Origin of the sequence: Nonomuraea harbinensis, assembly GCF_019396385.1 — a bacterium.
Lineage (GTDB): Bacteria > Actinomycetota > Actinomycetes > Streptosporangiales > Streptosporangiaceae > Nonomuraea > Nonomuraea ferruginea.
This window is the reverse complement of sequence record NZ_JAHKRN010000029.1, coordinates 1-55,483: the sequence shown is the minus strand read 5'-3', so window position 1 is coordinate 55,483 and position 55,483 is coordinate 1. Positions and strand designations below refer to the sequence as shown.

Genomic DNA, 55,483 nt, shown 5'->3' with positions numbered 1-55,483 from the left:
CCTGCTGCCCGACCGCCTCCCCGCCGTGCTGCACGTGCTCTACCTGCTGTTCAACGAAGGGTACGGAGATCCGGCGAAGGCCCGGCTCTGCCAGGAGGCCATCCGCCTCGCCCGGGTGGTGACGGCGCTGATGCCCGACGAGCCCGAGGCGCAGGGCGTGCTCGCGCTGATGCTGCTGCACGACGCCCGGCGACCGGCGCGCGTGGACGCGGCCGGAGACCTGGTCACCCTCGACGAGCAGGACCGCACGCTGTGGGACCAGGCGCGGATCGCGGAGGGCGCCGCGATCTGCGAGCGGGCGCTGCGCCGGGGCCGCGCCGGGCCGTTCCAGCTCCAGGCGGCCATCGCGGCGTGCCACGCGACCGCGCCGCTCGCCTCCCGGACGGACTGGCCGCAGATCGCCGGACTGTACGCGGAGCTCGCGCGCATCGCGCCGAGCCCGATCGTGGAGCTGAACCGTGCCGTGGCGATCGGCATGGTCAGCGGGCCCGAGGCGGCGCTCCGCCTGGTCGACGGGATCACCGGGCTCGACGGCTACTACCTGTTGCACGCCACCCGTGCTGACCTGCTGCGACGCGCGGGCCGCGGGCAGGAGGCGGCCGGACACTACCGGACGGCGCTCGACCTCGCGCCCACCGACGCGGAGCGTCGTTTCCTGCGCGGCCGGCTACAGCAGCCGTAGCCGCCGCATCGCGTCCTCCTCGATGCGCGAGAGATCACGGAGGATGGCCCCGGCCTGCTCCAGGTGCGCCGCGTCGCCGCTCTCCCCCGCCTTCGCGATCAGTGTGGACACGTCCGTCCACAGGACGGCGGCCTCCGCGTACAGCCGGTGACCCGCGCGGAGGTTGCCGTCGTCGATCAGCCCGGCGCACTCTCCGAGGAAGTCGCGGTAGAGGACGCGGAACAGGGCGCCGCCGGTGCCGGCCTGCTCCATGAGGAGGGCGGCCCGCGGCAGGTCCCGCGCCGGGTCGTCGGCGCGGAGCAGCCATCGGGGCACCTGTTCGGCGGCTTTCGCGATACCGCGGTGACCCAGGTTCGCGATGGGCGCGGCGAGGAAGGCGTCGGCGCAGTCCCTGATGGCGCCGGCGAGCTGCTCCTGCCAGGGCGGCGCCGGGTGAGGCGGCAGGGCGATGGTGAAGGACCGGTGCCGGGCGGTCATCGGACCGCGTTCGGCCCGCGCCCTGGCGAGGCCGGCCCGGCTCGTGCGCACCGCTCCGCCCTGCTGGCCGGTGTCCACGAGGTGGACGTCCTGCTCGTCGTAGCCGTACATGGCGACGACATGGCCGCCGAAGTGCACCTTTGTCGAGAAATAGTCCAGATGGTACGAGTCGAGCTGGAGCCCGACCGGCCGGCCGGCGTCGATGGGGGCGGCCACGTTCTCCCACGCCTTGCGCGGTGAGGCGGTCTCCTTCACCGTCAACGTCAGCCCCAGCCTGGCCGCCAGGTTCCTGGTCAGCTCGAAAGGCTTGACGCGGCCGCCGAGGAACGGGAACGGCATGCTCTTGCCGTCCCAGTAGACGAAGGACAGTCCCGACCCCAGCCCGAACAGCAGAGGTTCGGACAGATCGAGCCCTTCGTGCCGCAGCAGCACCCCGAGCGCCGTCGTCTCGCAGTGGTGCAGGCCGCGGGCCTCGATGTCCTTGACGATCGTCATGCGTCGCTCTCCTCGTGTCCGGCGACCAGCATGGGGCCTCCCCCCGTGGGAGAGTCCAGTCGGCCTACGATCACGCAATGATCAGGAGACCGACAGACACCTGGCGCGCACATGTCGCCGACTTCGCCGCGCCCTATCCGGAGCCGTTCGTGGCGGCGGCCGAACGGGTCCTGACGTCTTTCGAGGCCGAGGTACGGCGCTTCGGCTCGCCCTCCGACGACGAGGTCCTCGCGGCGATCCGGCGGGTGGTCGAAGGGCTCAACGCCGTGGACGGTACGCACGACCACGACTTCGACACCGTCGAGCGGGAGGAGTTGTGCGAGTTCATCGACGACGTGCTCACCGAGGCGGGGATAGACCTCGACGGGCTCGCGGCCCGTCGCGGCATCAAGCGGTTCGAGCTCACGGACGAATGGCGCGACTGGTGACCCACCCCTTCTTACCGAACCCCGCACGCGACCGGGACAGCCGCGTCTGGGACCTGCTGTGCGTCGGGATCGCCGTCGGGGTCGTCTCATGGGGCGCCGTCGGCGCCTGGACGGCGGTCACGGTCGGGAACTACCCGTGGAACCGGTGGATCCCGTTCGCCTACGGTGCCACCAAGGGCGTGCTCCTCGGCCTGCTCGCCGCCGCCGGCGCCCTCGCCGTGCTCCGTACCGGGCGGCGCTTGCCGGTGTTCGTCCTGGCCTTCGTCGGCGGCGGCGTCCTCGGCACGGTGAGAGATCTTCTCGGCCCCCCGGACCCCATGCTGTACTTCTTGGACCCTCTTCCGGCCGAGCAGTGGTACTGGACGACGACGATGCTGCTGCACTGGGCGGGCAAGGTGGCGCTGCCCGCCGTCGTCTGCGCCGCGGCCCTGACCTTGCTGGCGGCCCGCCCGTACCGGCCGCGCCAGTCGACCGCGGCCGGTGCGGCGCTTCTGCTCGCGGGCTTCGCGCTGCTCCTGCTGCCGACGATCGCCTCTTCTCTCTCACCAGAGATCCAGGGCAACGGTGAGCATACGAACCAGGAAGTCTGGGCGTTCCTGCGCTGCTGGGCCCTCGGGATGCCGGTGCTGGCGGCAGGGGCGGTCCGTTTCTCCTCGCATCTCGCCGGACGCGGATAACCGTCGCGTGGGCGATCAGGTCCGTACGACGGCGGGTTCGGGGCGGTGTACGCCGCGCGGCCGGTAGCCGAGAGCGTCCGCGACGCCCGCGAGGTCGGACAGCAGCCAGATGATCGCCAGCCACATCTCGGTCCCCTGCAGCCCCGGCACGGTCGCGGCGGCGCCGGCCGTGGTGGGGTGCGGGGCCTGGAACCCGAAGCCCTGGCCGTCGGTCCAGTGCCCGAGCGCGTCGGTGAGCAGGGTCCTGGCCAGGGTCGTCACCTCTTCGGCGCGGTAGCCGGTGTGCCGGGTCAGCCACAGCGGGTGCGCGATGTCGAGGATGTCGCAGGCGTTCTGCCGCTCCGGGCGGACGTACCGCGGGTCGCGGGCGTGCCGCAGCACGGTGTCGACGACCCGCTCCGGGTACGGCAGCGGCACCCCGAACTGGGCGAAGGTGCCGCGCGACGCGCGGTAGAAGCCGTTGACGATCCGCAGCAGACCGTCGATCGGCCGCGCCGAACCCCACATCCCGGTGTCCGGATCGGCGTGCGTGACCAGCCATCCGAACAGGGCCTCCGTGGCCCCGGGACGGCCCCGTCCGCCGTTCCACAGCATGGCGGTGCCCAGGATGTCGACCCAGTGCCCCGCCCCCCAGGCGTCCCGCGTCCAGGGCAGGCTTTCCACGAAGGCGATCAGGTCGCCGGCCTCCATGTCGGCGACGGGCCGGACCGGCCCGGGGAACCGGCTGCCCAGCAGGTCGAGCGCGTAGCCGACGCACAGGACGTGGTAGCCGACATCCGGATCGGACAGCCCCGGCTCGGGCCGTGGGCCGCCATCCGGCGTCTCCGCCAAGCCTGGATCCGGCCTCCTCTGGCTGCCGTCCGCGAGCAGCGTCCCCACCAGGCCCGTCGCCGGGTCCTGCCAGGAGCGCAGCCGGTCGGCCTGCTCGTCCGCCGGCATCGGGCCGGGGGCCCGGCCGAGCAGCAGGTCGGCGATCTCGATCGCGTCGCACTGGGCGCGGACGGTGACGGCCGCGCCCGGCCGGTCGACGAACGCCCCGCCGAGGAGCCGGGGGTCGAAGCAGCGCGCCAGGACGTCCTCCGCCTGCTCACGCGCGGTCTCCGCGAACCCCGCCACCGCAGTGGCCAGGTCGCCGGCCGGCGGCTTCAACCCGGGAACCCGCCAGCGCAGCACCTTCGCCGGGTTGCCGCCGACGATCGCGCCGGCCGGGACGTCCTTGGTGACGACCGCGCCGGCCCCGATCACCGCGCGGTCGCCGACGGTCACACCGTCCAGGACGACCACGTGGGAGCCGATCCAGACATCGTTCCCGATCTCGATGCCCCGGCTGGTGAGCGGCTGCCGGAAGACCTCGACGTCGGGGTCGGACATCGTGTGGTTGAACCCCAGCAGCGAGGTGTGGGCGCCGATCCGGACCGCGTCGCCGAGCCGCACGTCGCCCCGGACGACGGTGTAGGGGTTCATGGAGCAGTCGCGTCCCGTCCGTACCGAGCCGCTCAGGTAGGCGCCGGCGGCGACGTAGGTGCGCGGGCCGAGCCGCAGCTCCTCGTTCTGCACCGAGGCGAGCTCGGAGACGAAGCACCTCTCGCCGAACTCGTAGCCGGCGTGCCGTCCGGTGAGAGCGCGCTGGAGTTCGAGCTGCCTGTCCTGTTCTTCCTGACCGGCTTCGTCCCAGAAGGACCAGGGTGAGTAGTCGTGATGGTGACGGGCGAACGGCGCGTCGCCGTCGAGAGCGGTGGTGCCCATGCCAACCCCCGGGAAAGCGTTTGCCTACACGCTAACCCATGGCTCGCCGCCCACGATCATGGCCCGGCTTCGATGGGATACGCTCGTCCTCTTCCCGAGCGTCCGAGGAGGGTGACCGCGTGAGGCGCTACAGGAACGGCCGGCTCGCCGCGGTTCTCGCCGGTCTCTACGCCGGGCTGGTGATGCTCCTCGGCATCCCCTCGGCGGTGATCCTGCTGACCGTCCAGGACCCGATCCTGCTGTCCGGCTTCGCCCTCATGGTCGTCACCTTCCCGCTCGGGCCGCTCATCTGGTGGGGATGGCACTGGGTCCCGCCGCAGCTGGACGACCCCGTACTGCTCATCGTGCTGCTCACCGGAGCGGGCCTGCTGCAGGCGTATCTGCTCTGGCGCGTCGCGCGTGGCCCCGTGATCTCGGACTGATGCCACGCGGGCGCCCCGTCATGGGACGGGGCGCCCGTGTCGCGTCAGAAGTCGTCGGCGGTGCGGATCCGGTCGCGGACCCAGACACCGGCCTCCTTGAGCCTGCTCGTCCCGGCGAACGAGCCGCTCGGGCAGGTTCCGGTGGTGAAGACGGCGCCCGTACGGAAGTCGTCCGAGAAGTTCCAGTTCACCCAGCTGATCTTCTTCTGGGCCATGAGGTCGAGATACTGCTGCGACCTGGCGAAGTCGTTGGCCCCGTCGCCGGACGCGGTCTGCGTGCCGAACTCGGTCACGAAGATCGGCAGCCGGTCGGCGGCCCGGGACAGCGTGTTCAGGTACAGGCTGTCGTGCGAGGCCGCGTAGAAGTGGAACGTGTACATGATGTTGGCCGCGTTGACCGGGTTGTTGATGATCTCGGTCTCGTTGCCGCCGGCGGAGACGCCGAGTGACGACCAGCCCCGGGTGCCGACCAGGATCGGGGCGTCGGCGTCGTGCTGCCGGATCACCGGGATGAGCTGGTGCGCGTAGTCGCGGATGACGGGCCAGGTGACGGCGTCGCCGTTCGGCTCGTTGGCGATCTCGTACAGGACGTTCTTCTTGCCGTCGTGCCGCTGGGCGATCTCGGTGAAGAAGGTCTTGGCCCGGCTGAGGTTGTACATCGGGTCACCCGGGGTGAGCATGTGCCAGTCGACGATCGCGTACATCCCGCGGGCGGTGGCCATCTCGATCAGGGAGTGCACCCGGTCGGTGAACAGCCGGGGGTTGGTCTCGTACCCGCCCTCCTGGATGTACATCGAGATGCGCAGGACGTCGGCCTTCCAGTCGTTCGCCAGCGCGTCGAGCGACGCGCTGTTGAGGCACTGGTCGTACCACTGGATGCCGTGGCTGCTCATGCCGCGCAGCTGGATCTGCTTGCCGTTCTCGTTGCAGAGCTTGATGCCGCACACCCGCAGCTGCCCGTTGGCCTGGACCGGGGTGTCGCCGCCGCTGCCGCCCGTGGGAGTCCCGAAGACCTCCAGCTCCCACAGGGAGTAGCCCCACTGGGTGCCGCGCTGCGTGCCGTAGACCCGCACGTACCGGCCGCTGCCGCTGACCGTGAGGTCGTCGGTCCCCCCGTCACCGGCGGCGGTGGAGTAGACGTCGCTCCAGGTGGAGCCGTCGGGCGAGGTCTGCACCCGGTACGCCCTGGCGTGGGCGACCTCCCAGGTCAGCCGTACCCGGGTGATGGTGTGCGCGGCGCCGAGGTCCACCCGGATCCACTGCGGGTCCACCCCCTCGGCGCTGGCCCACCGCGTGGACGCGTTGCCGTCGACCGCCTTGTCCGGCTCCAGACCGGCGGCCTCGACCGAGGAGGCCGTGACGGGCCTGCCCTGCGACACCAGCGGGTCGGCCACGGCCGCGCTCGCGCCGGAGGGCACCATCAACGGCGCCACCAGCGCGGCCACGACCGCGAAGATCCTCGCACCTGCACTTCGCCTCACGAACGACTCCGATTCTCCGGGCGTATTCGGTTAGGAAAGTTTCTTAACGTGCGGCGCAGCATAGGTTGACACGGAACCCTCACACAAGGCCCAAGTTCCAGAAAAGTGTCAGGGTCGAGGGGTGACGCCCGCTCGATGGCGGCTCGGTGACACCCCGCGGACACGTTTGAAAGCCACGCTCAGCGCGAACGCGTTGGCGTATCCGACGCGGCGGGCGACCGAGTCGATCGTGGCCTCGGAGGAACGCAGGAGATCGGCGGCGAGCGCCAGCCGCCAGCCGGTGAGATACGTCATGGGCGGTTCGCCCACGAGTGTGGCGAAACGGCGCGCGAAGGCCGCGCGCGAGGCGCCCACCCTCCCGGCCAGGGACGCCACCGTCCAGGGATGCGCCGGGTCGCCGTGGATGAGTCGCAGGGCCGGGCCGATCAACGGATCGCTCTGCGCCTCGTACCACCCGGGAGCCTCGGCGCCGGGGCGGGCGAACCAGGCGCGCAGCGTCACGATCAGCGCCGCGTCCAGGAGCCGGTCGAGCACGACCTGCCGGCCTGGCCCTTCGCCATGAACCTCCTGGGCCAGGAGTTCCACGATCGGGGCGGTCGTGGACGACCGGGGCACGAGCACGATCTCCGGCAGGGCGTTGAGGAGCCGTTCGCTCACCTCTCCGCCGACCTGGTAGGTCCCGCTGGCCACGATCGCCGACCCGTCGGGGGCCGGTCCGCCGGTGCGCGGCCTGAGCCGCAGGTCGTCGGTGACGTCGACGTTGTCCGGAGTGGTCAGGCGGCTGCCCTCGTGGACGATGATCTGCGGCGGGGTGGCCGGGTCGTCGCTGATCGTGTACGGTCCCGGCCCCTTGACGATGGCCACGTCCCCGGTGCGCATCCGCACCGGCTCCCCCTCGTCGGGCACGATCCAGGCGTGCCCGCACAACGTGGTCGCCAGGGCGAGCCTGGCCCTGTCGGCGATGCGCAGCGACCACGGGGGTTCGAGGATCACCCGGCAGAACGCCGCAGTGCGCGCCCGGACGCCGTCGAGGAGGTCGGCGAGCGCGTCCACGACTCCAGCGTAGACGGACAGAGAGGGAAACGAGCGTACGGAATATGGATCGTCTCGCCGCAGGCGCGTTCACTGGGCATGACGCACGACACCGAAGATCGAGGAGGCGGCGTGCCGACGATGGTCATGACCGGCGGCACTTCAGGGTTCGGAGCGATCGCGGCCGAGCGGCTGGCCCTGACGAGGAACACCCGGCTACTCCTCGGCGCGCGCCGACCGGCGCCTGTCGGCGAGCCGATCCCGCTCGACCTCACGGAGCTGGAGTCGGTACGCGCCTTCGCGGCGTCGGTCCGCGAACGGCTGGGCGGCGCCCCCGTGGACGCGCTGGTGCTCAATGCCGGCGTGGTCCTCCCCGAGGCCGGCGGTCGGACCACTGACGGCTTCGAGACGACCTTCGCCGTCAACCACCTCGCCCACTACCTGCTGGCACGCCTGCTGCTGCCCGTCCTGGCGGACGGCGCGATCATCGTGCTGACCACGAGCGGCGCCCACGACCCCGCTACCCGCGCCGGGCTGCAACCTCCGCGTCACGCCGACGCGGAGCTGCTGGCGCACCCCGATCGCGACCCCCACCGGGACCCCCGGCCACGCAAGGCGGGCGAGCACGCGTACACGGCGTCCAAGCTGTGCACCGTGCTCACGGCACGCTCGCTGGCCGAGCGCGTCCGGCGGCTCACGGTGATCGCGTACGATCCGGGGCAGGTCTTCGGGACGCGCCTGGCCAAGGACCTGCCGATCCCCCTGCGCACGGCCTGGTCCCTGCTGGGCACACCGCTGCTGGGCCGGCCGCTGAGCAGATTCAACCCCCACGTCAACAGCCGCGCCGCCGCCGGAACCACCCTGGCCGACCTGGCGCTCGGCCTCACGGCTCCCCCGGCCGGACGCACGTACGCCTCCCTGCGGCGAGCGCGGCTCACCTGGCCGCACCCGTCCGAACTGGCACGCAGCGACGCGCAGGCACGAGCGCTCTGGAGCGCCAGCGCCGCCCTCGTCGGCCTGCCGGACTGATCGGGAACCCCTGGGGGCCTTTTCGCCCTCACAGGCATCTCTGCGGCACTGGTGAAACAGAGTGTGATGTACGACACTCCTCCCTAGAACACTGTTTTAGAACCGCGTTCTGGCGCTTCGGCGCCCGGAGCCGCGGAGGAGAAGTCATGGTCAAGGCCGTCGCCCGCGAACGCCGCAGACTCGGATCCCCGCCGCCCGGCGGCATCAGCCCGACCGATCCCAACCCTTTCGGGTGGGGGCCGTTCGTCGTCCTGTTCGTCGTCGGCATGGTCGATCGCATCGAAGCCAACCTGCTGTCCGGCGTACTGCCTCTGGTCCAGGCCGAATGGGGCTTCAGCGACACCGCGGCGGGATCCATCCCCACCGCCGCGGCGCTGGCCGCCACCCTCGTCGCCCTGCCCGCCGGCTACCTCGCCGACCGCTACAACCGCACCAGGATCCTGGGGATCGTGGTGCTCTGCTGGGCTCTGGCCACCCTCGGCACCGGCCTGGCCGCCGGGTTCGCCGTCTTCTACCTCATGCGGGTCCTGCTCGCCGCCGCCGAGAACATCGACAACCCCGCCGTCAGCAGCCTGCTCGCCGACTTCTACCCCGGCGCGCTGACCGCCCTCCTCGTCTGGCGCCTGCGCGAGCCGGAACGCGGCCAGATCGACAAGATCATGGCCGCCGCGTCCGTACCCCGGCAGGACCCGGCGCCACCGCGGGAAGCCGAGGCGAAACTGCTCTTCTGGCCCCAGCTCCGCCAGGTCCTGGCCACCCGCACCCTCGTCCTCGTCTCCGTCGGCGTGAGCATCCTCACCCTCGGCCTCGGCGGCGTCTACTACTGGCTGCCTTCCCTGATGGTCCGCGTCCTCGGCATGCAGACCGGCGTCGCCAGCAGCATCAGCGGCGGCGTCACCATCGTGGGCGTGCTGGCCGGCACCCTGATCGGCACCCACTTCGGGAACGGGTGCACGGCCGCGTCAAGGGCGGCCGGCTGCTCATCGGCGGCTCCGGCATCACCGTGGGCTCGGCTCTCCTCGGCGTCGCCCTGCTGATGAACTCGCCGGTGGCGATGGTGACCCTCATCCTGCTGGCCGTCATGATCTCCGCCACCGCCATCCCCACCTGCACGGCCTGCATCGCCGACGTGGTGGCGGCCAGGTCGCGCGGCGTCGGCTTCGCCGTCCTGCAGCTCCTCCTGACGATCGGCGTCGCCTTCGGTCCGCTGATCATCGGCATGACCTCCGACGCCGCCGGCTCCCTCCTGATGGCCATGTACGCGCTGATCGTGCCCATGATCCTGGGCGGCCTGGTGGTGCTGGCCGCCCGCGCACCGTACGAACGAGAGGCCGCCCGCGTCCTCGACGACGCCCGCGACTCCTGACCACCCCGTGTCCCCGGTCACTTTCCGTCGCGAGCCGCCTCCCAGACGAAGCCGTCCGGGTCGGTGAAGGGCCCGGCGTCGCCGCCGATGGCGAGCCGGTGCGATCCGGTGCCCTCGGGAGCGACGCCGGCGACCTTCGCCAGGGCGCGCCTCTTGTAGAGCGACAGTTTGACGGGACTCGACGGGGTGGCGAGCTCGACGTACTTGCGGCCGTAGCTCTTCGCCACGGAGAAACCGCGGTCGACGTAGAACTTCTTGCTCGCGGCCACGTCTTCCACTCCCAGTTGGAGCACGATCTCGTCGATCTGCGGGGAGGCCGGGCCGGTGTCCTTCTTCGACGAGGAGGCGACCGTCCAGATCGCCCCGCCCGGGTCCTGGACGACACCGCCATACCCCCACAGCGACTTCTCGGCCGGCTTCAACGCCGTCGCACCGGCGTCGAGCGCGGCATCGATGAGACCGTTGACGGTGGCCGGCTGGGACACGACGAGCGACAGCGTGAACCCGCGGAAGCCGGTCGTCGGCGCCTCCGAGGCCCGCAGCCGCAGCCAAGCGTCCGAACCGGGAACAGTGGTGGTGAACCGGGTGGCCGCCGTGGGGTCGGCAACCTCTAGGGTGACGAATTCGATGGAAGCCATAGCAGCCACGCTAGACGCGGCCCGGTGATCCCCACTTCTCCAATCCTGATCGGTCCACGGTTCTGGCCCCGGCGCCGCAGCGCTCGCAGGTCAGCGTGGACGGCCGAGAGCGGCCTCGGCCAGATCGGTCCACTTATCGGCCGAGGAGTGAGGCACGACCACCCAGTCCTTCACCACCCTGCCCTGCCCCGTCGGATCGAACAGGGACGCCCCGGCCAACTGGAGCGCGGCCGCGTACTCGGGGGTGTCCCTGACCAGCCGGAACACCATCGCGCCGTCACGCTGCAGGCTCGCGAACACCTTCCCCGCCTGGTCCTTGAGCGCGGGACGCCCCATCATCCTGGAGATCCCCACACCCAAATCAGCCAGCTCCGCGCCGACCTGCTGGAAATCCTCTTCCGCGCTCATCGTCAGTAGGCCCCGGAACTCCCTCGTGACGCGATCGTCTCGACCCCGCCTCCTGCAGCACGGCGATCATGCTAATCGTCCCGGCAGCACCGATCAAGGCCGGGCGAAAGGCGCCGGCTCGGCGATCCGCGCGTCCACATGACCACTACCAGCGCAGATCCCCACCATGATCACGATGGGTCACTGAAGTACTGGCCGGTCGTTCGCTCAACAGGCGCTCCACAGATTCTCAACATCGGCCTGGCTACCTTCGCGGTGTCCAGTACGACGAGCACCAAGGAGAACCCGATGCGAACGCTCAACACGATGGTCCTCGGTGCGGCGGTCGCCGCCGCGGCTCTGACCGCGGGCGCCCCCGCGCAGGCCGCCGTCCAGACCAGCGCCCAGACCTCCCCCACCACCGTCACCCCGGCCGCCGCGGCGACCGGCTCGACGGGGGTGTCCTGCCGTGAGGTGCGTGTGTACCGTCCGGAGATGCGCAAGGGACACGTGGCCGCGACCGGCTGGTCGAGAGGCTGCTCCCGCAACCAGCGCACCAAGATCATGCTTCAGCGCAAGCGCTGGTACGGCTGGCAGAACATCTCCAGCGCCTCCTGGTAAGGGGCCGGCAAGAAGACGTTGTACAAGGGCTGCAAGCGGGGAACCGTCTTCACCTACCGCCTGCAGGGCCAGGTCAGCTACTACGCAGGAAGCAAGTACGTCGTCCGCAACGGCTGGAGCCCCAAGATGCGCGCGAAGTGCCCGTGACGCGCTCCGGTGACCACCCAGTACTCCAGTGACTGATCTCGAGGCGTTGGGGTCGCGTGGAGACGGCCACCGCGTGATCATCCGGAGTTCGCGGACGCGCGGTGGCCGCGAGCGTAGGCCCTGACGGCTGGATGGTCATCGTCAACGAGCCGGCCTTCCACCGCTGCCACGCGCCAGGCTGACCTGAATCGCAATCACCTGACTGTCACGCGCCAGGAGCCCGGTACGCCACCTCCATCCGCGTGGCGTCGTCGATCTCCTCTGTGGTCAGCAGGACGGTCGTCTTCGTCCGTACGGCCCCGGTCGCCGATATCGTGAGCCCCACAGCGGCCGAAGCCGCATTGTTCGGCAGGTCGAGAACCACATACGTGTCCGTCTCCCCGAACGCGAAGTACATCTGCTCGACCCGGCCACCGACGCTTTCCGCCACGCGCTCCACCGCCTGCCGACGCCCGGTGCCGCCGTCTCGCAACACTCCTTTGAGGCCGTCTGCGGTGTAAGTCGCCTGAATCAGGTACTTGGGCATGGTCGAGTCCCTCTTTTCGTGCCGCCACCCTGCACTGGGGCGGCCATCGCGGTCACGGGATCGACGTTCTCGGCTTCAGATGACGGTAATCCCACCCTCTGTACTGGTTTTCCCCTGTCGCAGCCTTAGCTCGGCCGTGGCAGCTCGCCTGCCAGGCATGCGTTCATACGCCGTTGATGCGTACAGAAGCTCAAGCTATCGAGAGTGTTCGGAAAGAGGCGGACGAGTCATGCTGACAGGTGTCGAGGGCGTGAGCGGACTCTGGAGCAGGCAGATGATCAACGAGACGCCGTACCTGCGGCTTCAGGCAGACTACGTCGGCCGGTTGGGGGTCGAGGTCGGCATCTTCGTCGCCGTCGACCACCTGCGACGCAAGAACCTGCTCACGCCGGAGGAGGAAGAGCTCTACTTCGACATCGACGACTGGTTCCGCGAGCACCTGCCCGAGCCGCCTTTCTACGCGGACGGGAACACCATCGGCGCGATCACCTGGTTCAAACACGCCACCACGGGCGCGATGCTCACCCGTCTCAGGCCGCTGCGGGACCTCCTGTCGGTGCACGACGTGCGATGCGACCTCGTACGGGCGAGCGATCCAGGCGAGCTCGTCTACGAGGACCAGTACCAGGTCGGCGTGATTCCCAGGATCCGGAAACGCCCCTCACAGCTGCCGCCCGGCGTCACACTCGGACCGACCACCTCGGGTTCCAAACGGCACCTCGCCCGCCGTTCACCCGAACCCAGATGACGCGCCGGACCTGGTCTCGGCGATCTCGGCCATGTCGAAGAACTCCTCGGTGAGACGGCGTCCACGCGGCCGCGCCGAAGCCGCTGACCAGGTCTTGACGCCTGCCTTACCGACGCGGGCGGATGCCCGGATCTAGCCTTGAGCTGGAAGGGGCATGCCATGATCACCACTATCGTGATCGGGCTGATCGCCATCCTCGTAGCCTGGCTGGTGGTCAGCGTCCGAGTCGTCAACCAAGTCGAGCGAGGCGTGGTCTTCCGCTTCGGCAAGGCTCAGCAGGAGATCCGCCCGCCAGGGCTCACCTTCCTCATCCCGGTCGTGGATCGGATGAAGAAGGTGAATATCCAGATCGTCACGATGCCGGTGCCCACGCAGGAAGGCATCACCCGTGACAACGTCTCCGTCCAGGTCGACGCCGTCGCGTACTTCCGGGTCGAGGAGCCGATGCGGGCGGCCATCGCGGTGCAGAACTACCTGTTCGCGATCGAGCAGGTAGCCCAGACGTCACTGCGCTCGATCATCGGCAAGAGCGATCTGGACGACCTGCTCTCCAACCGCGAGGAGCTGAACAAGGGCTTGGCGCTGATGATCGACAGTCCCGCGCTCGGCTGGGGCATCCACATCGACCGCGTGGAGATCAAGGATGTCCATCTTCCCGAGGGCATGAAGCGATCCATCGCCCGCCAGGCCGAGGCCGAGCGGGAGCGCAGGGCCCGTGTGATCACCGCGGACGGGGAGTTCCAGGCCGCGCAGAGGCTCGCCGACGCCTCGGCCATCATGAACGAGGCCCCGGGTGCGCTTCAGCTGCGCCTGCTGCAGACCATGGTGGAAGTGGCGGCCGAGAAGACCTCCACACTGGTCATGCCGGTGCCCGTGGAGCTCCTGCGCTTCTTCGAACGCTCCGCGAACAGCGCCCCGGTCCCGGAGGCCACGGAGCAGCCCGCCAGTTCCGCAGAGGAGGAGCCCGAAAGGCAGCCTGCCGTGACGAACTCCGCCACGCCCGAACTGGCCCCGTCAGGGCGCTCCTTCGACCGGTCCGCCGCGGAATCGGCCATGAAGAACGGCGCCTCGCGTACTCCATAGACCATCAGCCTCTCCAGGACCGGATGGGACGGTGTGCCGGCGCAGGGGTCCGCTCCGTCAGCGGAGGATCGCGAAGTTGAAGTCCGAGGTCCGCAGGGTGCCGCTGAGAGATATCCAGAGCAGCACGAGGGGCTCGACGCTGCGGGCGGCGGACAGGCCGCCGAGGTCGAGGATCTGCCGATCGGCCCACCCGAACGACTTCAGCAGATCCGCGACTTGCGCCCTGGCGGCCTCGTCGTCCCCGCACACGAACACGTTGTGCGGTCCCGGGACCTGCGCCGGATCGGTCATCAGTGTGTTGTGCATCGTGTTGAGCGTCTTGACGATGCGGGTGCGGGGGAAGGCTTGCTGCAGTTGTTCGGCGACGCTTCCAGCCGCGGGCACGACCAGCCGGGGCGGGAAGCCCTGCGAGAAGTCCAGCGGGTTGGACACGTCCACCACGATCTTGCCGTCGAGGTTGGCGGTCCCCGCGGCCTTCAGGGCGGCGAGTGCCACGAGCCCGCCGGTGGCGTTGACGACGAGCTCGCCGTGGGTGGCCGCGCCGGCGAAGGTGTCGTGGTGCCCTTGATGCTCGCGCGCCCACGCGGCGGCGACCGGATTGTCCGCCGTACGGGAGCCGAGCGTCACCTCGTGGCCGAGACCGGAGAGCCTGGAGGCGAGCCGGCGGCCGACGTCTCCGGTTCCCAGGACCCCGATCTTCACTGCTGCGTCCTTGGTGCCGGTTCACGGTCGTCGGCGGCCAGCTCCGCGGCGACGGCGTCGGCGCCCAGCCCGACCAGCCAGTCCAGCCGCGCGTCGGGGGAGAAACGCGTCATGGTGCGCGTGAGCTCATGCTTGTCGTCGTCAGTGAGGCTGGAAGCTCCGCGGGCGAGCCGTTCGATCGTCTCGCGGTACATCATCAGGTACCGGCGTTGCGCGTCCAGCATGGAAGCATCGCCGGACGGCCCGTGACCGGGCAACAGCGGCACCCCGCGGAGATCGCGAGCGATCCGGTCGAGGGCGGCCAGCCAGTGCCCGGAGTGGCCGTCGCTCAGGTACGAGTGCATCGACCCGAACGCCAGGTCCCCGATGAACGCGGCACGCCGGTCACCGCTCCGGGCCACGATGTAGGAGTCGGCGTGACTCTCGGCCGGGCCGATGTCGTGCACGGTCACCCGCAGGCCACCGACGTCGACGCCGTCGCCGGTGGCGAGCAGATGCTCAGGCACCCGGTAGCGGTCGGGCCACTGGTCGCCGTACACGGGCCGCCATTGCTCCCGCTTGGCGTCGGCGCTCTGCTCGATCTCCTTCGCGACGGCCGCGGTGGCGTACACGGGGACGGTTTCGGGCACGACGTACGGCAGCCCGTTGAAGTGGTCGGGGTGTGGATGGGTCACAAAGGCGGCCAGCAGCGGCTTGCGCAGCGCGGCGAGGCGGGCGGCCAGGGCCTCGGCATCGGCGACCAGCAGGTTCGCGTCGATCAGCACTACGCCGTCGTCCGTCTCCAGCAGGTAGCTGTTGGCGAAGATCCCTGGCTCTGCGGCGGTGTAGACATGACACTGGAAGTCCGTCATCGGCGGCGTCTCTCTTCCTTACGTTCGCGGTGCTGTCGAACGTAAGGGCTGGGACGCCCGTCTCCCAGAAGGCACTTTGAAGTGCCCTTGCCACTCCCGCCGGAGGCGCCCGTGGACCTGACGATCCCTGACGTGCTGGAGGAGTCCTGTGCCACCCGCCAGGCGTTGGAGCGGCTGGCAGCCAAGTGGCGGATCCTGCTGATCTACGCCCTGATGGACGGCCCGCAGCGGCCTGCCCGCCTGCGCCGCCGCCTGCCCGGCATCACGCAGAAGGTGCTGACCGAGACGCTGCGCGGCATGGAGGCGGACGGGCTCATCACCCGTGACGTCCACAAGGAGACCGTTCCGCAGCACGTCGAGTACGCCCTCACCGATCTCGGCAGGTCCCTGCAGGAACCCCTCGCGGCCATCTGCGCCTGGGCCGTCGAGCACGCCTGACAGTCGCGAAGACGACCCGGGCTACGCGGCGCGTCCTGCGGCGAAAAATGACACAACATCAATTGTCCGGCGAGAAAGCCATGTACATCCCGGCAGTACGGTTGAGGTTTGACAGCGATCGCGCACGAGGCAGGATCGGCATGCTGGGGGAGGACTCACCGTACCCACTGGTGGTGACCGGCGTCTCAGGCGCCGTCGAACAGGCGAACGAGGCCGCCCGGTCACTGTTCCACGACGGGCCGGCGTGGCTCGCCGAAGCCCAACGCGGGCTCTCGGCTCGGCTGACGACGGGCCGGGAGGTCCTGGCGTGCGCGCCCGTCCGCGGACCGATCGGTGAGCGAGTGTTCGAGGCGCATCCCGTGTGGGCCGACGGCGGCCATGTCACCTGGTTGCTGATCGACGTCACCGGACAGCAGCAGGCCATGGAGACCTTGCAGGCCGAGCGCGACTCCGCCTTGTCCATGGTGCAGGCCGCCACCGAGTTGTTGTCCACCCTGAACCTCGACCGCTGCCTGGAGACCACCGCGCGGTTGGCGGTGCGGCATCTCGCCGAGTCCGCGCTGGTCGTCATGCCGCTGGAAAGCCGCCAGTACGAGCTCGCCTTCTGCACTTCGGAGGGCGAGGCCGGACGCGAAAGCGTACACCTCGACCCGCTGACGATCCCGGGGCTCAACGAGGCGTTGCAGGGGTTCCCGCCGGTGCCCGTCCGCTGGATCGACCCCGCCCTGGTGCCCGGCCAGGTGCTCCGCGGCCGGCGGCGCGGGATCCGTTCCGCGGCCGTGATCTCGCTACCCGGGCACGGCATGCCCGTAGGCGCGCTCGTCCTGCTGCGCCATACGGCCGGGTTCTCCCCCCGCGAGGAGATGTTCGCCCGGCTGTTCGCCGCACGGGCCGGCACCGCGATCTCCATCGCCCGCCTGTACTCCGACCAGGTGGCCATCACCGAACTGCTGATGGCCGGCCTGCTGCCGCCGGTGATACCGCAGCTGGACGGCGTCGAAGTGGCGGCCCGCTATCGGGCGGCAGGCGGCAGCTCGCGGGTCGGCGGGGATTTCTACGACGTGTACCCGGCCGTCGGCTCGGGGCGGCACTCCCTGGTGGTGCTGGGCGACGTCTCCGGCAAGGGGCTGGAGGCCGCTGTCCTCACCGGGAAGATCCGTGACACGTTGCGCGCCCTGCTGCCGCTGGCCGATGACCACCAGCAGGTGCTGGAGCGGCTCAACGACGTGCTGCTCGCCGGCGAGAGCCTCCGCTACGTCACGCTCGTGCTGGCCGGCGTCGAGCGCCGCGGCACGCGAGTCGCCTTGCGGCTGACCAGCGCCGGACATCCGCCGCCGATGATCGTGCGCGACGACGGCCGGGTGGACGTCACCACAGCCCACGGCACGGCGATCGGTCTCCTGGACGAGGTCACCAGCGCCACCGAGACGGTGCTCCTGCAGCCCGGGGAGAAGTGCCTGCTCTATAGCGACGGCGTCATCGAAGCCAGAGGGGGGCCGCTCGGCGACGAGTGGTTCGGCGACGAGCGGTTGCGCGAGGAACTGCGGCGGAGCGTCGGCGTGCCGACGAACGCCCTGGCGGAACACGTGCAGATGCTCGCGCTGCAATGGGCGGGCGACCGTGAGCACGACGACATAGCGATCGTCGCCATCGGCGCCCCAGGTGAGGCACCCCCTGCTGCGACCGGAGGACCGGGGCCGTGAAGGACGACATGGAGCAGTACGTCGAGGCGCTGCGGGCGGCGGCGACGGCCGGCGACGAGTACGCCGCGGTAAAGGTGGCGCAGGACGCGCACGACGCCGGTGTCTCCTTGGAGCGCCTCCTCCTCGACGTCGTCGCCGTCGCGCAGGCACGCATCGGCGAGGAGTGGGCGGCCAACCGCATCACCGTCGCCCAGGAGCACATGGCGACCGCCGTCAACGAGGGCGTGCTCGCCGTCCTCGCCAACACGATCGACACGACGGACCACGGTCCCGCGCCGCTCAAGTGGCGGATCTGCGTGGCGTGCGTCGAGGGCGAGTGGCACACCTTCCCCACCCGGTTGCTGGCCGAGGTGCTGCGGCTGCGCGGCTGGACGGTCGACTACCTAGGAGCCCATGTGCCGACCCGGCACCTGATCGTGCACCTGCACAGGACGGCCCCGGACATGGTCGCGCTTTCCAGCTCGATCGCCACCCGCCTGCCCGCTGCGCACGCCGCGATCAGCGCGTGCCAGGCGGCCGGCACGCCCGTGCTCGCGGGCGGCGCCGCCTTCGGCCCCGACGGCCGTTACGCCCGCCTGCTGGGAGCCGACGCCTGGACGCCCGACGCCCGTGCCGCCGCTGACCTGCTCGACGCCGGGCCGCTGCCCCGGAGGCACGCGCCCGGCCCGAGCACCGAGCGGCAACCGCATCTCGCCTCCCATGAGTACGCCCTGTTCACCGACCGCAAGCCAGACCTGGTCAGAGGCGCTCTGGAAGAGCTGAGCCGGTGCGTTCCCGAGACCGGGCCCCGGCCTGCGGAAGCGCCCGTCCTCACCGCGGAGGACGTGGCGTTCACCGTCGATTTCCTGGGCACCGCCGTGTACGTGAACGATCCCGAGCTGTTCGTCTCTTACACGAGGTGGCTGGCATGGACGCTCACCCAGCGCGACGCGACGCCGCACGCACTGACCGCCGTACTTGACGCCCTGGGCGCCCGCCTCACGGGCCTCCCGCACGCCCTCAACACCCTGGCCCGGGGGCGTGAGGCGACGGCGGGCTCTCAGCAGGCGGGCGAGTCTCCAGAAGGGGAAATCCCTCCCCGCGAAAATGGACAGAGGTAATAAACAGGTACTGAGGGTGGGGAAGGAGATCCTTTGTGCGTACAGTGATGGGCCGCGGCCTACGGTCGCCCTCGATGACGTCTGGCTGCGTACCCCAGAAACGCCAGAAAGGCCGCGAAGCCAACGCATACGGCAAAACTTCACCCTGCTTCATGACGACTCAGAGTGGGCTCACCGGAGCTGGGGCAGCATCTGTGAGCGGTTTCGACAAGCCGCTCACCGGCGCCACTTCAACGTCCCGGAGGATTCCGATGAAGATGCCTGTAGTGAACGAATGCGAAGTGGATGCGTGCGCCTACAACACCGACCGCAGGTGTCATGCACTGGCCATCACCGTAGGTGATATCCGCCATGCCCATTGCGACACCTTCTTCCGCACTTCCGCCAAGGGCGGCGATCCCACCACCGTGGGCCACGTCGGCGCATGCAAGATGTCCGACTGCCGGCACAACGTCCAGTTCGAGTGCCAGGCTCCCAACATCACGGTCGGCTATGTGGAGAACACCGCGGACTGTCTCACCTATTCGCCCGCTTGAGGCCCACTCGAGCTCGGCACGGTAGCGGGTCATCGACTCGACTGCCCGCCTCTTCGTCCTCAAGGTCATCGGAGGGTTGCACCCCCCACCGAAAGCAGACTGTCAAGCGGCCATCGTCAGTGTGGGGGTTCCCGGCCCGTCAAGCTCGTCCAGCGCCACTCGTCGCCCTGAGATGGCCAGGAGGAGCGAAAGCGCGGTTCCGCTCACTTCCAGGCCGTCTCCGATCGACAGGTCGGTGTCCGTCGCCGTAAGCCGGATACGCGCCACCAGTTCCTCCCGAGTTTCGCAGTTGATGGGCATACGGATCTTGTGAATGTGCGGGATGAGCTGGGAGAACAGGCACGCGATGCTGACGAGGTCGTGTGTCCACGCCCACGTCGAGCGTTTTCGCAGGTCAGCGTCTATTCGGGGGTGTGGAGGCTGCTCATCTTTGGGGGTGGAGTCGTCCCGCAGGCCTTGTAGATGTGCGCCTGGGCCGGGGTGAGTTTGGTGGTCTGATGGAGACGGCCGACGGGTCCGGCCAGGGTGACTTGGTGCAGGCGGGACAGCTCGCGATTGATCGTGCGCCAGGTCTGCCCGGTGCGGCGCTCGGCGACCCGGATGAGCAGCAGGGCCAGCCAGCACAGCAGCACGTGAGCGGTGATCCGCTCATCGAGCCGGTGGTAGACGGGCCGCAGGTCCAAGGTCGTTTTCATGGTGCGGAACGCCGCCTCGGCCTCCAGGAGGTTCTTGTAGCCGAGTGCGATGTCCTCCGGCGTCAGATCCGGGTCGCTGGTGGCGATGAGGTACTTGCCGTCCAGGTTCGCCTCCCGGTTCACCTTCGCGGCGTCGATCGACAGCCTGCCGGTGGCCGGGTGCTGCTTGAGCCATCGGCCCAGGCTCGGGTGGTCGCGCAGGGCGCATCCGGCCTTGCGATGCGGCGCGTCCGACGGCTTGGCCACCGGCCGCTTCTTACCCGCTTTGACGGCTTTGGCCTGGGCCTTCTTCAAGTCGGCGGCCCGGGCTGCGGCGATCCGTTCCAACTCCACGCCGATCGCTTCTCACTGCTGGGCGCGCCGGATCCGATCACGTTCGGCTTCGATCGGGTTGTGGCAGATGATCCAGCGCCGTCCCGGATCGGAGCCGAGCTTGACCTCCTTGACCCGCAGGTTGTCGCGGACCTCCTGGTAGCGACCCTGACGCGACAGCGCCTCGACCGCTTGGGCGCTGCCCTCACGCATCTTGACACCGCAGATGTAGTGGCCGCCGGCCCGCTGCAGGTAGGCCATGTTCTCCCGAGAGGAGAACCCCGAATCGCAGACCGTGACGACCCGCCCCAGCCGCCAGGACCGCAGGTCGTCCTTGACCTGCTCGATCACCGTCATGTCGGAGGTGTCGCCCGGCCAGACCCAGCAGCGGACCGGGATGCCTTCCCGGGTGACGGCCAGCCCGATCACGATCTGCGGCAGGTCCCGCCGATGGTCCTTCGAGTGCCCGAACCGGCGCAGCCCCTGCTCGCCGGCCTCATCGGCGTCCGGTTCGCCATCGCGCTCGAAGTAGGTCGAGGTCGTATCGAAGAAGATCAGGTCGACTTCGAGGTTGAGCAGGTTGGCCGCGGCGAAGAACACCGCCTCCGATACCTGGCCCTGGGCGTCCGCGGTCACCAGCAGGTCCATCGCCCGCATCGCCTGGTCCTTGTCCATGGCGGCCAGGCCCGGCACGGCCACCGCGTGGGTCACCCACTCGGCCGCCGCGAGCTTGGAGGAGGGCGCCACCGCCCGGTTGGCGACCAGTGCGAAGATCACGCGTTCGATGTCGGTGCGGAATCGGCGTGGTCCCAGCACTGTGGCCAGGGCCTTGTCGATGTCCAGGGCCCGCCACAGCTCGTTCAGCAGCCAGATTGCCCCGATCGGCCGGGACTCCTCCACCGACAGCGGCCCCGCCTGCACTCCCAGCGGCAGCGCCAGGTCGCCGTCGTCGCCGAGATACCGGTTGATCGAGGCGACGAGGCGCCGCAGCGCCTCCACGTCCAGTTTGTCCTCGCGGCCCAGGTTGACCAGCACCTCGGCCTGGGTCGTCCCGTTGATCCGCCGGTTGTTGGCCAGTTGCAGGTAGCGGACCACGCTGCCGTCGCCGTTCTTCCGCTGCGTCTTCCGCAGGTACATGCCCGCATCTTCCACCATGAGCATCAGCTGGCGCAGGCGAATCGATAACAGTCGTGTGCCCACATATTCCGTTCGCATCAGCAGCCTCAGCGCGATGACCAGCGGTTACACCCGGCGATCAAGCCTCATGTGCCTACCAACTGCGAAACTCGGGCAGATCATCGGCATCGACGGACCGGTACCAGTGTTCGGGTCATGGCAACAGCAAACGCGGTCAAGGCTGTGAAGATCGTCGAAGCTTCGCAGGGAGGTGCGCTAGTTTGTACGAGACACGGTTAGGAGCGAAGGAATGGGCGCGCCGAAGGGACCGATGTGGAGCTTCATTACATTCCGGACTCAGGGTTCGTCGCCCGTGGCGGGAAGGGCCCCCGACGCGATGCTCCACGGGACTGGATCGTTTGGCACTTCACACACGTCAGCAATCTTCAAGCGATCGTGAGCCAAGGTCGACTTGTCTGCGGCTCTGCGGCCCGGCCTACGCGCGACGTCGCGAACGCGGCCGTCAAAGCTCGCCGTGCGGAACGAATCGTTGACCCCGATGATGACTATCCAACCTCTTACGTGAATGATCACGTTCCTTTCTACATCGCCGCGAAATCTCCGATGCTTTACGTCATGCATCGTGGCCACGAGAGCTATCGCGAAGGATGCGAGCCTTTAATTTTTCTGGGTGCTGCTCTCGGGGACATCATCGATTCAGGCTTGACTTGGTGCGTTAGCGACTCCAACGCAGCAACTCAGTATGTGGAGTTCTCGAGAGACGAGGCCACGCTGGGCTCGTTCGTAGACTTTGATCTCTTGCTCCAGCGCGACTGGTACAACACAGCGGACGACACGGACCGCAAGAGCCGCCGCGCAGCCGAGGTTCTCGTGCTGGGGCAAGTCCCTCTCGACCTGATCTCCATAGTAGTCGCTAAGAGCGAAGACATGCTCACAGCGGCTCGGGGTATGTTCCAAAGTGTCGGTGGTACACGAGAGTATCGTGTCGTACCTGGCCTGTACTACTAGGGCGGACTGTCATGATCGTAGACGCGCAGGGTGACCTGCTAGCGGCTGAGGTTGACGCCTTGGTCAATACAGTAAATTGCGTGGGCGTGATGGGTAAAGGTATCGCCTTGCAATTCAAAAGGCGCTACCCGAACATGTTTCAAGCCTATGCGAAAGCATGTCGACATGGCGAAGTTCAAATCGGCCGGATGTTCGTAGTGCCAACCGAGCAACTAAGTGGCCCGAGATTCATCATAAATTTTCCAACCAAGAAACACTGGCGTTCCCCATCTCGACTTGAATACATCGATGCAGGTCTTACCGACCTCAAACACGTCATCAGAGAGCACGGAATCAAGTCAGTAGCTATTCCACCTCTGGGCGTCGGCAACGGAGGGCTCGACTGGAAAGATGTCGAGCCTCGCTTGCGTGATGCATTCTCCGATATGCCAGATGTCACTGTGCACATCTACGCACCATCCTCAGCACATCGTGAAGTTGACGCGCCAATAAAGCTACGTATGACGTGGGGGCGAGCGATGCTACTGGACCTTCTACGACGTTACGTGCAGCAACGCCAGGCAATGGAGCCCTGGGAAGATCCCAGCGGGGCATCCCACCTCGAAATACAGAAGCTGATGTACTTCGCTAATGTTTTGGAACCGCGGCTTACCCTCGATTTCGAGCCAGGTCGATACGGGCCATACAGCGAAAAGGTCCGCCATCTTGTCCAGAACATGGAAGGTGCGTATCTAAAGGGTTTCGGCGACGGATCAGATCGAGTTCTAGAGCAAACACCAATCGCCCTAACTAATCTCGCAGCTAGCGAGCTCGATAGATATCTAAGCGAGCGGGACTCCAGCAAGGAAAGAACGATAGTAGATACCGTCCTCGCATTTATAAAGGGCTTTGAAGGCCCTTATGGTCTAGAGCTTCTTGCCAGCACACATTGGGTGGCAGTCGAAGAGCAAGCTTGGGAACCCCGCGAGGCTGCACAGGCCGTACGATCCTGGACGAAGCGAAAGGGGCGGATATATACCGACCGCCGTGTAAGCTGCGCCCTGGAGCGCCTTCAGTCACCAGTTGGACGCGAACTTATTAGCGCCTAACCTTTGCACCGCCACATCGGCACATCAATACGAACGGGGGCTCCGCAGTCGCTACAGAGCCCCCGTTCGAGCTAATGCACAAGGCGAAGGGCAGGTGGCGTCGGCGGACTCGGCCGGAATTCGCCCGGAGACGAAGCAGGCTTCACTAGTGTGGCTGGGGTGAGGCCAAACACCTGATCGCTAAGTTCATGCATACTTATATGCAGATCCTTAGCAATCCGTTGCGGTGTTATACCTTCCTCTCTCAGCGCGGCCACGACCTTGGAGAGGAGCTGGGAGGACTCTCTTGGAATTCCTCCTATCTCTTCCCTCCTATAGCCCATGCGAGAGAGATTCGTAGCAAGGCTACGATAGCCCCATTCTGTCACAAGATCCAGTTCGTGGAGGCGATAGGTCAGCGCCATTGCCGACACCTTCCATATCGACTTGGCAGCCAAGACCTTGTCTACTGTAGCATTGTTCAGCCGTTGCGCCAGAACAGCTTGCTCAGGCATCAAAAAGGCTGAAGCGAATCTTTGAGCTTGCTGCTCCGCCTCCTTGCCATGCGGAATCTCATGCTCCGGGTGTAGCACCAGATGCCCCAGTTCATGTGCGGCATCAAACCTACCGCGCTCACCCGACTTTCTCGTGTTGAGGATTACGTACGGGGTTCTTTTCCAATAGAACGAGAATGCATCAACCTCTAGACATTCCTCGGCCAGCGAGAAGACTCGCACTCCATGCGCCTCAAGTAGATGCACGAGATTACTGATGGGCGCGACGCCAAGGCCCCATTGTCCCCTAACGCGCTCAGCAGACCACTCTGGATCTTTACCGGGTAGCGTTGGGACGTCGGGCGAGGGCAGGCGAAACTGCTCTTCTATCCATTCATTGATCATGATTGCGATGCGAGCGGCCGCCAAAGCTGTATCTCGCTGGCCGGCAGTCAGCTTACTCGGTGCACGGAAACTTACCGCCTCTAGCGGGATTTCCTCGACTTCAGCGGCGGTTAGAAATGCAGGAGGAACTTCTAGAGCCTCGGCCAACGCATCGATGACCGCAGGTGCGACCTGACGTTCACGAGCTCTACCGTTCTCATACTCCGATAGCGTGCGAGTGGTGATCCCTGTAATCTGCTCCAAGCGCACCAGGGTCATGCCTCGCCGCTTGCGAGCCACCTTGAGGCGCGATGGAGTGATTGCGTACCTGTTCGTCATGATGCCGCCTCTACCCTACCGGGCGTCAGCGGCGCTCAACGGCAACGTCGAAGCCCTGCCCGTCCTCGCGCTGCTCGTGTCCGAGCGAAACATCCTCGAAGATGAAGGCAGGGATCAGGATCCGCTCCCGCCACCAGCTGACATACCCTTGCTCGGTGATCTTTCCAGGCAGCGAGAGCTCGACAGCGATGCCACGCGAAGTAACGCTGTAAAGCAGAATCCATGTCGCCCGAGGAGCATCGGCCGCATCGTGCAGCTTGGCGCCAACCTCCGGTTCGACGAAGAACAGAGGCAACTGCTCGTTGTCCTCAACGACCTTCTGATAGGTCGCGCCCTTCGCGTACTTCGTCGTGGGAGCCGGGCCAGTGGAGCTACCCGTCTGAACGTCACCAGTCGTGGCAACGATCCCGATCTCACCTGTGGGACTGATTGTGAGCGGCAAACCGCCCGGATTCTCGTAGGTCCAACCCTTCCGGCCGGTCCGGATTCGCAGATGCTCATTGATCCGACCCCAGCGGGCCATGCCAGGCATCACCCGGGGAGCCGCTTCGGACCATGACGCAGCCTCGCCCTGCCCTGCCTTCAAGGCAGCGTGAACGTCCTCGACGTTCAGCCCCATCTGCGCAAGCCGGTCCATTGCAGCTTGCTCCTGGTGGATCACCCGTTGCATAGGGCGCCTCCTTTCTCAGCTTCCGGAAATCCTCCCTCATCTGAGGGAGGAAAACAAGAAGATCGCCTAACTATGCCGCACTGGTCCGGTAGCCATCACACGAACTTGCTGTCCAAGCCATGTGCGGCCTTGCCCAGGCTCCATCGCCCCTCGGAGCACCATGCTCACGACACGAGGGTCCCGGGACTAGCCCTGCAGCAATCAGGAAGGGCGACTCCGTCGGACTGCAGCAGCCCGGCAACTTGGCCGCGTATTGGCCGTGAGACACCGTAGAACGCCGGTGATCGCCGTAGACAGTCGGACACAACGCGAGAGGCCCGTCACCGCGTTTCCGCTGGTGACGGGCCTCTTCCCGCTGGTGTGGCAGGTGCAAGGTTCGAACTTGCGTAGGCTGAGCCGACGGTTTTACAGACCGCTCCCTTTGGCCACTCGGGCAACCTGCCGTGTCTTCCGCTCTCGCGGCGACAGAGAAAAGGATAGCGGACTTCCGCAGTGCACGTGACACCAGTTTGTCCCCGTCCCGATTCGCTCCGACCCCCTCGTTCCCGCGGACACCCCACCGAGGTCAGCCCCACGACACGGAGCTTTTCCACAGGGCCGGAGGCGGACCCTGCACCGGGCGGAGATGCTGGCTAGGCTCGTGGGCTGGATGCGTTCGGAGTCGGACGCTCACTGGTGCTGACGCAGCTGAGAGGAAGTGTGCTTTGGCCGATTCATCGTTCGACATCGTGAGCAAGATCGACCGGCAGGAGGTCGACAACGCGCTCAACCAGACCGTGAAGGAGATCGGGCACCGCTTCGACTTCAAGGGTACGGGGGCGAGCATCAGCTGGTCCGGTCAGGAGCATATCGAGATCAAGGCCAACAGCGAGGAGCGGGCGAGCGCCGCGCTCGACGTGTTCAAGGAGAAGGTGATCAAGCGCGGCCTCTCCCTGAAGATCCTCGACGCTGGCGAGCCCAAGCTGTCGGGCAAGGAATACAAGATGCTGGTCGCGCTCAAGGAGGGCATCGACCAGGAGAACGCGAAGAAGATCTCGAAGATGATCCGCGACGAGGGCCCCAAGGGCGTCAAGGCGCAGATCCAGGGCGAGGAGCTGCGGGTCAGCTCGAAGAAGAAGGACGACCTGCAGGAGATCATCGCCCTGCTCAAGGGCAAGGATCTCGACATCGCCCTTCAGTTCACGAACTACCGGTAGCGGAGCGGGGCGCGAGGCCGTGCGCGGTCGTCGCGCTCCCGCCGGCACCGTACGCGGTCAGGAGCCCTTCCCCCCGCCCGGCCGAACACGCTGGTCAGGAGGGTGCCGTGGCCTGTTCCAGCACCTCCAGCACCGTGGCCGTCAGCAGCGTGACCTTGTACCCGTTCGAGGCCGTCGGCGCGCACCGGGAAGCGGCCCGCCCGGCCGCCACCTCCATGGGCTCCCCCGCGGCGAGAGCCTGTTCCACCTCCGGCAGCCGCAGCGGGACGCGGGCGACGCCTCCGACGCTCACGGCCGCCGCGCCGTCCGGCGTCACCCGCGCCACGGCCTCCACCAGCGGCCACTCGGCCTCGGACCGGCTGGTGGCGCGGTGGTACGCGGCCCGTTCGCCGGCCACGGGCGGCGGCAGGTGGACCGCCAGGAGGATCTCCCCGGGGTCGAGCAGATGGTCACGGGTCGGGTCCGAGCCGTACAGCGAGCCGACCGGGAAGGGGCTCCTCCCGTGCACCTCCACCTCGGCGGCGTAGACCAGCAGCGCCATCGCCAGCGACGACGGGTGCGGGGCGACGCACGGGCTGGTGTCGATCACCGCGGAGTAGAGGCCGAGGCCGTCGCGGGCGGGGCAGGAGTCGCCGCCGTTCTGGTGGCAGGAGAAGGCGGGGTTGCGGAAGTACGAGCAGCGGTTGCGCTGGAGCAGGTTGCCGCCGATGGTGGCCACGGCGCGGATCTGGGGTGTGGCCAGTGCTCCCGCGGTGAGGGTCAGGGCGGGGTAGGCGGCGCGGAGCCGTTCGTCGCGGGCGATCTCGGCGATCGTGGTCAGCGCGCCGATATGGGCGGAGCCGTCCGGCTGCCAGGTCACGCCCGACGGCCCCGGCAGGTCCCGCAGGTCCACGTACGGTCCGGTGCCCGGCAGGCTCATCAGGTCGGTGCCGCCCGCGCGGAGCCGGCCGTGCGGCGGGTTCTCAAAGATGGTCACGCTCTGATCCCTTCGAGGAGCCGGTCGGGGCGGATGGGCAGGTCGTGGGGGCGCCAGCCGGTGGCGTTGTGCACGGCGTTGGCGACGGAGGCGGCCACGCCGATCGTGGAGACCTCGCCCAGGCCGACGCCGCGGCCGTTGACGTGGTCCCAGCCGTCCTGGTGGAAGTGGATGGTCATCTCCGGGGTGTCGCCGATGCCGGGGATGCGGTAGTCCTCCAGGTTCGCGGTGAGGACGGTTCCGGTGGTGGGATCGACGTGGCGTTCCTCGTACAGGGCGTAGCCGATGCCCTGGATGATGCCGCCCTCGCACTGGTTGCGGGCCGGTCTGTCGGCGTAGATGTGGCCGGTCGCGATGCCGCCCCAGACGCGCAGCGGCCTGACCGTGCCCATGCGGGTGTCGACCTCCACTTCGGTGACGTGGACGGCGCCGCTGAATCCGCGGCCGATCGCCATGCCCTGCACTGCGAACGGGGTCACGTAGCCGCCCCGGTCGCGCCGCCGCTTGCCGACCACCTTGGTGCCGGAAGTCATGCCCTGGGCCCGCAGGCGGCGGGCCGCGTCGCGTGCGGCGGGGGCCACCGAGGTGGTGGTGCGGCTGCCCAGGGACGCCGGTCCCGGCACGGTGCCGGATCTGCCGATCTCGACGCGGATCCGGTCGGCGGGCAGGCCGAGCTCCTCGCGCAGGATGCCGGCGATGACGCTGCGGATGCCGGTCCCGATGTCCTGTGTGGCGGTGCGGGCGACCACCACGTCGTCCTCGACCTCCAGCTCGACCTCGGTGCCGGGGCTGACCGCGTAGAACCAGTTGGCGGCGGCCACGCCGACGCCGCGGCGGTGGCGGCCCGTCTGCGATCCGGTGCGCGGCCTGTCCCGCCAGAGGGGCAGCTCCGCCGCCCGGTCGTAGAGCGCACGCCGCTTCGGGTTGCCGTCCCAGCGGCGGCGCAGCGCGATCGGGTCCTCCTCCAGGCGGTGGGCCATCTCGTCGACGGCCTGCTCCAGGGCCCACAGCAGGGGCGGGGCGCCGGGGCCGCGGAACGGCGTGCCGGGCGGTTCGTTCGTGACGACGTCGAAGTCGCGCAGCCGCCGGGGCGCGGTGCCGTACACGAGGCGGGCGTGCAGGGCGACGGCGGATCCGACGGACACGCCGCCGCGGCCGTGCACGTCCACGGCGAGGGCCGACAGATCGCCCTTCTCGTCGGCGAGCAGGGCGATCCCGGCCCGGGTGCCCGGCCGGTTGCCGGCGTCGGTGAGCTCCTCGGCGCGGCTGAGCACGACGCGTACGGGGGCCCGGCAGGCGCGGGCGAGCTCGACCGCGGCGACCGTCTCCACGGTGATCCCCGCTTTGGCCCCGAAGCCGCCGCCGACGTGCTCGGCGACGACGTGGACCCGGTTCGCGTCGAGCTTCCAGCGCTTGGCCGCCCGCTCGGCGGCCATGGCCACCGTCTGGGTGGACAGGTGCAGGTGGAGGTCTCCCCGCTCGTCCCATCGGGCCACGCACGCGTGCGGCTCCAGCGGCGTGTGGACCTGCACGGCGGTGGTGTACGTCCCGGTGACCAGGAGCGGGTCGGCGCGCCGGCGGGCGGCCTCGATCCGTTTCACCGCGGTGCCGGCGCGCCGGCTCGCCCCGGTGAACGGGCCGTGTACGTTGCCGTTCCAGCCGCCGGGCAGCGTGAGCCCTTCCCCGGAGGACGGGGCCTTCTTCCTGGTCCGCTCGTCGTAGACCGGCGGGGCGCCGGGCGTGTCGTCGAGCGCGGCGGGGAGCGGCTCGTAGCCGATCCTGGCGGCCTCCGCGACGGCCAGCGCCTCGCGGCGCGTGGGCGCGGCGACTGCGGCGATCGGCTGGCCGGCGTAGCGGACGATGCGGTCGGGCGGGAGCAGGTCGACCGTGGTCCCGTCCACGTCGACCGAGGTGACCAGCGCGTGCGCCCGGGTCGAACGGATGATCACGCCTTCCCACTGGCCGTCGTGCCGGATGTCGGTGGTGTAGCGGGCGCGGCCGGTGACCTTCTCGACGGCCTCGACCCGGGCGGGCGTCGTGGTGCCGGAGTCGTGCTCGCCCCGGCACGCGGCCTCGATGGCGGCGTAGATCCCCGCGTACGCTCCGCAGCGGCACAGATGGCCGGCCATGGCGGCGGCGATCCGCTCGCGCGGCGGCGCGACGTCGCCGTGCTCTTCGCGCCAGGCGTCGACGAAGGCGGCGGCCTCCACCACGAAGCCGGGCGTGCAGTAGCCGCACTGCAGCCCGTCATGGGCCATGAACGCCCGCTGCACGGGATGGTCGAGCCCTTCGGCCGTGACGACGGCCCGTCCCTCCACCGCGGTGGCCGGGAGCAGGCAGCTCACCTGCGGGGTTCCGTCCACCTTGATCGTGCACGCTCCGCAGACTCCGGTACGGCAGACCGCTTTGGCCCCGGTGAGGCCCAGGCCGTCGCGTAGGACGTCGACGACCACGTCGTCCGGGCCGGCGTCCGCCTCGGTGGGCACGCCGTTTATGGTGATTTTCATGTCACTCCTGCTGACGCCGTCAACATCGGATGTTGACAGTGTCAGCTACCATCGCTGACGTTGTCAACATGGGAGGTCGTGAGAGGGTGGACGCATGGTGGACGACACCAGGAAGCGGCTGATCGAGAGCGCGCTGAGCCTGCTGCGCGAGGAGGGCCTGGACGCCGTGACGTTGCGTGCGGTCGGCGAGCTGGCCGGTCTGTCGCGGATGGCCCCCTACCGGCACTTCACCGACAAGACCGCCCTGCTGGCGGCCCTCGCCGCCCGGGTCATCACCGACCTCAGCACTCACGTCGCCGCCGCCGTCCTGCGCCACGCCGGCCGTCAGGAGCGGCTCCGGGCCTTCTACGGCAGCTACGTCGAGTACGCCGTGGCGCATCGCGAGGAATACCGGCTCGTCTTCGCCTCGGCGTTCTCCGCCGGCGACCATCCGGAGATGGAGAAGGCGCTCGACGAGGTGATGACCGCGCTCAGCCTCGACATCACCGACCACGGGCCGGTCAACAAGGCCACGATGATGGCCCTGATGTCCACCGCCCACGGCCTCGCCGAGCTGGCGACGGCGGGCCACCTCGCGCACAAGGCGATCAGCCTGGAGGACGTCATCGACATCATCATCAGGGGCGTCGGCCGGTCCGGTGCTCAGCCGGGGGCCACCAGGCGGTAGCCGACTCCCCTGACGGTCTGGATGAGCGTGTCGTCGGTGTCGCCGAGACGGGCGCGCAGGCGCTTGACGTGCACCGCGATCGTGTTGGTGGCGATGTTGTCCCCCGAGGCGTGCCAGACGTGTCGCATGATCTGCTCGCGGGTGACGGTCCTGTCGAGGTTGCGCATCAGGTAGTGGAGCAGCTCGAACTCGCGCAGCGGCAGATGGACGACGCGGCCGGCGACCTTCACCTGGTAGGCGTCGGCGTCGAGCTCCACGTCGCCCACGGCGATGAGCCGGCCGGCCTCGCCCGCCGCCGTCGCCTGGATCAGGGGCAGCAGCTCGTGCAGCCGGTACGGCATGGCCACGCACGCGGTCGCCCCCGCCGTGAGCGCCTGCACGGCCAGCTCCGCGTGCCCCTCCCCGATGCCGAGGAGCACCGGCATCGGATGGCTGATGCGGATGGCCCTGACGAAGTCCACGGCGCTGATGAGCGGCAGCGACGCGCTCACCAGCACCACGTCCGGGCGCAGCGCTCCCGTCTGGATGAGCGCCTGGGCGCCGTCGGCCACGCCCGTGACCTCCACGCCCTCGCGGGCCAGGGCCGCCGCGAGCACCTCGACCCCGGCCGAGTCGGGGTCTGCCACCAGCAGCAGCGGCACCGAAGGCGCCCCCGCCCGCGCGCCCCCGCCGAGCGTCGCCTGCGGCTGGATCACCCGGGTCCTCCTCTGAGTCGGGTCACCCGAAGCGACCGGTGATGTAATCCTCGGTGCGCTTGTCGGTCGGGTTCGTGAAGATGCGGCTGGTCTCGTCGAACTCCACCAGGCGGCCGTGCCGCTCGCCCTTGTCGTCCACCTCCGCGGTGAAGAACGCGGTGCGGTGGGAGACGCGGGCGGCCTGCTGCATGTTGTGCGTGACGATGACGATCGTGTAATCGCGCGCCAGCTCCTGCATCAGGTCTTCGATCTTGGTGGTGGCGATCGGGTCGAGCGCGGAGCAGGGCTCGTCCATGAGGATCACCTCGGGCTTGACCGCGATCGCCCGCGCGATGCACAGCCGCTGCTGCTGGCCGCCGGAGAGGGACAGCGCGTTCTGCTTCAGCTTGTCCTTGACCTCGTCCCACAGGGCCGCCCGGGTGAGCGCCTCCTCGACGAGGTCGTCCATCTTGCCCTTCAGGCCGTTGACGCGGGGGCCGTAGGCGATGTTGTCGTAGATGGACTTGGGGAACGGGTTCGGCTTCTGGAACACCATGCCGATGCGCCGCCGGACCTCGATCGGGTCGACGTGGTCGCCGTAGAGGTCCTCGTCGTGGTAGAGGATCTTGCCTTCGGCGCGGGCGCCGGGGATGAGGTCGTTCATCCGGTTGAAGCAGCGCAGCACGGTGCTCTTGCCGCAGCCGGACGGGCCGATCATGGCAGTGATCTCACGATTGCCGATGACCATGTCGACGCCGCGGACGGCCTCGTACTCGCCGTAGAAAACACTGAGACCCGACACGGTGAAGACCGGGTCGAGGGATTCGATGGTACGGGGGGCGCCGGGGGCGTTGACCGCGATGTTCTTCATGGTTGTCGTCTCTGTCTCGCTCATGTTTCTTCCCTCACCAGCGCTTCTGGTAGCGGTTACGAAGCCAGATGGCGGCGGAGTTCATCAGCAGCAGGATCGCGAGGAGGATCACGATCGCCGCGGCGGCCAGGTAGTGGAACCCTTCACGCGACTGGGAGATCCAGTTGAAGATCTGGATCGGCAGGACCGTGTAGCTGGCGAAGACGCCGTCCGGGTTGAAGCGGATGAAGGACACCGCGCCCAGCATCAGCAGCGGGGCCGCCTCGCCGATCGCCCGGGAAAGCGCCAGGATGGAGCCGGTGGCGATGCCGGGGATCGCCGCGGGCAGCACCTGGCGGGAGATCGTCTGCCACTGCGTCGCGCCCAGGGCGAGCGAGCCTTCACGGATGGACGGCGGGACCGCGCGGATCGCCTCGCGCGAGGCGATGATCACGACGGGGAGCACCAGCAGGCCCAGCGTGATCGACGCGGTGATGACGCTGAATCCCAGGGCCAGGGCGCGGGCGATGATGCCGAGCCCCAGGATGCCGTAGACGATCGACGGCACCGAGGCGAGGTTCTGGATGTTCAGCTCGATGACCCGGTTCCACCAGCGGGACTTGTCCGCGTACTCCTCCAGGTAGATCGCGGCCGCGATGCCCGTGGGAATGGTGAAGAGCGCGGTCAGCGAGATCACCCAGAGCGTGCCGGTGATGGCGGACTGCGCGCCGGCGATCTCGGGGTCGCGGATCGACGGCATGTTCTCCCACAGGCGGGAGTCGAGCCTCGGCCAGCCTTCGACGAGCACGTAGGTGAGCAGCGCGGCCAGGAAGATGAACGCGATCGCCAGGCTGGAGATCAGGGCGATCCTGAACAGGTGCTCCCGGACCGGCTGCCCCTTGCCCGCCAGCTGCACGGCCGAGCGCGGGGTGGAGAGGACGGCCATTATTCGTACACCTCACGGAACTTGCGCACCAGGCGGGCGCTGACGAGGTTCATCAGGAACGTCATCACGAACAGCAGCGAGCCCACCGCGAAGATCGTGTTGTAGTCGACGGTGCCGACCGGCACGTCACCCGATCCCGCCTGGGCGATGAACGCGGCCATGGTCTGCATCGCCTTGCCGATGTCGAGGGTGAAGTTCGGCTGACCGCCACCCGCCATGTAGACGATCATCGTTTCGCCGGCGCCCCGCGAGATCGCGAGGATGACGGCCGCCACGATGCCGGAGAAGGCCGCGGGCAGCACCACGCGGAGCGAGGTGACCATCTTGGAGGCGCCGAGCGCGTACGAGCCCTCGCGCAGCCCGGCCGGGACGGCGGCCATCGCGTCCTCGGAGAGCGAGGCGACGATCGGGATGATCATGAACCCGACCACGAGCCCCGCGCTCAGCGCGTTGAAGATCTCGATCTCGAACGGCAGGACGCCCCGCAGCAGCGGGGTGATGAAGCTCAGCGCGAAGAACCCGAAGACCACGGTCGGGATGCCGGCCAGCACCTCGAGCGCGGGCTTGCAGAACTTCCTGACGCGCGGCCTGGCGTACTCGGACAGGTAGATGGCGGCGGCCAGCCCCAGCGGCACGGCCACCACCACCGCGATCCCCGTCGTGATGAGCGTCGCGCTCACCAGGGGCAGCACGCCGTAGGTCGGAGGCTCGAACAGCGGCCCCCAGTTGGTGGAGGTGAAGAACTCCAGCGCGCTGACCTCGGTGAAGAACCGGAGAGTCGGCTCCAGCAGCGACACCACGATGCCGATCGTGGTCGCGATGGACACGAGGGCGGCCAGCATGAGGACCGCCTTGATGAGCGCCTCGCCGTAACGCGGGCGCGACCGCGCCAGGGACGAGGGTGCCCCTGACGCGGTCGCTGAGTGTCGCGCGGCCATCTAGCCCTGCTTCAGAGTGTCGAGGTCACTCTTGAGCTTGGCCTCCTGCTCGGAGTTGAGCGGGATGTACTTGGCGTCCGTCGCGATCTTGGCGATGTTGGCGACGTAGAAGTCGAGGAAGGCCGCGACCTCGGGGCGCTTGGCGGACTCGACCGACGGGTAGATGAACAGCGGCCGGGCCAGCGGGGTGTAGGTGCCGTTCTGGGCGTTCTCGGAGCTCGGCGCGACGCAGCCGTTGCCGGAGTCGATCTCGACGGCCTTCAGCTTGTCGGCGTTCTCCTCGAAGTAGGTGAAGCCGAAGTAGCCCAGCCCGCCCTTGGTGCCGGTGACGCCCTGGACGATGATGTTGTCGTCCTCGCTGGGGCTGTAGTCCTTGCGGCTGGCGCCTTCCTCACCGTTGATCTCGTCGGTGAAGTAGTCGAAGGTGCCGGAGTCGGTGCCCGGGCCGAACAGCTTCAGCGGCTCGTCGGGGAACTTGGCGTCGACCTGCTTCCAGCTGGTGATCTTGCCCTCGGCGCCCGGCTCCCACATCTTCTTGAGCTGGTCGGTGGTGAGGCAGCTCGCCCAGGTGTTCTCCTTGTTCACCACGACGGTGAGGGCGTCGGTGGCGACCGTGAGCTCCGCGTACTTGACGCCCTTGGCGTCGCAGGCGGCCTTCTCCTCGTCCTTGATCGGGCGGGAGCCGTTGGAGATGTCGGTCTCGCCGTTGCAGAACTTCTCGAAGCCGCCGCCCGTGCCGGAGGTGCCGACGGTCACGTTGATCTTGGGCTGCTCCTCGGCGAAGAACTCGGCCGCCGCGCTGGTCAGCGGCGCCACCGTGCTGGAGCCGTCCGCCTTGACCTGGCCGGACAGTTCGCCGCCCGCTGCCTGGCTGGCGTTCGCGCTCGCGGTTCCTTCACCGGCGGGCGGAGTGGTGTTGGTGCCGCCACATGCGGCGGAAAGGGCCACGACGATGGCGGCCGTCGCCGCCGCGCTGAGGCGGCGCTGTCCACTGGTCACGGTGTGCGTCCTTCTCCGTATGAGATCCGTAGTCGATGCACTTCGATAGAACCGGTCCAAAGTGAACAGACGGAGAACAGGCCATGACCACAACCGGAAAGCGTGTATCGAAGCGCGTGAACCCTTGGCCAGAGATACACGCTCACCTGGGCGTCATCCCGGGTTCATTGCCCCTTCATGGCCCTGACCCGGCGTAGGCTTCATAGACGTGACGATGATCCCCCTGCGCCGTTACACCGCGCGCGCCCTGCCGATCGACGATCTGGGCCGCGTCCTGCTGCTCAACGGGTTCGACCCGGTCCGCCCCGACCAGCCGTTCTGGTTCACGATCGGCGGCGCGGTGGAGGGCGAGGAGAGCCTGCGGGAGGCCGCCGCGCGGGAGCTGTTCGAGGAGGTCGGCATCCGGGCGCCGGCCGACGCGTTCACCGGGCCCTACGGCACCGGCACCATCGAGTTCTCCTGGGCCCAGTACGCGATCGTCCAGGACCAGACGTTCTTCGCCGTGCGCGTCGGGCGGGCGGCGGTGTCGTTCGAGCACATGGAGCAGATCGAGAAGGACACCACGATCGGCCACCGCTGGTGGGGCGTCGAGGAGCTGGAGACGACCGACGAGGTGATCTTCCCGGCAGATATGGCGGCGATCCTGCGCGCGATCACGTCGGGCGCAGCACCCGCGTAGCGCCCGCGATCAGCGCCGTCGCCAGGATCCACCCCGCCACGACCAGCCCGTACGCGAGAGCCTGCGTCCAGCCGGCCGGGTCGAACATGTCCCGCTGCCCGAACGCCGACCACGGCAGCAGCAGGTCGAAGGTGTAGGCGAACGGGTCGAAGCCGGGGGCCTCGTCCGGCTTGACGGCCCGCGGCGGGTTCATCCCGAACACGACCGTGCCGATCACCAGCAGGATCCCGAACCACACCGCCGCCAGCCAGGGGCGGTAACCGTAGCCGACGGTGAAGTCGAGCAGCCGCCCCCACAGCCGGCCGCCCAGCCCTTCCGTGCGCCGCCGGTTGCGCAGCTTGGCCAGTTGGGCGCGGCGGGCCAGCGCCTCGTTGCCGTCACGGCGGTACCACGCCACGAGCTGTTCGTACGGTTGCGGCCGGAATCCTTCCGGGTCTCGGCTCACCCAGTCGATCCGCCGGGCGACGCCGCTGCCGCGCAGCCGCTCGTACGTCAGGCCGTTCAGGCGCAGCCTCTCCGGCCAGGTGTCGGGCGAGTCCTGCAGCGTGCCGACGGTCGAGTGGGCCAGCGTCACCACGCCGTCGATCGGCTCGTCCGGTTTGAGGTAGAACTCGCGGACCTCCATGTGGCTCGCGTGCAGCGCGTACGGGGTGTCGGGGCTGCGGATGACGCCCCTGATCGCGAGCAGGCCGTTCACCCGTGACCCGCGCAGCCGCGCGCAGCCCAGTGACAGGAAGTCGCCGGTGCACCGGAGCGCTTCCTCGACGACCATGCCGTCGGCGTCGAGCGCGAGCCTGCCCGGGTTGCGGAGCTTCGCCCCCGTCAGGGAGAGCCCGCCGTTCAGCCGGGCGCCGGCCAGCCGCGTCATGCCGGTGATGTCGGCGTTGCCGAGGTAGGCGACCGAGTCGACGATCATTGCGGTGCCCTGCAGCGCCGGCTCGGTCTCGTGAGGGTGCTCCACCTTGGTGCCGGCGAGCCACAGGCCGGTCGCGAACTGGGCGCGCATCACCTGCACCGGCCCGGTGACGTGCGAGCCCGACAGGCTCAGGTGCCCCTCGACCCGCATGCCGACGCCGCCGAACGACGGCAGCCGGCAGTCGGTCAGCCGTACGGTGCGCGTCCGGCAGTCGGTGAGCCTGACCGGCCCTTCCAGGTGGCAGCCGCTGAGCACCAGCTCGTGCTCGACCGTGCCGCCGAAGATCTGCAGGGCGCCGGTGATCCTGGCGCCGCTGACGCGCACCGCCGGGACCGCGCCGGCGCCCGCCTCACGGGCGCCGAGCAGCAGCTTCGCGATCACTTCCGCCCGGACGGTGCGCTCGGGTCCCCACGTGTCGCCGTCCTTGGGCGCGTTCACCCCCGCGGTACGGGTCGCGCCCGGCTTGACGTCGGCGAACTCCACCATCTCCCCGGTCGGGAAGGCGTTCCACACTCTTCGCTCGGCCTTGGTCAAGCGTAAAGATCGCGCCATGCCGTCGATTCTCGCCCTTCCGTGTCCGGTCAGCGCCGGTAGCCGGCCATCCGCTCCAGCCTGGCCACGCGCTCGGAGGTGGGCGGGTGCGTGGAGAACAGGCGGCCCAGACCGGCGCCGCTGAACGGGTTGGCGATCATCATGTGGGAGGCGGAGGTGAGGCGGCTGTTCTCCGGCAGCGGCAGCCGCCGCGCGCCCATCTCGATCTTGCGCAGGGCCGAGGCGAGCGCCAGCGGATCACCGGTCAGCATGGCCCCGGACTCGTCCGCCTGGTATTCGCGGGTACGGGAGATCGCCATCTGGATCATCCCGGCGGCGACCGGGCCGAGCAGCATCATGAGCAGCGCCCCCAGGAAGCCTGGGCCCTCGTCGTCGTCGGATCCGCCGAAGAACACCGCCACGTAGCTGATCCAGGTGATCATGGTGGCGAGCGCCCCGGCCACCGAGGAGACGAGGATGTCGCGGTTGTACACGTGGGACAGCTCGTGCCCGATGACGCCGCGCAGCTCGCGCTCGTTCAGGAGCTGGGTCAGCCCGTACGTGACGCACACCGCGGCCTGGCGGGGGCTGCGACCCGTGGCGAACGCGTTCGGCTGCACCGTCGGCGAGATGTAGAGGCGAGGCATCGGCTGGCGGGCCTCGGTGGAGAGCTCGCGCACGATCCGGAAGAGCGTGGGCTGCTCGACCTCGCTGACCGGCCGCGCGCGCATCGCCGACAGCGCGATGCGATCGGAGAAGAAGTAGGCGAAGCCGTTCGTCGCGAGAGCGAGCAGGAACGCGATCTGCAGACCGGTGCCGCCACCCAACCACCAGCCCAAGGCGATGATCGACGCGGACAGCCCCCCGAGCAGGAGCGCGGTGCGCAGACCGTTGTGGTGCAAGGTTCCCCCCTTCGTGGTCCGGGTGCAACCAGTACAACGACGATCCCCTGCCCCAACGTTCCCCGCAGTGCACAAGCCTGGGCATAGAGCGACGATCCGTACGGACTACCCCGACAGAAGGGTCAGATCGAGCACGAGCTGGGGCGCCACCGAGAACAGCACCGCCGCCGCCACCGCGAGACCCGTCGCCGCCCACACCGCCGGGAACACCCGGCGCGCGGCGGGCGCCGGGCCCGGCTCGGGGGCGAACAGCCGGGCCGCCCAGACGACGTAGTAGTAGAGCCCGATCACCGTGTTGACCGCCATGACCACGGCCAGCCAGGCGGCCCCGCCGTGGACGATCTCCCGGAACACCACCACCTTGGCGAACAGCCCCGCCAGCCCCGGCGGCAGCCCGGCCAGGCAGATCAGGCAGAACGCCAGCGCCAGCCCCGCCGCCGGCCGGCGGAACACCAGGCCCCGGTAGTCGGCCAGCTCGTTGCGGGCGGCGGTCCGCGAGACGAGCATGACCACCGCGAACGCGCCCAGGTTCATCGCCGCGTAGATGACCAGGTAGGCCACGGACGCCCCGACCGCGCTCGCCCCCCAGCTCCGGGCCCCGGAACCCTGGAACGCCACGGCCAGCGGCGCCAGGATGTAGCCCGACTGGGCCACCGACGACCAGGCCAGCAGCCGTACGGCGGAGCGCTGCCGCATCGCCAGCAGGTTGCCCGCCGTCATGGTGAGCGCCGCGACGATGGCGACGACCGGGGTCCAGGTGGCCGCCTGTCCGGGCATGGCGAGGACCAGGACGAGGATGAGCCCGGCGAACCCGGCCGCCTTGGAGATCACCGAGAGCAGCGCCGCCACCGGGATGGGCGCGCCCTGGTAGACGTCGGCGGCCCAGGCGTGGAACGGCACTGCCGCGATCTTGAAGGCGAAGCCCGCCACGACGAGCACGATCCCGACCGTCACCACCCCCGGCAGCCCGTGCTCCGCCGCCACGAGCGACGCCGAGCCCTCCGGCCAGCCGGGAGCCGGGGCCGTGCCGCTGAGCACCTCCGCCAGCCGGGACAGGAACACCGTGCCGCCGACCCCGTACAGCAGGGACACCCCGAACAGCATCACGGCCGTCGAGACCACCGACACGACGAAGAGCTTGACCGCGGCCTCGGAGGCGCGGCCGTCGTACCGCTTCAGCGCGGTCAGCGCGAAGACGGGGAGCGACACCAGCTCCAGCGCCACCACCAGCATGATCAGGTCACGGGCGGCGGGCAGCGTCACCGCGCCGACCAGCGTGCAGAGCAGCAGGAAGTACCACTCCCCGACCGGGATGCCGCCGCCGGCCAGCTCGGTCATCGACATCAGCACGATCACCACGGCCGCCACCAGGACGAGCCCGGCGATCACCAGCGTGAACCGGTCCACGACGAACGAGCAGAGCCCCGGGTCGCCGTCGCTGAGCCGCTCGGGCACGCAGAACGTCGGCAGGGTGCGGCCCGTGAAGCCCTGCGCCGCCACGAAGCCCAGCGCCACCATGACGCCGCCGAGCGTGATGGCCCCGAGCCCGGCCGTGACCCTCGGCCCGGCGGGAAGGAAGGCGTCGAGCAGCAGCACCAGCCCGGCGACCAGCGCCAGGGTCAGCGGCGCGGCGATCGCGAAGTAGTCGATCTGCTGGATCATGGCAGGGCTCCCAGCAGGATCTGCACGGCCGGTGTGGTGAGGGAGAGCAGCAGGCCGGGCCAGAGCCCGAACAGCAGGATGAGCCCGATCAACGGCACCCAGGCGACGAGCTCGTGCCGCCGGATGTCGGCCATCCCCGGGGGCCCCGCGGCACCGGGCAGCGCATGAACCGGCCGCTCGTCCGGCGCTTCGGGAAGCGTCGCGCTCAGCCGGCCGACGACACCCTCACCCGCGGCGCCCGGCCCCGGCACGCCGACCGGCGCCGCCCCGCCGGCGGCCGCGGGGGCGCCGTGGGTGACGCGGGAGAGCATGACCAGGAAGTACGCCGCCGTCAGCACCGCGCCCAGACCGCCGATGACCATGAAGGTGAGGAACAGCCCGCGAGGCAGCGACTCGGCCGGTTGGAAGGCGCCGAACAGCGCCAGCATCTCCCCCCAGAACCCGGCCAGCCCCGGCAACCCCAGCGACGCGATGGCGGCGAACGTGAGGACCGCGCCCAGACGCGGCAGCGTGGCCAGCATGCCGCCGCCCAGCGAGGGGATGTCGGCCGTGTGGTAGCGGTCCTTGATCGCCCCGGCCAGGAAGAACAGCAGGCCGGTGATCAGGCCGTGGGCGATGTTCGCGAACAGGGCGCCGTTGATGCCCGTGGGCGTGAGCGTGGCGAAGCCCAGCAGCACGAAACCCATGTGACCCACCGACGAGTAGGCGATCATCCGCTTCAGGTCGCGCTGCGCCAGGCAGGCCAGGGCGCCGTAGACGATGCCGACCACGGCGAGCGCACCCAGCCACGGCGCGACGGCCGCCGCGCCCTCGGGCAGGACCGGGATCGCGATCCTGGCGAAGCCGTAGGTGCCCATCTTCAGCAGCACCCCGGCCAGCAGGACGGACCCGACCGTGGGCGCCTCGGTGTGGGCGTCGGGCAGCCAGGTGTGCAGCGGCCACATCGGCGTCTTGACCGCGAGCCCGAGCCCCACCGCCACGAACGCCACCACCTGCACCGCCCGGCTCATGCCCGCCCCGTGGCTCTGGGCCAGGGCGACGATGTCGAGCGTGCCCGCCTGCGCCCAGATGAGCAGCAGGCCGAGAAGCATCACGACGGACCCGAGCAGCGTGTAGAGGATGAACTTGATCGCCGCCGCCCTGCGCCTCTCGCCGCCCCAGATGGCGATCAGGAAGTACATCGGCACGAGCACGATCTCGAAGAACACGAAGAACAGCAGCAGGTCGAGGGCGAGGAACGTGCCGATCATGCCGACTTCGAGCACCAGCAGCGTGAACACCAGCGCCCTCGGCCGCGCACCGCCCGCCCTGGGACGCAGGAGCTGGCCCGGCCCAGCTCCGTCGCCCCAGCCAAGGTAGGCGAAACAGAGAAACGTCAGCAGGGCCGTCAGCGCGACCAACGGCAGCGAGATGCCGTCCACGCCGAGCTGGAAGCGGAGGTCGAGCCCGGGAATCCACGCCACGTCCACGGTGAACTGCGGCCGCGCCGCCTGCCCGTAGTCGAACGTGGCGACCATCACCACGGCCAGGCCCAGCGTCACACCGGACACCGCCATGCCGTACACGCGCAGCACCGGACGCAACGCGTCGGCCGCGACCAGAAGCAGCAGCGCCCCCAACAGCGGCACCGTGACCATCCCGACGGAAAGCCATCCGCTCATGCGAACACCACCGCCCCCACCGCGATCAGGAGGACCCCCGCCAGCAGGCCGCTCAGGTAGAGCTGGACGTTGCCGTTCTGGGCTAGTCGCAGCAGGCCGGAGAGCCCGCGCGCGGCACGGCCCGAGCCGCGCACCGCGCCGTCGACCACCACGTCGTCGGTCCGCAGAACCCCTCTGGCCAGGGCCAGCACCGGTCTGACCACGACCGCCGAGTAGAGGCCGTCGACGTAGAACGCCCGCTCACACGGCACCCGCAGCACCCCCAGCAGCCGGGCAGGGTCGGCCAGCGGATCGGCGCGCCAGGCGACGTACACCACGCCCGCGCCGAGCAGCGCGAGGGCCACGCTGACGACCGCGACCGGCAGATCGAGATGCGGCTCGGCGGCGAACCCGAGCAGCAGGGCCGGGACCGCGAGAAGCGCGACCGGCACCAGCATGGTGCGTGGGCCCTCGCGGGTGTCGATGACGTGCGCGGTGCCGGGCTCGGGCTCCGGCAGCGCGACCGTCCGCGGCGGGCCGAAGAACGTGCGCAGCCAGGCTCTGGTGGCGTACGCGCCGGTGACCGCGACGGTCGCGAGCGCGCACCCGTACAGAAGGAGGGCGGCGGCGTCCGTGAGACCGCCCGCCAGCGCGCCCTCCATGGCCACGAGCAGCGCGTCCTTGCTGAAGAAGCCGCTGGACGGAGGCAGGCCCATGAGGGCGGCGAAGCCCACCGTGGTCGCGGCGAACGTGACGGGCAGGTCGCGCCGGAGCCCGCCCATCTGGCTCATCAGGTTGGCGCCGACGTGGTGGATCACCAGGCCGGCGCAGAGGAACAGCAGCGCCTTGAACGCGCCGTGCGTGACCAGATGGAAGATCGCGGCCGTGTCGGACCCCGCGGCGAGGCCGCCCGCCATGTAGGCGAGCTGGCTGACCGTCGAGTACGCCAGGACACGTTTGAGATCGTCCTGGGCGAGCGCGGCCAGAGCGGCCCCGAGCATGCCGAGCGCGGCCATGACCGCGAGCACGTCCATCGTGGGCCCCGCGGCGGTGAAGGCGGGGAACAGCCGGGCGACGATGAAGATGCCGGCGGCGACCATGGTCGCGGCGTGGATCAGCGCGCTGATCGGCGTCGGGCCCGCCATCGCGTCGGGCAGCCAGGTGTGCAGCGGCACCTGCGCGCTCTTGCCCGCGACGCCGGCGAGCAACAGCAGCGTGGCGGCCACCAGCGTGCCCGAGGACATCTGGGGCACGGCGGCGAGCACGTCGGCGATGCGGAAGCTGCCCGCGCCGATGCCCAGCACGAAGATGCCGAACAGGAAGCCGACGTCGCCCAGCCGGGTCACCAGGAACGCCTTGATGGCGGCGCGGGAGTTGCCCAGGTCTTCCCACCAGTGGCCGATGAGCAGGTAGGAGCAGAGGCCCATGATCTCCCAGCCCACGTAGAGGACCAGGAGGTCGCCCGCGTACACCACGAGCAGCATGGCCGCGGTGAACAGGCTGACGAAGGCGCTGTAGGACGGGTAGCGGGGGTCGTCTCTGAGGTATCCGATCGAGTAGACCTGGACGGCCAGCGCCACGAGCGTGACCAGCACGCCGAGCAGGGCGGACAGGTCGTCGGCCTGCAGGGTGAGCGAGATCGGGACGCTGCCGGTGACGACGGTGCCGTAGGTGGCGCCCACCGGCGCCGGCCGCGGCCCGCCCTCCAGGAACGCGAACCCCTGACCCCACGCCAGCCAGACGGCGAGCACGGCGGCACCGGCTGTCGGGATCACCGCGATCCAGGCGGCCCTGGTGTTCGCGCCCTCCGCACGTCCGCGCCGGGAGAGCAACAGTCCGGCGGCGGCGGCCGCGAACGGCAGGAGCACGGTCAGCAGCGGAAAGTTCGTCACGACCCGCCCCCTCGCCTGACATGGCGCCCATCCTCAGCGGACGGCCCCTCTGAGGTGGACGAGGCGTCCTCATCGGACTGCCCTTCCGGGGTGGACGAGTCGTCCTCAGCGGGCTGCCCCTCGCCTCGGCCCACCGGCGTGCTCGCGTCGGGGGCGCTGCTGGTGCCGGCACTCCGTGATGGGCTTCGGAGCGGTGCGACGCCGGCGAGGGCGGGCACGGCGTCGGCGGGTACGTGGGCGTGCGGTGCGGCGCTTCTCGTCTCGTCTTCGGGCGTGGGGTCGTCGGCGGGCTCGGCCAGGTCGCGGAGGTGGTCGATGTCGACCGTCTTGCGGTTGCGGAACAGGGCCAGGACGATCGCCAGGCCGACCCCCACCTCGGCGGCGGCGATGACGATGACGAACAGGGTCAGGACTTGGCCGCTGTGGAGCCTGTCCCCCAGCCACACGTCGAACGCGACGAGGTTGAGGTTGACGGCGTTGAGCATCAGCTCGACCGACATCAGCACGAGGATCGTGTTGCGCCGGGCGAGCACGCCGTAGACGCCGATGGAGAACAGGAGCGCGGCGACAACCGCCGGGTAGACGATGTGCACTAATGACCCCCGGTCTGATCGGGCGGTGAACCGCCGGACGTCCCCGTACGGGATGGATCGTCCACAGGGTCGGCGGGCGGGGGCACGCCAGATGCGTCGGCAGGGTCGGACGCGCCGCCGCGGATGTCGGTGCGGGACAGGACAATGGCGCCGATCAGGGCGGCGAGCAGCAGGACGGACAGGGCCTCGAACGGGAGCACCCACGTGCTGAAGATGCTCGCCCCCAGCTCACTCGCCGCGCCCGCGCCTGGGGTCAACGGCGCGTAGGCGGTGCGGAAGCCGTCGATCACCACCGTCACCAGGACGCCTGCCGTCGCCAGCGCCACCACGGCCGCTGCAACCCGGTTGCCGCTGTCGAGATCGGTGGAGCGGCCGACCGGGGCCCGGGTCAGCATGATGCCGAACAGCAGCAGCACGATCACGGCGCCCACGTAGATGAGCACCTGCACCCACGCCACGAACTCGGCGGTGAGCACCAGGTAACAGCCCGCCAGCGCGCCGAACGCGACCACCAGCCACAGGGCCGCGTGGACGAGTTGTTTCGTCGTGACGACGAGCAGCGCCGAACCTACCGCCACTGCCCCCAGCAGCAAGAAGACGATCTCTTGTCCTGTGGGTGACAGATAGGAGGGCACCGCCTCGGTCACTATTCCTCCTCGCGCTCCTTGGGCTCTTCCGGGCCGAGCCGACCGGGCGGGCGGATGGAACGAGGATCGGCCATCCTCCGCCTTCGCGGTCTCGCGCCTGAAGTTTGCTCCCCCGAAGCAGGCTCCGGCTGCGATCGCGCCGAGCCTGTGGACAACTTCTCCCCCGACTCCCCGCCTGTGGACAACTCCGGTCCAGGCGTCCCGTCCGTGGACGGCTCGCGTCCAGGCGTCCCCTCTGTGGACGACGCCTGGCCAGGCTCTCCGGCTGTGGACGACGTCGGGCCTCCACCCGCCGACGGTGTCTCGGTGGGCGCACCGGATGTGGCGGAAGGCCTGTTGCCGTGGTCCGTCGTGGAAGTCGCCGGAGGCGCGGAACCTGCGCCGGGCGAGTCGTCCGCGCCTTCTGTCAGCGGCGTGCCTTCCGTGTGGCGCCCTTCCCCGTGGGGCCCTTCTGCGTGACGCCCTTCCCCGTGAGGCCCTTCCCTGTGGGACCTTTCCGTGGGCGGTGCTTCCGACGCCGGAAGGGCTTCCGTCGGTGTCGTGCGGGCCTCCGGCTTGCGCGGGGTTTCCGCCGGACCCGTGGACGTACGAGGGGGGCGGGAGGGCGTGGACGGTTCGGCGCCTCGGGCGCGGGCGGGGCGGCGGGGCGCGGCCGAGAGCTCCTTGGGCAGGTCGGCGCCGGAGTCGTGGGGCGGTGGCGGCGGAACCGTGGGAACCCAGGTGGCCAGCTTGTCCTTCTCATGGAGAAGGTTGCGGATGTCGCCCTCGGCGTACTCGAACTCCGGCGACCAGAACAGCGCGTCGAACGGGCACACCTCGATGCAGATGCCGCAGTACATGCAGAGGGCGAAGTCGATCGCGAACCGGTCGAGCACGTTTCGCTGGCGGGGCCGGCCGCCTTCGGGCGCGGGGATGGTCTCCTTGTGCGAGTCGATGTAGATGCACCAGTCGGGGCACTCCCGGGCACACAGCATGCACGAGGTGCAGTTCTCCTCGACCAGGGCGATGACGCCGCGACTGCGGGGCGGCAGATCGGGTTTCACCTCTGGATACTGCTGGGTCACGGATCTGCGCAGCATGCGGCGGAGGGTGATGGTCAACCCTCTCGCCAGCCCTACGCCTGGTATCCGTGCCATGGCTCAACATCATGACGCACTTGGCCTCGCGCGTGAATGCGCCAGCCTGTTGTCCCCAGGTTTTCCACAGCTATCCACAGCCCCAGGGGAAGTTATCCACAAGTAAGCCTACCGTCCGATATGTGTAGGAACACAGATGTAGTCTCTCGCCATGTCGTTGCACCATCCGAGCCGCCCGAGCGGCGGGGCCTGGGCGGCCGCGGTCGTCTGGGCGGCCCTCCCGCTGTTCTCGTGCGGCTTGGCGACGCCGTTCACGATCGGGTTCGCGGCCTTCTGGCTGAGGAGCGTCGGACAGCTCGTCGCCGCCGGCCTCTACACCGTCAACGTGGGCGTCTTCATCATCGCGATCACGATGTACGACCAGGTCGACGACATTCCCGAGCCGATGAGCACGATCGTCTCCCTCATGTTCGTCGCGGGCTGGATCGGCAGCGTGATCCACTCGGGCATCCTGGTGCCCGCCATGGCCAGGGCACGTTCCGGCCGCCCCGCGATGGCCGGGGCGCCTTCCGGCCCGCCGGGCACCTACCCTCCGCCCAACGTCCACCAGCGCACCACCACGCCCACGGCCCACCGACGCCCGGGCGAGCCCGACTGGATCGGTCACTACCGGGTGCTGCAGCCGCTCGGGCGCGGCGGGCAGGGCGCGGTCTACCTGGCGATGGCGCCCAACGGCGTGCGGGTCGCGGTCAAGGTGCTGCACGATCTGGTCGACGAGACGGCGCGGGCCAGGTTCGCCAGGGAGGTCGACGCGGCCCGGCGCGTGGCGACCTTCTCCACCGCGCGGGTGCTCGACGTGAGCATCACCGGCCAGTCCGCCTACATCGTCAGCGAGTACGTGGAAGGCCCGTCCCTTGAGCAGCTCGTGCGCCGTCACGGGCCGCGTGACGAAGACGGCCTCACCCGCCTGGCGTTGTCCACATCGGGGGCGCTGGCCGCCATCCACAAGGCGGGGGTCGTCCACCGCGACTTCAAGCCGAGCAACGTGCTGATCGGCCACGACGGGCCCCGGGTGATCGACTTCGGCATCGCGCGGGCGCTCGACCAGGTGACGGTGACCTCGGGCAAGATGGTCGGCACCCCCGCCTACATGTCGCCGGAGCAGTTATCCGGCACTCCGGTGGGCCCGCCGTCCGACGTGTTCAGCTGGGCGGTGACGATGATGTTCGCGGCCACCGGACGCCCCGCGTTCGGGGAGGACACCGTGCCCGCGATCTTCAATCGGGTGCTCACGTTCCACCCCGACCTGTCACCGCTGCCGCAGTCGCTGCGCGGCGTCGTCGGCGTCTGCCTCGCCAAACGCCCGGAAGACCGCCCGTCGGCGTCGGACGTGATGCTGGCCATCGTCCACTGACCGGCGCGCACGCGCCGGAGCCCGGGTCACGTATCGGTGTCTCGGCAGGCGTCGGCGATGGCGCCGGGGTCCCAGTAGAACGGGCGGCACTCGACCATGCGTCCGTTCTTGACGGTGATCAGTTGCATGATCGAGGTGTCGACTTCCCGGCCGGTGGCACGGGCGCGAAAGCGCACCCGGTTACGCACGACCACGGTGTTCTCGTCGCCCCAATGCTCCTGCTCCAGGAACTCCATCGATCCCCAGACCTCGCTGAAGCGGGCGAGAAACCGTTCCATGCCGTCGTGGCCGCGCCACGTTCCGGTGCCGGTGAAAGGCAGCCCGGGTGCTTGGTGCAAGACCACCTCTGGATCCAGGAGGGCGGCGACATCGTCGTAGCTCGCCTTACCGAATCCACCTGCGGCCACGTACGCGGCCTCGGCCGCATAGAACCTTTCCATCACTGTCCAGGCGTCGACCGGCGACCGCTCTTCCGCGCTCGATCCGCCGGTCCGATCCGTTGCCAAGTCCGCTGTGCTCATGGCGCCAGTATCACCGGCTGAGGCAGGTGTCCGCTGGCGGTCATCAGACTTCCAAACAACCGGTGCGGTGCGGGTGGAGGAGGTCAGGCGGTGAAAGGGGACACCAGGTCGCGGATGGCGGCGTCGAGGCGGCGGGCCGCGGCCGGGTCGGTGGTGAGGGTGGTGGGCTTGCCTCGGACGTACGCCGAGAGCGGGGCAGCCGGGGGGTTGTCGATGAGCGCTGTCATCGGGCGGACGGCCTTCGACACCGGCTGGGCGAACAGGGCGGAGGCGAGCTTGACGAGGCCGCGTACCGGCTGGCGGAAGGGCTCGAAGAGGCCCGTCGCGACGAAGAGCGGGTTGTAGAGCACGTACCGGACGGGGTCGGCGGCGTAGGCGGTGGCGAGGAGTTCGGCCGCGCGGGCGCCCTGCATCGTGGCCTTGAACGGGCGGTAGCCGCGTTCGAGTTGCAGGTCGTCCCAGTGGATCCGGCCGGCTTTGACGCCGCCGACGCCGCACAGGTCGAGGATCATCGGAGCGGGCGCGTTCTCCAGGGCGGGGCGCAGCGCGCGGGACATCAGCCAGCGGTTGACCACGTACAGGGCGAAGGTGCGTTCGAAGCCCTCGCCGGTCTCGGTCCTGGACGGGTGATAGCGGAAGGCCGCCAGCACCAGCGCGTCGATCGCCGGGTGCGTGGAGCGGAGGTGGTCGGTCAGCTCGTTCGTCTGTTTGACGGAGCTGAGGTCGGCTTGGACGAAGCGCGCTTCCGGGGCTTCCCGGCGGAGGCGGTCGCCGCCTGACGGGCTGCTGCCGATGGCGATGACCTGGTCGCCCCGTTGGCTGTGGTGGCGGGCCAGGGCCAGGCCGATGCCGTTCGTGCCGCCGGTGATGACGAGGGTGCGGGCCATAAGTTGAGGGCCTCCTCAAGTTGAGAGTGCCCTCAAGATAGCTAGGGTGGGTGGTATGCGCAAGGACGCCCTACACAACCGCGAACGCCTGCTGGAGGCGGCCCGGCAGCTTTTCGCCGACCGGGGGCTTGAGGTGCCGCTGGAGGAGATCGCCCGACGGGCCGAGGTCAGCATCGGGACGCTCTACAACCGGTTCCCCAGCCGGGATGACCTGGTGGAGGCGGTGTTCGCCGACCGGGTGGCGGCGGTGCGCGAGCTGGCGGAGCGGTCGCTGGCGGCGGACGACCCGTGGGAGGGGTTCGTCGCCTTCTTGACCGGGGTGTGCGAGCTGCAGTCGGTGGACCTCGGCTACAACGATCTCGCCGTGCGGAGCATGGGGGCGGACACCCGCGAGGGGGACGCGTTGATGCGGCGGATCGTGGCGCGGGCCCAGGAGGCCGGGATGTTGCGGCTGGATGTGACGCTGGAGGACATGGCGTTCGTGATCTGGGGGGTGGCGGGCACGGTACGGGCGACCTTCCGGACCGTGCCCGGGGCGTGGCGCAGGCACCTGGCCCTCACCCTCGACGGCCTGCGCGCGGGCGCGGCCCATCCCCTGCCCGTCCCGCCGATGACCACGACCCAGACCGAGAAGGCACTGGGCGGCTGCGATCAGGGCGCCTCGGCTCAAGGAACTCGGGGGCGCCAACGCGGTGGTTAGGGCGAGCGGCCTGGGGGTCAGGGCTGGTACGTGTACGGGGTCGTGGTGGTGAGGGGGTGGAAGCCGAGGCGTTCGAGGATCGGGCGGCTGTCGGCTGAGGCGTCCACCTGGAGGTAGCGGTAGCCGCGGGCGGCGGCGATGCGGGCGCGGGAGGCGACCAGGGCCCGGTAGAGGCCGCGGCCGCGCCAGCCGGGGACGGTGCCGCCGCTCCACAGGCCGGCGAACCCCGTACCGGGATAAAGCTCCATTCGGGCGGCGCTGACCGGTTCGTCCCCAGCCATGACCACGAACGCCACCAAGGTGTCCGCGGCGAGCTGGGCCCGCAGCGCGGCGGCGAGGTCGGAAGAGGCGCCGAACGCCTGGTCGTGCACCGACATCATGAGGTCCACGTCGGCATCCGTGGCGACCGGGCGAAGGCTGACACCGCCGGGAAGCGCGACCTCCGTGTCCAGGTCGGAGATCTCGGCGACCATCAGCGTCTCCTCCTCGCCGGGGACGAACCCGGCCTTCAGGAGACGGGACGGCAGGTCCGAGGGCCGGTCGTAGGCATAGAGCTTCCACTCGAAGCCGCGCCCCGGCGAGGTGAAGGACGAGACCTGGGCGGCGATCTCGGCGTCGGCCGTGGCGTCGTCGAGGTCCGACCAGATGACGCAGTCCCAGCCGTCGCCGAGGTAGCGGATCACCCGGCCGACGTGTTCGACACGGTCGCCGGGGGTGAGGGGCCGGGCATCGCGCCTCAACCCGCGGTCGAACGCCGCCAGCGCCTCGTCACGGTTCATGCCGCCAGCTCAGCACCGCGGCGGAGGTAGACGCAACGAGGTTTCCGCGGGCCGCCGCGCCATCCGCGGTGGAGCGCCTGACGATCGAGACGCGTCCCGACCGCCAGGGAGCACGGTCGTAGAAGCCGTAGCCGCACATCCCAGGGTCACGGGGAGCCGTGGCTGGACGTCCTGACCAGGTCGATGTACTCCTCGCGGCTGAGCCGGAGCACCGACAGGTCCAGGTCGTTGCGGGCGGCGAGGCGGCGCAGGTCCTCGGGGGACCAGGGGCCGGGGATGTGGTGCAGGGGGCGGCCGGCGTGGTTCAGGATGAACAGGCCGGACCGGTCCTCGTACTGGTAGGCGAGCAGGCCGGCCGCCCGCCCGGGCGCTCTGCCGATCTCCAGCGGGGCGAGCTGCTCCCCGCTGTTGTGGATCACCAGCTCCTTCGAGGCCCCGATCACCAGGTTGGGGCCGTCCAGCGGGCCGGCGCGCATGCCCTTGCTCGCTTCGTACCGGCGCCAGCGGGCCTTGATCGGGCGTAACACCAGCAGCAGCGGGCTGAACGCGACCACCAGCCACTTCACCTCGACCAGGTCGATGAGCACCCGGCCGACCACCGACAGCCCGCGCCAGGCCGCCCAGGCGCCGACCGAGACCAAATACACCATCACCGCCAGCCCCACCGCCCCGGCCGCGTAGATCAGCGGCAGCCGCCACCGCGCCGGCTTCGGCGGGGGCACGCCGAGAACCCGCCGCCACCCGGGGGCGCGGCCGGACAGCCGGGCGCGTACCCGCTTCGACGACTCGAACCGGCAGCCGTCGACCGGCACGCCGGCCTGGGCGGCGAAGCCGGTCACCTGTTCCTCGGGCCAGGCGCCGGGCAGGTCCAGCAGGACCAGACCGTCGCGGTCGAGCGCGGCCAGGCCGGTCACCCGCTGCCCGTCGCCCCCGGCCTGCTGCCGGTCGTAGCGGTAGCGGTAGAGCATGGCGGGCCGCACCCGTACGGCATCGTCGCAGGCGGTGGCCACCAGCGTCGGGCCGTCCCACGTCAGGACCGTTTCCGGGACCGGGCCGCCGTCGACAGCCGGACCGATCGGAGTCAAGCGGTACGTCATCGAACCCCCTCGAAAGGGCCCCGTACGGTAAGACGAACGGAGGGCACCGGGAGTTTCAGACCAGGACCTGGACGACCCCGGTGATGGCGAGCTGGAGGAGCGCCAGCGGCACCAGGACGGCCCAGGCGAGCTTCTGCAACTGGTCCTCACGGAAGCGCGGGAAGGTCACGCGCAACCAGATGACGACGAAGGCCAGCGCGAACACCTTGACCAGGGTCCACAGCCAGCCGGGCAGCAGCGGCCCCTGCCAGCCGCCGAGGAAGAGCACGCTGGTCAGGAGCGACAGGACGACGATGCCGGCGTACTCCGACAGCATGAACAGGGCGAAACGCATGCCGGTGTATTCAGTCATCGGGCCCATGATGATCTCGGACTCGGCGATCGGCATGTCGAACGGCGGCCGGCGCAGCTCGGCCAGCCCGGCGACGAAGAACACCACGCCGCCGATCGCCTGCCACGGCAGCCACCACCACTGCCACGCCTCGACGATGCCGGGCAGCGACAGCGTGCCCGCCGCCATCGCGACGGAGGAGGCGGCCAGCACCAGCGGCAGCTCGTACGCGACGAGCTGGGCGGCCGCCCGCATGCCGCCGAGCATCGAGTACTTGTTGGCCGACGCCCAGCCGGCCATGATCGCGCCGAGCACGCCGACGCCCATGACCGCGAGCACGAAGAACAGCCCTAAGTCGAGGTCGACGCCCACGAACCCGTCGTCGAGGGGGATGGCGATCAGCACCACCAGGTAGGGCACCAGCGCGACCCCGGGGGCGATCATGAAGACGCGCCGGTCGGCGGCGGCCGGGATCACGTCCTCCTTCTGCATGAACTTGACGCCGTCGGCGATGAGCTGCGCCCACCCGTGGAAGCCGCCGGCGTACATGGGCCCGAGGCGGGACTGCATGTGAGCCATGACCTTGTGCTCGGTCTGCCCGACGACCAGCGGCAGGGCGAGGAAGACGACCAGGATCACGGCGAAGTGCAGCACCACGTCAAGCATCGGGTGACCCCCAGTCGGCCGGCACGCCCGGCGGCAGCGTCTTGCGGCGGCTCGGCGCGCCGTGGCCGGACTCGCCGGGCTCCTTGGCCCCCGGCCACTGCTTGGCGACGCGCGCGGCCAGGATGAAGTCCTTGCGCAGCGGGTGGCCCTCGAACCCGTCGGGCAGCAGCAGCGGCACCAGGTTCGGGTGGCCTTCGAAGATCACTCCGAACATCTCGTACGTCTCGCGCTCGTGCCAGTCGGCGCCCCGGTAGACGCCGACGGCGCTGGGCAGGCGCGGGTCGTCGCGCGGCACGGCGGTGCGCAGCAGCAGGCGCTCGCGGCTGTCGGGGTTGTAGACGTGCGCGACCACCTGGAACGCGTCCGGTGGCTCGTCCACACCGGTCAGCCAGTCGAAGAAGGCGTAACCCAGCCCATCGCGGACGTGGGTGAGCAGCTCGATCCAGTCGCCGGGGGCGACGTCGACGACGGTGTCGCCGAAGGAGTCGGTGACCTCGGCGCGGCCGTCGAGCGGCCCGGCGGCGAAGCCGGTCACGACTCCTCCCCTTGCGAACGCGACCAGAGGTAACGGTCGCCGAGCTTCTCTCCGGCGATCTTCTCCTGCAGCTTCGTGATGCCGTAGAGCAGCGCCTCGGGGCGGGGCGGGCAGCCGGGCACGTAGACGTCGACGGGCACGATCTGGTCGACGCCGTTGGTGACGCAGTAGGAGTCCCAGTAGGGGCCGCCGGTGTTGGAACAGGCGCCGAACGAGATGACGTACTTCGGGTCGGGCATCTGCTCGTAGAGGCGCTTCACGGCCGGGGCCATCTTGTCGGTGACCGTACCGGAGACGATCATCAGGTCGGCCTGGCGCGGCCCGTTGGCGAACGGGATGACGCCGAACCTGATGAAGTCGTGGCGGCTCATCGAGGTGGCGATGAACTCGATCGCGCAGCAGGCGAGCCCGAAGTTGAACACCCACAGGGAGTAGCGGCGGCCCCAGTTGAGCACGAACCGCATGGGCTTGGGCGCGAGCCGCGAGACCGGCCCCACCGTGGGCATCGGGAGATCCGTCGCTGCCATACAGCCATTGTTGCGCGGATCAGAGGCGAGAGCTACGTCCAGGTCAGGACGCGTTTGCGCCAGGCGTACAGGATGCCGAGGGCGATGACGCCGAGGAAGACGAACATCTCGACCAGTGTCGTGACGCCGTAGCCGGGCGCGTCGAAGACGGTGGCCCACGGGAAGAGGAAGACGGCGTCCACGGCGAACACCACGTAGAGGTAGGTGAAGACGTAGTAGCGGACCTGCGACTGGGCCCAGCCTTCGCCCACGGGGTCGACGCCGCACTCGTAGCTGGTCAGCTTGTCGGGTGTGGGCCGGGTCGGGCGGAGCAGCCGGTTGATCATCAGCGCTCCGGCCACGATGGCGACGCCGATCGCGAGCAGGACCGCGACCAGCGCGTAGGACCCGTAGTAGCCGTCCATGAACGCGATGGTAACCCAGTCAAAGCTAACGCCCCATACCCCCAAATATAAGCAAATCACAAGATCTGCCCCATATGCTCATATTTATGGCTAAATCTCGATCTTTGGGAGGAATCGTCCTGCTGGCCCTGGCCGCCTCCGGGTGCGGGCTGGCCTCGGCCACTCCGCAGCAGCAGGACACCCGGGTCCCCGCCGACCCCACCAGGATCGAGTTCGTCGACCCCGCCGCCGTGGCCGGGCTCGCGCCCCGCACGGTGAGCGGGGACGACCCCGTCACCAGGCGCGTGCGCATCAGCTACCCCGAGCTGGACGACGCCGCCCCACTCAACGAGAAACTGCGGGCGGACGCGCGGCGGCGGCTGCGCGAGTTCCGCGAGACCGCCCGCGGCGTGTCCCGCCCCGAGCTGAACGTCGACTGGCGGCTCGCCGCCGTCGGCGACGCGATCGGGGTGCGGCTGCGGGCCGGCCGCTCCCACGGCACCGGCTGGGACCACGCCACCACGACGTTCTGGTACGACACGAACACCCGCCGGGCCATGGACTCCACCGGCCTGCTGAACGGGAGCCCCGCGCTGCACGAGGTGGCCCGGCTGGTCAAGGCCGGACTCGGCGACCGCGGGCCGGAGGTGGACCACGGCCAGGTGACACCCAGCCGCGACCGGTTCGACTCGATGGCCTTCAACGCCGAAGGCGACCTGGTGGTGGAGTTCGACGACTGCGAGCTCGGCCCGTGCTCACTCGGGAGGCTGGCCGTGGCCGTCCCCGCCGACCAGGCCTGGCCGCTGCTCTCGGACACCGGACGACGCGCCCAGCGGGCCGCCCGCCTGGCCGGGCAGCAGGTGGCCGAACCACCGGCGGCGGCGCCCTCCCCCGCGCCCGCCGCCGCCAGCAACCGGGCCGGCACCGTCGACTGCACGGAGGCCAAGTGCATCGCCCTCACCTTCGAGGACGGCCCGGGGCCCGAGACCGGCAGGCTGCTCGACACGCTGCGGGAGGCCGGCGCCCGCGCCACGTTCTTCGCCGTGGGCAGCAACGCGGCCCGCGAGCCCGGGCTGCTGCGCCGGATGAGCGCCGAGGGCCACCTCGTCGGGAACCACTCGTACGCGCACCGCGACCTGGCCCGGCTGCCCTCCAGCAAGATCGCCGACTCGCTGGCCCGCACCGAGGACGTGGTGACCGCGACGATCGGGCGGCGGCCGACGCTGGTGCGGGCCCCGTACGGATCGGTCAGCACCGAGCTGCGCAACGTCGCCCGCGAGCACAGGCTGACGCTGGTGGGCGCCGACCTCGAAACCTTCGACTGGCGCGACAGGGACTCCGCCGAGATCGCCGACCGGGTGGTGGAGCGGGCGCACCGGGGCGCGATCGTGCGCCTGCACGACACCCGCGACACGACCGTCACCGCCATTCCGGACATCCTTGAACGGCTCGCCGGAAAGGGATACACCTTCGTCACCGTTCCAGAGTTGTACGGGACGGCGGGGATGCAGGCTGGGCGGCTCTACGAGTCAGGGATCTCACCCGTGCGCAAGCAGCCCCTGACTTAGGTCATGCGACAGGGGGACGTATAGTTGGCGCTCGTGACCCGAACTGTCCTCTTCGCGCGCCTGCATGTAGACCTCTGCAGGCTTGCAGCGGGGCTGTGTCGCCCTTCTGCCGCCGCATCCTGAATTTCACTGCGTTTACCCGCTTTGGGCGGTGTGCAAACGCGCGACCTCCCGAGGATCTAGCATGGAAAAAGAGAACGCGCCAGAAGCGATGCGCTCAGGCGCGTCGAGGAGGACTGAGCTGTGACCAAGCAGGTTCAGCAACTCGATCGGGTGATCATCCGGTTCGCCGGTGACTCCGGTGACGGCATGCAACTCACCGGTGACCGGTTCACCGCGGGCACCGCCGAGTTCGGCAACGAC

56 protein-coding genes, 1 tRNA gene and 3 pseudogenes (1 of these 60 cut by a window edge) are annotated in these 55,483 nt (G+C 69.4%); 23 read left to right on the top strand and 37 right to left on the bottom strand.

Features of this window, described 5'->3' with window-relative positions; all coding sequences use genetic code 11:
* On the top strand, positions 1–682 hold the 3' portion of the coding sequence (locus tag KME79_RS27065) for an RNA polymerase sigma factor (RefSeq protein ID WP_261809051.1). The gene continues 509 nt to the left of window position 1, outside the view; the window shows 682 of its 1,191 coding nt (coding positions 510–1,191); its start codon lies off the left edge, out of view; its stop codon occupies positions 680–682.
* On the opposite strand, the gene KME79_RS27060 is transcribed toward KME79_RS27065, so the two are convergent.
* On the bottom strand, positions 668–1,654 hold the full coding sequence (locus tag KME79_RS27060; protein ID WP_219546895.1) for a BtrH N-terminal domain-containing protein: 987 nt from the start codon (positions 1,652–1,654) through the stop codon (positions 668–670). The two genes, KME79_RS27065 and KME79_RS27060, sit on opposite strands and share 15 nt — an antisense overlap.
* Positions 1,655–1,731: 77 nt before the next feature.
* Between KME79_RS27060 and KME79_RS27055 the strand changes: the two genes are divergently transcribed.
* Together KME79_RS27055 and KME79_RS27050 are read left to right on the top strand one after the other, a co-directional pair.
* Entirely contained in the window at positions 1,732–2,082 is a 351-nt protein-coding gene (locus KME79_RS27055) for a hypothetical protein (RefSeq protein WP_219546894.1), read from the top strand.
* Entirely contained in the window at positions 2,079–2,759 is a 681-nt protein-coding gene (locus tag KME79_RS27050) for a hypothetical protein (protein WP_219546893.1), read from the top strand. Before KME79_RS27055 ends, KME79_RS27050 begins: the two co-directional genes overlap by 4 nt.
* Before the next feature lie 1,158 nt (positions 2,760–3,917).
* On the opposite strand, the pseudogene KME79_RS47500 reads toward KME79_RS27050, so the two are convergent.
* Positions 3,918–4,073 (bottom strand): annotated as a pseudogene (locus KME79_RS47500) (DapH/DapD/GlmU-related protein); the annotation flags it as partial.
* Between the two features lie 551 nt (positions 4,074–4,624).
* On the opposite strand from KME79_RS47500, the gene KME79_RS27040 reads away from it, so the two are divergent.
* Positions 4,625–4,927, top strand: a complete 303-nt coding sequence (locus tag KME79_RS27040) for an SCO4225 family membrane protein (protein WP_219546892.1) — start codon at positions 4,625–4,627, stop codon at positions 4,925–4,927.
* A gap of 44 nt (positions 4,928–4,971) precedes the next feature.
* On the opposite strand, the gene KME79_RS27035 is transcribed toward KME79_RS27040, so the two are convergent.
* Entirely contained in the window at positions 4,972–6,408 is a 1,437-nt protein-coding gene (locus tag KME79_RS27035) for a cellulase family glycosylhydrolase (RefSeq protein ID WP_308249065.1), read from the bottom strand.
* A gap of 108 nt (positions 6,409–6,516) precedes the next feature.
* A complete protein-coding gene (locus KME79_RS27030) occupies positions 6,517–7,461 on the bottom strand; it encodes an AraC family transcriptional regulator (RefSeq protein ID WP_219546891.1) in 945 nt (314 codons plus the stop codon).
* Positions 7,462–7,581: 120 nt separating this feature from the next.
* Between KME79_RS27030 and KME79_RS27025 the strand changes: the two genes are divergently transcribed.
* The 3 genes from KME79_RS27025 (at position 7,582) to KME79_RS45325 (ending at position 9,835) form a co-directional block, all read left to right on the top strand.
* Entirely contained in the window at positions 7,582–8,469 is an 888-nt protein-coding gene (locus tag KME79_RS27025; RefSeq protein ID WP_246640511.1) for an SDR family NAD(P)-dependent oxidoreductase, read from the top strand.
* A 146-nt stretch (positions 8,470–8,615) separates the two neighbouring features.
* Positions 8,616–9,506, top strand: a complete 891-nt coding sequence (locus KME79_RS27020) for an MFS transporter (protein WP_246640498.1) — start codon at positions 8,616–8,618, stop codon at positions 9,504–9,506.
* Positions 9,473–9,835: an MFS transporter gene (locus KME79_RS45325; protein ID WP_246640497.1), complete on the top strand. Its 363-nt coding sequence runs from the start codon at positions 9,473–9,475 to the stop codon at positions 9,833–9,835. The genes KME79_RS27020 and KME79_RS45325 overlap by 34 nt, the downstream gene beginning before the upstream one ends.
* Before the next feature lie 17 nt (positions 9,836–9,852).
* Here KME79_RS45325 and KME79_RS27015 read toward each other — a convergent pair whose 3' ends face one another.
* Both KME79_RS27015 and KME79_RS27010 read right to left on the bottom strand, forming a co-directional pair.
* Positions 9,853–10,473, bottom strand: coding sequence for a VOC family protein (locus KME79_RS27015; protein WP_219546889.1), 621 nt, complete (start codon positions 10,471–10,473; stop codon positions 9,853–9,855).
* A 90-nt stretch (positions 10,474–10,563) separates the two neighbouring features.
* Positions 10,564–10,881 (bottom strand): hypothetical protein, encoded by a 318-nt coding sequence (locus KME79_RS27010; RefSeq protein ID WP_219546888.1) that lies wholly within the window; start codon positions 10,879–10,881, stop codon positions 10,564–10,566.
* 288 nt (positions 10,882–11,169) lie between these two features.
* On the opposite strand from KME79_RS27010, the gene KME79_RS27005 reads away from it, so the two are divergent.
* Positions 11,170–11,481: a hypothetical protein gene (locus KME79_RS27005; RefSeq protein WP_219546887.1), complete on the top strand. Its 312-nt coding sequence runs from the start codon at positions 11,170–11,172 to the stop codon at positions 11,479–11,481.
* Positions 11,482–11,499: 18 nt separating this feature from the next.
* Positions 11,500–11,628 (top strand): hypothetical protein, encoded by a 129-nt coding sequence (locus KME79_RS46535; protein WP_281429503.1) that lies wholly within the window; start codon positions 11,500–11,502, stop codon positions 11,626–11,628.
* Positions 11,629–11,833: 205 nt separating this feature from the next.
* On the opposite strand, the gene KME79_RS27000 is transcribed toward KME79_RS46535, so the two are convergent.
* Positions 11,834–12,154: a GYD domain-containing protein gene (locus KME79_RS27000; RefSeq protein WP_219546886.1), complete on the bottom strand. Its 321-nt coding sequence runs from the start codon at positions 12,152–12,154 to the stop codon at positions 11,834–11,836.
* Between the two features lie 250 nt (positions 12,155–12,404).
* On the opposite strand from KME79_RS27000, the gene KME79_RS26995 reads away from it, so the two are divergent.
* Positions 12,405–12,902 (top strand): hypothetical protein, encoded by a 498-nt coding sequence (locus KME79_RS26995; RefSeq protein ID WP_219546885.1) that lies wholly within the window; start codon positions 12,405–12,407, stop codon positions 12,900–12,902.
* Between the two features lie 159 nt (positions 12,903–13,061).
* Positions 13,062–13,985 (top strand): slipin family protein, encoded by a 924-nt coding sequence (locus tag KME79_RS26990; RefSeq protein ID WP_219546884.1) that lies wholly within the window; start codon positions 13,062–13,064, stop codon positions 13,983–13,985.
* Between the two features lie 57 nt (positions 13,986–14,042).
* Here KME79_RS26990 and KME79_RS26985 read toward each other — a convergent pair whose 3' ends face one another.
* A complete protein-coding gene (locus tag KME79_RS26985; protein WP_219546883.1) occupies positions 14,043–14,687 on the bottom strand; it encodes an NADPH-dependent F420 reductase in 645 nt (214 codons plus the stop codon).
* Positions 14,684–15,538, bottom strand: a complete 855-nt coding sequence (locus KME79_RS26980; protein WP_219546882.1) for an MBL fold metallo-hydrolase — start codon at positions 15,536–15,538, stop codon at positions 14,684–14,686. Before KME79_RS26980 ends, KME79_RS26985 begins: the two co-directional genes overlap by 4 nt.
* A 111-nt stretch (positions 15,539–15,649) precedes the next feature.
* Between KME79_RS26980 and KME79_RS26975 the strand changes: the two genes are divergently transcribed.
* The 4 genes from KME79_RS26975 to KME79_RS26960 all read left to right on the top strand — a co-directional run bounded on the left by KME79_RS26975 (position 15,650) and on the right by KME79_RS26960 (position 19,315).
* A complete protein-coding gene (locus tag KME79_RS26975; protein ID WP_308249064.1) occupies positions 15,650–15,976 on the top strand; it encodes a winged helix-turn-helix transcriptional regulator in 327 nt (108 codons plus the stop codon).
* 140 nt (positions 15,977–16,116) lie between these two features.
* A complete protein-coding gene (locus KME79_RS26970) occupies positions 16,117–17,679 on the top strand; it encodes a PP2C family protein-serine/threonine phosphatase (RefSeq protein ID WP_219546881.1) in 1,563 nt (520 codons plus the stop codon).
* On the top strand, positions 17,676–18,779 hold the full coding sequence (locus tag KME79_RS26965; protein WP_219546880.1) for a cobalamin B12-binding domain-containing protein: 1,104 nt from the start codon (positions 17,676–17,678) through the stop codon (positions 18,777–18,779). Before KME79_RS26970 ends, KME79_RS26965 begins: the two co-directional genes overlap by 4 nt.
* 194 nt (positions 18,780–18,973) lie before the next feature.
* On the top strand, positions 18,974–19,315 hold the full coding sequence (locus KME79_RS26960) for a DUF1540 domain-containing protein (protein ID WP_261809047.1): 342 nt from the start codon (positions 18,974–18,976) through the stop codon (positions 19,313–19,315).
* Between the two features lie 102 nt (positions 19,316–19,417).
* Here the strand turns inward: KME79_RS26960 and KME79_RS26955 are convergent, their stop codons facing one another.
* The gene (locus KME79_RS26955) at positions 19,418–19,615 is read right to left on the bottom strand and encodes a hypothetical protein (RefSeq protein ID WP_219546879.1); all 198 of its coding nucleotides are present in this window, start codon (positions 19,613–19,615) and stop codon (positions 19,418–19,420) included.
* A 101-nt stretch (positions 19,616–19,716) separates the two neighbouring features.
* Positions 19,717–21,459, bottom strand: a pseudogene (locus KME79_RS47680) (IS1634 family transposase).
* Positions 21,460–21,771: 312 nt separating this feature from the next.
* On the opposite strand from KME79_RS47680, the gene darT reads away from it, so the two are divergent.
* Positions 21,772–22,467 carry a type II toxin-antitoxin system toxin DNA ADP-ribosyl transferase DarT gene (darT, locus tag KME79_RS26940; RefSeq protein ID WP_219546876.1) on the top strand — a complete coding sequence of 232 codons (696 nt, stop codon included), beginning with the start codon at positions 21,772–21,774 and terminating at the stop codon, positions 22,465–22,467.
* A gap of 11 nt (positions 22,468–22,478) precedes the next feature.
* The gene (gene darG, locus KME79_RS26935; RefSeq protein WP_219546875.1) at positions 22,479–23,555 is read left to right on the top strand and encodes a type II toxin-antitoxin system antitoxin DNA ADP-ribosyl glycohydrolase DarG; all 1,077 of its coding nucleotides are present in this window, start codon (positions 22,479–22,481) and stop codon (positions 23,553–23,555) included.
* Between the two features lie 71 nt (positions 23,556–23,626).
* Here darG and KME79_RS26930 read toward each other — a convergent pair whose 3' ends face one another.
* The 3 genes from KME79_RS26930 to KME79_RS26920 all read right to left on the bottom strand — a co-directional run bounded on the left by KME79_RS26930 (position 23,627) and on the right by KME79_RS26920 (position 25,864).
* Positions 23,627–24,751 (bottom strand): helix-turn-helix domain-containing protein, encoded by a 1,125-nt coding sequence (locus KME79_RS26930; protein ID WP_281429502.1) that lies wholly within the window; start codon positions 24,749–24,751, stop codon positions 23,627–23,629.
* A 25-nt stretch (positions 24,752–24,776) separates the two neighbouring features.
* Positions 24,777–25,421: a hypothetical protein gene (locus KME79_RS26925; protein WP_219546873.1), complete on the bottom strand. Its 645-nt coding sequence runs from the start codon at positions 25,419–25,421 to the stop codon at positions 24,777–24,779.
* Between the two features lie 361 nt (positions 25,422–25,782).
* Positions 25,783–25,864, bottom strand: a tRNA-Tyr gene (locus KME79_RS26920).
* Between the two features lie 261 nt (positions 25,865–26,125).
* On the opposite strand from KME79_RS26920, the gene KME79_RS26915 reads away from it, so the two are divergent.
* Complete coding sequence (locus KME79_RS26915) at positions 26,126–26,617, top strand: YajQ family cyclic di-GMP-binding protein (RefSeq protein WP_148036498.1); 492 nt, start codon at positions 26,126–26,128, stop codon at positions 26,615–26,617.
* 94 nt (positions 26,618–26,711) lie between these two features.
* On the opposite strand, the gene KME79_RS26910 is transcribed toward KME79_RS26915, so the two are convergent.
* Together KME79_RS26910 and KME79_RS26905 are read right to left on the bottom strand one after the other, a co-directional pair.
* Positions 26,712–27,593: an FAD binding domain-containing protein gene (locus KME79_RS26910; RefSeq protein ID WP_219546872.1), complete on the bottom strand. Its 882-nt coding sequence runs from the start codon at positions 27,591–27,593 to the stop codon at positions 26,712–26,714.
* Entirely contained in the window at positions 27,590–30,100 is a 2,511-nt protein-coding gene (locus KME79_RS26905) for a molybdopterin-dependent oxidoreductase (protein WP_219546871.1), read from the bottom strand. Before KME79_RS26905 ends, KME79_RS26910 begins: the two co-directional genes overlap by 4 nt.
* A 94-nt stretch (positions 30,101–30,194) precedes the next feature.
* On the opposite strand from KME79_RS26905, the gene KME79_RS26900 reads away from it, so the two are divergent.
* Positions 30,195–30,767, top strand: coding sequence for a TetR/AcrR family transcriptional regulator (locus KME79_RS26900; protein WP_219546870.1), 573 nt, complete (start codon positions 30,195–30,197; stop codon positions 30,765–30,767).
* On the opposite strand, the gene KME79_RS26895 is transcribed toward KME79_RS26900, so the two are convergent.
* The 5 genes from KME79_RS26895 to KME79_RS26875 are packed head-to-tail and all read right to left on the bottom strand — an operon-like array spanning position 30,743 to position 35,174.
* Positions 30,743–31,462, bottom strand: a complete 720-nt coding sequence (locus KME79_RS26895) for a response regulator transcription factor (RefSeq protein WP_261809046.1) — start codon at positions 31,460–31,462, stop codon at positions 30,743–30,745. The genes KME79_RS26900 and KME79_RS26895 overlap by 25 nt on opposite strands.
* Before the next feature lie 22 nt (positions 31,463–31,484).
* Complete coding sequence (gene pstB / locus KME79_RS26890) at positions 31,485–32,312, bottom strand: phosphate ABC transporter ATP-binding protein PstB (protein WP_219546958.1); 828 nt, start codon at positions 32,310–32,312, stop codon at positions 31,485–31,487.
* Between the two features lie 34 nt (positions 32,313–32,346).
* Positions 32,347–33,237, bottom strand: coding sequence for a phosphate ABC transporter permease PstA (pstA, locus tag KME79_RS26885; RefSeq protein ID WP_148036493.1), 891 nt, complete (start codon positions 33,235–33,237; stop codon positions 32,347–32,349).
* A complete protein-coding gene (pstC, locus tag KME79_RS26880; protein ID WP_219546869.1) occupies positions 33,237–34,175 on the bottom strand; it encodes a phosphate ABC transporter permease subunit PstC in 939 nt (312 codons plus the stop codon). The genes pstA and pstC overlap by 1 nt, the downstream gene beginning before the upstream one ends.
* Complete coding sequence (locus KME79_RS26875) at positions 34,176–35,174, bottom strand: PstS family phosphate ABC transporter substrate-binding protein (protein WP_219546868.1); 999 nt, start codon at positions 35,172–35,174, stop codon at positions 34,176–34,178.
* Between the two features lie 214 nt (positions 35,175–35,388).
* Here KME79_RS26875 and KME79_RS26870 point away from each other — a divergent pair, with 214 nt between their 5' ends.
* On the top strand, positions 35,389–35,853 hold the full coding sequence (locus KME79_RS26870; RefSeq protein ID WP_246640505.1) for an NUDIX hydrolase: 465 nt from the start codon (positions 35,389–35,391) through the stop codon (positions 35,851–35,853).
* Here KME79_RS26870 and KME79_RS26865 read toward each other — a convergent pair.
* The 8 genes and pseudogenes from KME79_RS26865 to KME79_RS26830 form a co-directional block, all read right to left on the bottom strand.
* Complete coding sequence (locus tag KME79_RS26865) at positions 35,828–37,321, bottom strand: hypothetical protein (protein WP_219546866.1); 1,494 nt, start codon at positions 37,319–37,321, stop codon at positions 35,828–35,830. The two genes, KME79_RS26870 and KME79_RS26865, sit on opposite strands and share 26 nt — an antisense overlap.
* Positions 37,322–37,350: 29 nt before the next feature.
* Entirely contained in the window at positions 37,351–38,202 is an 852-nt protein-coding gene (htpX, locus tag KME79_RS26860) for a zinc metalloprotease HtpX (RefSeq protein WP_148036488.1), read from the bottom strand.
* A gap of 105 nt (positions 38,203–38,307) precedes the next feature.
* Positions 38,308–39,864 carry an NADH-quinone oxidoreductase subunit N gene (locus KME79_RS26855; RefSeq protein WP_219546865.1) on the bottom strand — a complete coding sequence of 519 codons (1,557 nt, stop codon included), beginning with the start codon at positions 39,862–39,864 and terminating at the stop codon, positions 38,308–38,310.
* Positions 39,861–41,525, bottom strand: coding sequence for a complex I subunit 4 family protein (locus tag KME79_RS26850; protein ID WP_246640495.1), 1,665 nt, complete (start codon positions 41,523–41,525; stop codon positions 39,861–39,863). The genes KME79_RS26855 and KME79_RS26850 overlap by 4 nt, the downstream gene beginning before the upstream one ends.
* A complete protein-coding gene (locus KME79_RS26845; RefSeq protein WP_219546864.1) occupies positions 41,522–43,396 on the bottom strand; it encodes an NADH-quinone oxidoreductase subunit 5 family protein in 1,875 nt (624 codons plus the stop codon). The genes KME79_RS26850 and KME79_RS26845 overlap by 4 nt, the downstream gene beginning before the upstream one ends.
* Before the next feature lie 311 nt (positions 43,397–43,707).
* Positions 43,708–43,989: pseudogene (nuoK, locus tag KME79_RS47120) on the bottom strand (NADH-quinone oxidoreductase subunit NuoK); the annotation flags it as partial.
* Positions 43,989–44,636 (bottom strand): NADH-quinone oxidoreductase subunit J family protein, encoded by a 648-nt coding sequence (locus tag KME79_RS26835; protein ID WP_308249063.1) that lies wholly within the window; start codon positions 44,634–44,636, stop codon positions 43,989–43,991. The gene KME79_RS26835 and the pseudogene nuoK, both read right to left, overlap by 1 nt.
* The gene (locus KME79_RS26830) at positions 44,636–45,715 is read right to left on the bottom strand and encodes a NuoI/complex I 23 kDa subunit family protein (RefSeq protein WP_372452476.1); all 1,080 of its coding nucleotides are present in this window, start codon (positions 45,713–45,715) and stop codon (positions 44,636–44,638) included. Before KME79_RS26830 ends, KME79_RS26835 begins: the two co-directional genes overlap by 1 nt.
* 208 nt (positions 45,716–45,923) lie before the next feature.
* On the opposite strand from KME79_RS26830, the gene KME79_RS26825 reads away from it, so the two are divergent.
* Positions 45,924–47,126: a serine/threonine-protein kinase gene (locus KME79_RS26825; RefSeq protein ID WP_148036484.1), complete on the top strand. Its 1,203-nt coding sequence runs from the start codon at positions 45,924–45,926 to the stop codon at positions 47,124–47,126.
* Between the two features lie 26 nt (positions 47,127–47,152).
* Here the strand turns inward: KME79_RS26825 and KME79_RS26820 are convergent, their stop codons facing one another.
* Together KME79_RS26820 and KME79_RS26815 are read right to left on the bottom strand one after the other, a co-directional pair.
* The gene (locus KME79_RS26820) at positions 47,153–47,647 is read right to left on the bottom strand and encodes a nuclear transport factor 2 family protein (protein ID WP_219546862.1); all 495 of its coding nucleotides are present in this window, start codon (positions 47,645–47,647) and stop codon (positions 47,153–47,155) included.
* 83 nt (positions 47,648–47,730) lie between these two features.
* A complete protein-coding gene (locus KME79_RS26815; protein ID WP_219546861.1) occupies positions 47,731–48,534 on the bottom strand; it encodes an SDR family NAD(P)-dependent oxidoreductase in 804 nt (267 codons plus the stop codon).
* A gap of 55 nt (positions 48,535–48,589) precedes the next feature.
* Here KME79_RS26815 and KME79_RS26810 point away from each other — a divergent pair, with 55 nt between their 5' ends.
* A complete protein-coding gene (locus tag KME79_RS26810) occupies positions 48,590–49,234 on the top strand; it encodes a TetR/AcrR family transcriptional regulator (RefSeq protein WP_219546860.1) in 645 nt (214 codons plus the stop codon).
* Positions 49,235–49,251: 17 nt separating this feature from the next.
* Here the strand turns inward: KME79_RS26810 and KME79_RS26805 are convergent, their stop codons facing one another.
* From KME79_RS26805 to KME79_RS26780, 6 genes are all read right to left on the bottom strand, one after another.
* The gene (locus KME79_RS26805; protein WP_219546859.1) at positions 49,252–50,013 is read right to left on the bottom strand and encodes a GNAT family N-acetyltransferase; all 762 of its coding nucleotides are present in this window, start codon (positions 50,011–50,013) and stop codon (positions 49,252–49,254) included.
* A gap of 146 nt (positions 50,014–50,159) precedes the next feature.
* Positions 50,160–51,110 carry a hypothetical protein gene (locus KME79_RS26800; protein WP_219546858.1) on the bottom strand — a complete coding sequence of 317 codons (951 nt, stop codon included), beginning with the start codon at positions 51,108–51,110 and terminating at the stop codon, positions 50,160–50,162.
* A gap of 55 nt (positions 51,111–51,165) precedes the next feature.
* Positions 51,166–52,107, bottom strand: a complete 942-nt coding sequence (gene nuoH, locus KME79_RS26795; RefSeq protein ID WP_219546857.1) for an NADH-quinone oxidoreductase subunit NuoH — start codon at positions 52,105–52,107, stop codon at positions 51,166–51,168.
* A complete protein-coding gene (locus KME79_RS26790) occupies positions 52,100–52,642 on the bottom strand; it encodes an NADH-quinone oxidoreductase subunit C (RefSeq protein WP_219546856.1) in 543 nt (180 codons plus the stop codon). Before KME79_RS26790 ends, nuoH begins: the two co-directional genes overlap by 8 nt.
* On the bottom strand, positions 52,639–53,169 hold the full coding sequence (locus KME79_RS26785) for an NADH-quinone oxidoreductase subunit B (RefSeq protein ID WP_148036476.1): 531 nt from the start codon (positions 53,167–53,169) through the stop codon (positions 52,639–52,641). Before KME79_RS26785 ends, KME79_RS26790 begins: the two co-directional genes overlap by 4 nt.
* A 32-nt stretch (positions 53,170–53,201) precedes the next feature.
* The gene (locus tag KME79_RS26780; protein ID WP_148036475.1) at positions 53,202–53,573 is read right to left on the bottom strand and encodes an NADH-quinone oxidoreductase subunit A; all 372 of its coding nucleotides are present in this window, start codon (positions 53,571–53,573) and stop codon (positions 53,202–53,204) included.
* An 86-nt stretch (positions 53,574–53,659) separates the two neighbouring features.
* On the opposite strand from KME79_RS26780, the gene KME79_RS26775 reads away from it, so the two are divergent.
* Positions 53,660–55,120, top strand: coding sequence for a polysaccharide deacetylase family protein (locus KME79_RS26775; RefSeq protein ID WP_219546855.1), 1,461 nt, complete (start codon positions 53,660–53,662; stop codon positions 55,118–55,120).
* Positions 55,121–55,483: the final 363 nt, after the last annotated feature.

Bases quoted from the DNA above. Each gene is read 5' to 3' on its own strand.
- KME79_RS27060 (WP_219546895.1), bottom strand. From the start codon at position 1,654: ATGACGATCGTCAAGGACATCGAGGCCCGCGGCCTGCACCACTGCGAG.
- KME79_RS27055 (WP_219546894.1), top strand. From the start codon at position 1,732: ATGATCAGGAGACCGACAGACACCTGGCGCGCACATGTCGCCGACTTC.
- KME79_RS27025 (WP_246640511.1), top strand. From the start codon at position 7,582: ATGGTCATGACCGGCGGCACTTCAGGGTTCGGAGCGATCGCGGCCGAG.
- KME79_RS27020 (WP_246640498.1), top strand. From the start codon at position 8,616: ATGGTCAAGGCCGTCGCCCGCGAACGCCGCAGACTCGGATCCCCGCCG.
- KME79_RS27015 (WP_219546889.1), bottom strand. From the start codon at position 10,473: ATGGCTTCCATCGAATTCGTCACCCTAGAGGTTGCCGACCCCACGGCG.
- KME79_RS27010 (WP_219546888.1), bottom strand. From the start codon at position 10,881: ATGAGCGCGGAAGAGGATTTCCAGCAGGTCGGCGCGGAGCTGGCTGAT.
- KME79_RS27005 (WP_219546887.1), top strand. From the start codon at position 11,170: ATGCGAACGCTCAACACGATGGTCCTCGGTGCGGCGGTCGCCGCCGCG.
- KME79_RS27000 (WP_219546886.1), bottom strand. From the start codon at position 12,154: ATGCCCAAGTACCTGATTCAGGCGACTTACACCGCAGACGGCCTCAAA.
- KME79_RS26990 (WP_219546884.1), top strand. From the start codon at position 13,062: ATGATCACCACTATCGTGATCGGGCTGATCGCCATCCTCGTAGCCTGG.
- KME79_RS26980 (WP_219546882.1), bottom strand. From the start codon at position 15,538: ATGACGGACTTCCAGTGTCATGTCTACACCGCCGCAGAGCCAGGGATC.
- KME79_RS26970 (WP_219546881.1), top strand. From the start codon at position 16,117: ATGCTGGGGGAGGACTCACCGTACCCACTGGTGGTGACCGGCGTCTCA.
- KME79_RS26955 (WP_219546879.1), bottom strand. From the start codon at position 19,615: ATGCCCATCAACTGCGAAACTCGGGAGGAACTGGTGGCGCGTATCCGG.
- darG (WP_219546875.1), top strand. From the start codon at position 22,479: ATGATCGTAGACGCGCAGGGTGACCTGCTAGCGGCTGAGGTTGACGCC.
- KME79_RS26930 (WP_281429502.1), bottom strand. From the start codon at position 24,751: ATGACGAACAGGTACGCAATCACTCCATCGCGCCTCAAGGTGGCTCGC.
- KME79_RS26925 (WP_219546873.1), bottom strand. From the start codon at position 25,421: ATGCAACGGGTGATCCACCAGGAGCAAGCTGCAATGGACCGGCTTGCG.
- KME79_RS26905 (WP_219546871.1), bottom strand. From the start codon at position 30,100: ATGAAAATCACCATAAACGGCGTGCCCACCGAGGCGGACGCCGGCCCG.
- KME79_RS26900 (WP_219546870.1), top strand. From the start codon at position 30,195: ATGGTGGACGACACCAGGAAGCGGCTGATCGAGAGCGCGCTGAGCCTG.
- pstB (WP_219546958.1), bottom strand. From the start codon at position 32,312: ATGAAGAACATCGCGGTCAACGCCCCCGGCGCCCCCCGTACCATCGAA.
- pstA (WP_148036493.1), bottom strand. From the start codon at position 33,237: ATGGCCGTCCTCTCCACCCCGCGCTCGGCCGTGCAGCTGGCGGGCAAG.
- pstC (WP_219546869.1), bottom strand. From the start codon at position 34,175: ATGGCCGCGCGACACTCAGCGACCGCGTCAGGGGCACCCTCGTCCCTG.
- KME79_RS26870 (WP_246640505.1), top strand. From the start codon at position 35,389: ATGATCCCCCTGCGCCGTTACACCGCGCGCGCCCTGCCGATCGACGAT.
- KME79_RS26865 (WP_219546866.1), bottom strand. From the start codon at position 37,321: ATGGCGCGATCTTTACGCTTGACCAAGGCCGAGCGAAGAGTGTGGAAC.
- KME79_RS26855 (WP_219546865.1), bottom strand. From the start codon at position 39,864: ATGATCCAGCAGATCGACTACTTCGCGATCGCCGCGCCGCTGACCCTG.
- KME79_RS26850 (WP_246640495.1), bottom strand. From the start codon at position 41,525: ATGAGCGGATGGCTTTCCGTCGGGATGGTCACGGTGCCGCTGTTGGGG.
- KME79_RS26830 (WP_372452476.1), bottom strand. From the start codon at position 45,715: ATGCTGCGCAGATCCGTGACCCAGCAGTATCCAGAGGTGAAACCCGAT.
- KME79_RS26825 (WP_148036484.1), top strand. From the start codon at position 45,924: ATGTCGTTGCACCATCCGAGCCGCCCGAGCGGCGGGGCCTGGGCGGCC.
- KME79_RS26820 (WP_219546862.1), bottom strand. From the start codon at position 47,647: ATGAGCACAGCGGACTTGGCAACGGATCGGACCGGCGGATCGAGCGCG.
- KME79_RS26815 (WP_219546861.1), bottom strand. From the start codon at position 48,534: ATGGCCCGCACCCTCGTCATCACCGGCGGCACGAACGGCATCGGCCTG.
- KME79_RS26810 (WP_219546860.1), top strand. From the start codon at position 48,590: ATGCGCAAGGACGCCCTACACAACCGCGAACGCCTGCTGGAGGCGGCC.
- KME79_RS26805 (WP_219546859.1), bottom strand. From the start codon at position 50,013: ATGAACCGTGACGAGGCGCTGGCGGCGTTCGACCGCGGGTTGAGGCGC.
- KME79_RS26800 (WP_219546858.1), bottom strand. From the start codon at position 51,110: ATGACGTACCGCTTGACTCCGATCGGTCCGGCTGTCGACGGCGGCCCG.
- nuoH (WP_219546857.1), bottom strand. From the start codon at position 52,107: ATGCTTGACGTGGTGCTGCACTTCGCCGTGATCCTGGTCGTCTTCCTC.
- KME79_RS26785 (WP_148036476.1), bottom strand. From the start codon at position 53,169: ATGGCAGCGACGGATCTCCCGATGCCCACGGTGGGGCCGGTCTCGCGG.
- KME79_RS26780 (WP_148036475.1), bottom strand. From the start codon at position 53,573: ATGGACGGCTACTACGGGTCCTACGCGCTGGTCGCGGTCCTGCTCGCG.
- KME79_RS26775 (WP_219546855.1), top strand. From the start codon at position 53,660: ATGGCTAAATCTCGATCTTTGGGAGGAATCGTCCTGCTGGCCCTGGCC.